Raw genomic sequence first — 57,671 nt, forward strand, 5'->3', positions numbered from 1 at the left:
GCCTTCGCGCGAGATTCCCTCGCCATAGAGAATGTCGAATTCCGCCTCGCGGAAGGGCGCGGCCACCTTGTTCTTCACAATCTTGACCTTGGTACGCGATCCAACCACGGCATCGCCTTCCTTCACCGCAGCGATCCGCCGGATATCGATGCGCACTGAGGAGTAAAACTTGAGCGCGCGACCGCCGGTAGTTGTCTCGGGATTCCCGAACATCACTCCGATTTTTTCGCGGATCTGATTGATGAAGATAAGACTGGTGCGCGACTTTGAGACTGTCCCGGTCAGCTTCCGCAGTGCCTGCGACATCAGTCGCGCCTGCAGGCCCATGTGCGAATCGCCCATCTCGCCATCGAGTTCCGCCTTGGGAACAAGAGCAGCGACAGAGTCCACCACCAGCACGTCGATTGCACCCGAACGGACGAGCGCTTCGGTAATCTCAAGCGCCTGTTCGCCATAGTCGGGCTGCGAAATGAGCAGGTTGTCGATATCGACGCCCAACTTACGCGCGTAAAGTGGATCGAGCGCATGTTCGGCATCCACAAACGCCGCGAGGCCTCCATGCTTCTGTGCCTCCGCGATGATTTGCAGCGTAATCGTGGTCTTGCCTGAGGACTCTGGCCCAAAGATTTCGATCACTCGGCCACGCGGAACTCCGCCAACGCCCAATGCCGCGTCGAACGAGATCGATCCGGTAGAGATCACGGAGATCGGCACGATCGCTTCTTTGCTGCCCAGGCGCATAATTGAGCCTTTGCCGAATTGCTTTTCGATTTGCGATAGCGCCAGTTCTACTGCGCGAGCCCGATCATCCGCCACGTCAAATTCTCCGATCTTCGTTTTTTCTTCGTATTCTCAATGTAGCGCATTTTGGAACGCACAGAGCAGAGAGTACCTCCGCGAGCACGTGTATTTGCGCTGTTTATAAAAATAGTTGTGGAAACTTGGACAAAGTCTAGCATTCAGTCGGGCGGGAGATGCAGAGTATCCTACGGCTGCAAGCGACTGTTGACCCGAAATGGGAGGCTCACCAATTTGCTCACCGCTTCAGCAAATCAATTGGCTCGGTTACATCTCGGATCCGAAAATATTTTGCCAGGGAGGGATGCTGTCGCGCCACCGCCTTGTACATCTCCCACGCAACCCGTCGGTAAGAGAAGTGCCCCTGCGGAGTACTCCGCAGCTCTGAGATATAAAGCGCTTCAGCAAAATCCATTTTAAACAAGGCGCGAACTCGAGTGCCTAGAGGCAAAACATATTGGGCCGAGGCATCCGCGACCTTGTTTTTCAAATTTCGATAGGTTTCATGGGCGGCTCCGATCGTAAGGCGATAGCCGGCGCCGAAGCCTGCCTCCTCCAGAAACTCGGGGAAGTCATACCCGTGCAGGTGCGTAAACGGCTGCAGGATTTGCGTACACTTGCGATGACGATGCATATCGCGAAAGCCGCCAATATCCATCAGGATGTCGAATCGCAGCGTCTGTCCGGCGGAGAATTCGCGCAGCAAATCATCGTGACGGCCGCGGTGCCGCAAGCCAAGATCGACGATCTCGTTGCGGCGCGCCTCCGGCAACTGAGTAACGCAATCCCTGATCTGCCGGTAGGAATAATGGGAAGCGCCGTAGAGCAAGGTCGCGGCGAGTTCGACTTCCAGAGGCTCGTCGCGTTCAACCAGGTCGACAACCGGAGCGGGGTCAATCGGAGCCTCTGCCATTAGTTCCTGAGCGGCTTGCTCCAACTCCCGGCGAGTCGCGAGGGCATAGTCGCTTGGAACTGCATACTTTACCAGCGTCGGCGCAACCTTCACATCGCGCGTCAGCAACTCGGCCGCTCGCGCGCCAAGTGATGGATCAGCGGCAGCGATCTCGGCTTGCAAGGCTGCAAGCTCCGCGCCGTGCACATTCCAGGCCGCTCCTGAAGCAGCATCTCGCAGCTTCTCTCCCAGCTGTCGTACTTCCTCGTGCGGATCCGAGAGCAGTCGCGAAATCTGCGTTTCGAGGGTCCGCGCATTCACTATTTGTCCCAGCGAAGTATTCGTCGCCAGCGGCAGCAGGTAGCGGGCAACATCAAATGAGCGCGCCTTCAGGGTTCGCTCATAAGCGTCGGCCTTCATCTCCTCCGGCTTCGGCGTGGTGCTCTTGAAGTACTCCAGCATCGCCTGCGAGGTTCCGTGATAGCGGCTGAACAGCAACTCGATCGCCGACGAATATTGCTCGCGGGCTTCAGTATCGAGGCCAAAGTCGGGCAGATACCAACCGCCCTTCAGGAAGTTCTGATAGCGGGTCGAGCGCTCTTGTCCATCCCAACGCTGCTCATCCACCAGGGCGATGGCCGCGAGCAGCGATAAGCGTTCAATCGCAAAGGCTACATGAGCTAAATCGGCAATTGAGCGATGCCCATACTGGAAATAGAAGGTGTTGAGAAATTGCTCGGCGCGCTGACTGCTGATCTCGCGAAGGGATTGCTTCATCGATAGCGAGGAACGCGAGTATTTCGCCATTGCGTAGGCGAGCACTTCCGGGTCGGCCCCGTGGATCGCAAAGACTTCGGTGCGATTTTCGGCGTGCTCCCCGGCGGGAGCGGCTGACGGTCCAGACGGCGTAATATGGGTGGGCATGGGCGACCTCAGAATACGGCATTCTGCTCTGTGAAAACCCGGCGGCCCTTTCCGCTTTCTTAGGAGGCAGGGTTTATCCTGCTCTTTCGGCCCAGAATAGAGAGCGGATGACTTCATCAGACGAGAACGAAATTCTCTCCAGCGTCGGACACCGTCCCTGGCCTTTGCCACAGACGCGTTGGGTGATGACCCAGCGCTGGAACGATCTGCTTTTCGCTCATTGGCCGCTGCCGGCTACCCAGATCTCCCGGCTGCTTCCGGAAGGGCTGGCGGTCGATACCTTCGACGGCTCTGCCTGGGTAGGGGTGGTGCCGTTCTGGATGGATCGGGTCCAAATTCGCGGGATGCCCCTGGTTCCGGGGGCTAATCGCTTCCCTGAACTCAACCTTCGCACCTATGTTCGCGAAGCCGACACTAACGTCGCCGGCGTCTACTTCTTCTCGCTGGATGCCGCCAACCCCGCGGCTGTCGCGGCGGCGCGCCTGTTCTTCCACCTGCCGTATTACTGGGCCAAGATGAGTATTCAGCATCAAGGCAAGGACGAATTTCACTACTCGAGTGAACGCCGGCTGAGTCGACGACCGGTGCGATTTCAGGCGCAGTATCGAGGTCTTGGACGGATGAGCAACCTCGATCAAAGCCGTCCTGGAACCATCGAGCATTTCCTCACCGAACGTTATGCTCTCTATACCACTGGTGCTCGCGGGCAGTTGCTTCGAGGCAACATCCATCACCTGCCGTGGCCGCTCGAGCTGGCCGAGGCCGAGTTTCATACCAACGAATTGCCGGCTGCCCATGGCATCGAACTGCCGGATACGGCTCCGCTTCTGCACTATGCCCGCGAACTCGTCGTGTACGTGTGGTCGCTCGACCTGGCGCCAAGCCTGTTGAAACACCCCTCCGTCGCTGCGGTTCCGGAGCCGCTTTAGGCCTATTTTGGTGCAAAAAAAAGGCCGTTTTTGCACTGCTGCAGAGAGTTCTTTGGGATTTCTGGCGCGGTTTCGATCCACTCTTCAATTGTCGACTGCAAGATCCTGAAACTGCACCGCACCTGGTGCAATTCTCTTCGTGCTTTCCGCGAGGATAAAGTGGGGGAATTCAACTGTAGGCATGGAAAGTTGATTCTCCCACTCAAGCCACAAAGATGGCTTGAATGGGGCACCCTCATCGCTGCGTGTGACCCCCTTCCTTGAGCGGGACCGCTCCTCACTGAGTTGCCACCTGCTTCGCTGAGTTGAGCCACCTGCCTCACCCCTTGGTTTCATCGAACAGGAATGATCGAGATCGATCGCCCAGATCTAGCGACGATATCGCGAATGACGATGTTTGGAGGGTTGGGATTTGATCCCTTCGCCCGTCGCTGCAGTGTGAAGAGTTTGCCGGGTAGATGCGCTACAGCGGAATAAAACTTAGCAGCGCCTTGTTTCTGCACACAGTCGCTCACACGGATTCTGTGCAGCTTGTGAACGCACCCTATTTTTCTAGCAGGAGAAGGCATGTCTACAGGAGTAAGCCGTCGTCGTTTTATTCAGACTTCGGTAGCGACGGCAGCGGTTCTTAGTGTCCCAGCAGCACGGGCTATGGAATCAGAAGAGTATGTGGAGGCTCTCGTAGTCGGCAGCGGCTTCGGAGGAGCGGTGGCATCGTTGCGTTTGGGGCAGGCTGGCGTTGAGACGGTGGTGCTGGAACGGGGCAAGCGGTGGCGCATCACGCCTGCCGGGGATACGTTCTGTGGCATTGCGACTCCGGATGGGCGCGCGGCGTGGCTGAGCGACACGACGATCCTGCCTGCGCCTCTTCCCTCATCCCCGATCGAGGTCTTCACAGGAGTTCTCGACCGTAAGGTGGGAACCGGTACGACGGCTTACCGGGGCGCTGGGGTTGGCGGTGGCTCGCTGATTTACGGTGGAATCACCTACCAGCCGACCAAAGCGCTGTTCGAGACCGTATTCCCGAGCTGCGTGAACTACGACAAGCTGGACGAGGTGTACTTTCCGCGGGTGCGCGCAATGCTGCAGGCGACTCCGATCCCGGACGATATTTTTCAGTCGGACGCGTACCTGTCCAGCCGCATCCTGGTGGAGCAGGCGGCGAAGGCGGGACTGACCTCAATCAAGCCCGATATCGCAATCGACTGGAACATTGTGCGGGAAGAGATCGCGGGCAAAAAGGTCGCTTCGATCATTGCGGGCGAGGTGTATTACGGCACGAACAGCGGAGCTAAGAACAGCCTGGACCACAATTACCTGAAGCAGGCCGAGGAGACGGGGTATGTCGAGATCAAACCACTGCATCTCGTCAATTCGATTGAGGAAGCTGACGGCGGTCGTTATCGTGTGCAGGTCAACGAGATCAACGAGCAGGGAGCGGTGTTGAGGCAGAAGAAGTTCATCTGCCGATATCTGTTTCTTGCTGCGGGTTCGCTTGGGACCCCTGAGCTTCTGCTAAGGGCGCAGTCAAACGGCACACTGCGCCACTTGAACAACACGGTGGGAAAATTCTGGGGAACGAACGGAGAGTCGACGACGGTGCTGGTTGAAGGAGTGCAAACCAACATCAGCCTCGGCTCTCCCGGCGTGATCGCGGTGCAGGACCTGAACAATCCGGTTGCACCCTTGATTCTTGAGACGTTCCAGGCGGAGCCTCTGCCCCAAGGTGTGATCTCCGTTCTTGGCCAGGGCATCAGCAAGCCGGAAGGCTTTTTCACGTACAACGAGAAGACGCAGATGGCGGACCTCTTCTGGCCGATCAACTCAATCACCAGCAAGAACAACCTGCAGGCGTTGACCAACACGTACAACCTGCTGAACCAGGCAAACGACACGGTGCTGGCGGCCCCGATCGATCAGGTAAATACAGGTCATCCGGTGGGTGGGGCGGTGATCGGGCAGACGTGCAGCCATCTCGGCGAGGTATACGGCCACCGGAACCTCTTCGTGCTGGATGGATCGCTGATTCCCGGTTCAGCGGCGTGTGCGAATCCTTCGCTGACGATCGCTGCGTTGGCAGAACAGGCGATGGACCATTTCCTCAACCAGTCGCGTAGATGGTAGATAGAAACAGCGATCGGGAAACTAGAGGGGCAGAGGCTTGCCCCACGGTTTCTCCGGTTCTGGAATGAGGTCGCTTGCCGCGGTGTGTCACCGCGTTGGTCGGGCCGGTAGTTCCGCATCCTTGTAAAAGGGCACCCCGGAGTTCTGCCGATGCGATGATGCGGACTTCAATCTCAACATGGGAAGTTCATCTACGGAGAGTGATCTACCCATTCAAGCCACAAAGATGGCTCGAATGGGGCACCTGCGCATCCCCTCTGAGGGTTTAGTCCGATTTCTTTATACTCATCAAGAAGCGTATGGGTTTGGGCGCTTGGGGAAGAGACTTTTTTGCTTATGGCTATTTCGGAAGATTTGTCGTTGACGGGGAAGATTGCTCTGGTGACGGGGGCTTCGCAGGGTATTGGACGCGCTGTCGCTTTGCGGCTGGCGGCGGAGGGTGCGACCGTGGCTCTGGCGGCCCGCAATGAGTCCAAACTGAAGGAAGTTGCGGCGGAGATTGCCGCGGGTGGTGGAGCGGCGGAGACGTTCGTGCTCGATGTGGCTAATGAGGAATCGATCAAGGCTGGCGCCAAGGCGGTGTTGGCGCGCTTTGGGCGAATCGACGTCCTGGTCAACAATGCCGGCATCACCCGGGACAACCTGCTGCTGCGGATGAAGCGTTCCGATTGGGATGACGTGCTCGAGACCAATCTTACCGGGACGTTCCTGCTGACGCAGGCGGTGATCGGCGCCATGATGAAGGCCCGCTTTGGACGGATTATCAATGTCTCGAGCGTAGTCGGGCGCATGGGCCAGGCGGGCCAAGCCAACTATGCGGCGAGCAAAGCCGGGTTGATCGGGTTCACGAAATCGCTGGCGCGGGAACTCGCCTCGCGCGGGGTGACCGCCAATGTGGTCGCTCCCGGGTATATCGAGAGCCCGATGACGGCGGTGCTGGATGAGAAGCAGAATCAGACGATCTTGAGCCACATCCCGCTGGGAAGAATCGGCAGCGACACGGATGTCGCTCATGCGGTCGCCTTTCTGGCCAGCCCGGGGGCGGGTTACATCACGGGGCATGTTCTCGACGTGAATGGCGGGATGTACATGGGGTGAACTTAGGTATGGCTTCTGCGTCCCCATCTGAAGTTCATTCAAGAATTGATGAAGGGTGAACGTAAGCATATCGCTCGAACACAGATTCTTCGCTTTGTTCGAGGCAGATTCTTCGCTTTGCTCGAAGACCGATTCTTCGCTTTGCTCGAGGTTGACTGGAGTTTGTTTCCAAACTTCAGACTCGGGAAGCCAGGCGCCTCGACCGGCAGGCCGGCGATCAGGTTGCGGCCACGCCTGAGACATGCCCGGCCTGCTCCGTTACTGCTTGCTGGATCTGCTTGCGCCGGGCCAACTGCGCATTCACCTCGGCGCCGAGCAACATGGCGACAGCGATGATGTAGAACCAGAGCATTAAGACGATCACCGCCCCGAGCGAGCCGTAGGTTACGTCATAATCGGCGAAGTGCTTGAGGTAGAAGGTGAATCCGAAAGAGCCGAGGAACCAGCCGAACACGGCCAGCACGGCCCCGGGAAGCGCCGAACGAAAGGTGATCCTGGCGTTCGGCCCGAAGACATACATCACCAGCACTGCGGCCAGGAACGTCGTGAACGTAAGCGCCAGCCGAATGGCCGGCCACATCCTGCCAAAGCTATCCGGCGTGGGGAAGACGGCTTCCACCATATGGCCGAAGTCCGACCCGAGGATTAGCAGGATGAGCGAGGTCGTAAACAAGGCGCCGGTGGTAAACGTCAGCAGGAGCGCCTGCAGCCGGTCCCGCCACCACGGCCGCGAGTCCCTCACTCCGTAGGCGATGTCGAGGGCTTCGATGACTGCCGAATAGCCGCCGGTCGACGACCATAGATATCCGAGGACGCCGAAGGAGAGTAATCCTCGGGCATGGGGCGAAAGCACACTGATGACGATCTTCTGAACCAAAGCCATCGCATCGGGCGGCACCACGGTCGCCATGAGATCCAAGAGTTGATCGAAGATGTTGGGGATGGGCAAGTAACTCAGGAGCGAAGAAAACACAATCAGCAGCGGAACGAGCGAGAGCAGGAAGTAAAACGAGAGCGCGGCGGCGACCACGAATGATCGGGTGCGAAACATCTCCTGCCACACTCCGAGAGCGAAGGAGCGGAGCTCAAATTTGCGAGTGGCGCTCCGTACACTCGAGCGTCGCAGCATGCAATCGTTCCCTCCGCAGCAATCGTATACAACACTGGTTGCGATGTGGATTCGCGAAATTGAGATGCGCAGGCAGGCGGGAGCTTGCCGGGAGCAGCACGGTCTCATCAACAATCACTTGAGAGACGGGCGCCTGGTTCAGGGCGCTTTGGTGAAGGGCGTGATTTCCGGTAACGGAGATTGAAGCACCACCGTATACACTGAGATCATTCTTGGGGAGATCGTCTTGCGCTTTGTACTTTTGTTCCTTGCCGTCTGCGGCATCGTCGTCTCGAGCCTCGCTCTGCACGTGCATTATTCGACTGACTTGCAGCCCTGCAGCATCAACGAGAAGTGGGATTGCGGGATCGTGAACCACAGCCGTTTTGCGGTCATGGGCCATGTTCCGGTGGCGGTTATTGGCATCGGCGGCTACTTGATACTTGGCTTACTGGCGTTGCTGGGACGCTATCGCCTGCTGGTTGCGGCCAGTCTTGCCGGGTTGGCATTTTCTCTCTACTTGACCAACATTGAGGCCAATCAGCTGCGGGTCTGGTGTCTCTACTGCGTTATCTCTCAGGGCATCATTGCCCTACTCACCTTGTTCGCTGTAGGGGCGGCGATCTGGGGAAGGAAATCCGCGGCTATTCCGAGTCGAGTGTGAAGTTCGTTTAGGAATGGAACAGAATGCGGGACCCAGATCCTTCGCTTTGCTCAGGAGACGGGAGATGCTTTACGCATCTGAGGCTCGCAACACCCGAGAGTCATTGAGTGGTGAGTTTCGAATTTCCTTCAAGGTTTCCCCTTCAGGGTTGGAGCGGGAAGTTGGAAGAGAAGGGGCCTCAAAGGTCCGATCGCCGCATCGGCTTGCGGGCTCAAAGCCCACGTTCGACATTGGGTCCCGACTTCGGTAAGGGGCTAAATCCCGCTTATACGCCATCCGGACTCTAGCTGGATTCCTTCTGGCTTTCTCCCTTGCTATTTCCCGGTCTCTCAATCAGGATTCATCCAGGCGGAGTTGGCTGCATAGTACTTTGGCTCTGGATTTGAATCGAGGCAGGTAGGGTATGACCCGGCGCAAGCGGGTCAATCTTACCTGGCGGGACTTCTCAACTTCGAGCCTAAGAGGGATTCGGCCAGATGCTTTTTGAAATTCAAGTTAGCTCATATCTTCAAACCTCACAGAACTAACCCGTCCGAAAACAAGAATCGAGCAAGTTCGACAGTATTTACCGGGTGCGCATGGACTTTTTACATGGACCCGAGAATGTTACGGGAGTATATCACTGGGATAGGGCGATTTTATGTCAATTAGTTACATCCTGGATTTCCTCAGATGATTCCGAAGTATTTTGACTCCTACGAAAAATGTGCTTGCTTTGTGTACTTTGCGCGTGTTAACCATACTGCCAACACTTCATCGCTTTATGCGACCACTGATGTACTGCCTGGGAAGTTTCACAAGCAAGACCGTGTGGACGGAAGGCCACAATAAAACCATGAAAATCGGAACGACCATTCGCGGTTACCGCCTGCAAAAAGGACTGTCACAGGGAGATGTAGAGAAGCGCACCGGGTTGTTGCGCTGTTACCTGTCTCGCGTAGAGAACGGCCATACGGTTCCCTCGCTGGACACATTAGCCAAGATCGCGCAGGCCCTCGATCTTCCGCTCGCACAATTTTTTGTCGAGGATAGTTTAGGACGCGAGATCAACACCCAGAAACTCACCGACGAAGAGCTTCGTTTCTTGACGCAGATACGACGCTACTCCACCAACCTCAATGACAGCGACAGAAAGCTGTTACTGGCTATGGTCAAGAAGTTTGCAGCTACCGCGGTCCGCTGAAGTCGCCAATGGAAAACCTGGGGTGTTCCGCAATATGCTCCCGGAGCGCCCTTTTCTGAATCTGGCTCGATTGGTGAGGCCACAACACTCGTGCCTTTGCGGTTGAAGCCCGACGGATGGCGGCGTAGTCCCACAAGCATTTTGAGCCTGTTTCCCCCCAGAACAGCAGCTGAGGGACGGCACTCCGGCTAACGAATGTCGCGGACCAGAGCCAGATAGTCGGGACGATCGGCGATGGTCCGATAGCGGAAGAAATTGGCGATTTTCCCCCCGCGCAGAAAAAAGACGCCGGGCATCTGATGAGCGTCCTCGCGCAGCAATCCGAAGCCATAGCTGCGAATGGCTCCCATGGCCCAGGCCTTCAAAACAGTTGGCCGCAGGAAATGACTGAAGGGACTTGTGCGGCCGAGCGCAAAGGCGGGGTGACGGTACAAGCTGGCGTCGGGGTTGCTGACACGCTCGACATCGGAGAGCTTGTAATACTCGAAATAGGGTCGGGCGCGGTCTGGTGTTCCCAGATGCACAAAGACGGGGCGGACGCCCTTCGCCTCCAATTGGGTCCGGACCTGGGAGAGGCGATCGAGCGCCTCGCGACAGAAGGAACAGCCGAAGTGGCGCAGAAAGATCAGCAGCACCGGGGATTCCTGGGTGAGTTCAAGCAGGCTTCGGCCGGATTCGGCGTGGAACTGATCCAGGGCTTCGGGGAGCGCAGCTTGATCTAACGGAATAGCAACGGTCGATGACACGGAGACTTCCTTACAAGGATCCTACATCACTGATGGCCCGCTGCCCATTCTTCCCGCAGCCGTGTGCGGATTTCTGGGGTGAGTCACAAATGTCCTGACGAAAGGTGACTATAGGGCGTATTGCTGAAGACTCAGATCCTTCGCTGCGCTCAGGATGACGAGAATTGTCAGTGAATTGAAGACTCACCCCCGCTGGGGAATCTCCTGATTCAATAGGTTAGGTTTCCCTCTGCAGCTAAAGCTACCTTTGTTTGGTTGCATTCATGGCGCGGCTGAAGCCATGCCCCCTTCGAGCTCTGAATTTCACCAAAGCTGTTTGACTTTAGCCGCACTGATTTGACTTAAACCAGAGCTGATCTAACTTCAGCCAGACCTGTTCTGGAGGCTAAGCCTTCACGAATCGCATGGAAGCTGAATTCATGCAGTAGCGCAGCCCGGTTGGGGGCGGTCCATCGTCGAAGACGTGACCGAGGTGGGCCTCGCAACGCCTGCACTTTACTTCCGTGCGGGTCATCCCGAAAGAGCCATCGACTTGCTCAAGGATATTCTCCTTGGCGATCGGGGCCCAGAAGCTCGGCCAACCCGTTCCTGAATCGAACTTGGTCTTGGAATCGAACAAGGCCGTATCGCAGCAGATGCAGCGGAAGATCCCCTTGCCGTGTTCGTTCCAGGTACTGCCGGTGTAGGCGATCTCGGTATCGGCGCGCCGGGTGATGTTGAAGGCGTTCCCGGAGAGCTGCTGCTTCCATTCCGCGTCGGTCTTGACTACCTTTGGCACCGACTCCTTTCCTAAGTTCTTGCCATCGTCACTGAAGTTGACGATCGTCACCATGCCGGGCGTTCCCTTGCCCGCGCCACTCGCTTCGACGGCCGGCACTCTCCGCATGGAGAGGAATGTAAAGCCTGCAAGGGCCGCACCGCCCGCGCCAAGAAATACCCGGCGCGTCATTCTTCTGGACTGCTTTTCCTGGTTCAACCCCGAATCGAACATATTGCACCTCTTGCTTTGCAGTGACTTTGAAGCTTCGAGCGCCGGCGACCGCGCTCTCGGTCGAAAAGCTCGCTGGCCTTTCAGTCTGCACCTATCGGACTCCTGAAGACCACTAAAAGTTACGCATTGGCAGGGGAGAGCCTTCAGCACCTGAAAGCCTGCCGGCTCAGTTCGCCCGCTTCAGTTCAGATCGTCTGACTGCTCGTCCTCTCGACGCGAGTCTGGCGGCAGAGGTGGGGACTTGGCGAGCGGCCTGGTGATTTCGTCCAAGTAGTTGGGGACGCCTTCTACTCGCTCCAGCACGGGGTAGCGCTCGCCGTCATGGTAATTGATGTCCGCTGTAGAGAGGTACGAGTCGGCCTGGACGATCAAATGAATGGGCTGAGTCGTGCCCTTTGCCTCGCGGATGGCCGCCTTCAGCAGCCTGGGGGTGAAAGCCTGGCCGTTGACGGCAAGGATCTTCTGGCCAGGTGCGAGCCGGGCCTGGTCGGATGGCCCATTCCAGCGCACATCGGTGATGTTGCCCTCACCCTTCACGCGAATGCCGAGCGAGAACCATGTATCAATCGAGGCGTCTGCGCGATGTCGAGACTTGGATAGGAGGGTCTTCTCGCTGGGACTGAGCCGGTCTCGATAGACAAGCTTATAGCCTCCCTGTTCGATGCCTGCCAGATCCGCCCTAGGATTGATGTTATCGATGCGGTCATGGAGGAAGGTGGCCCAGTCGTACGGCATCACCTGGTTGAGATCGGCGACCAATTCATCGAAGGTATAGGGGAGGATCAGCGGACCGGTGTTACCGCCCTGGCCGAGAAAGATGCGCTCGAAGTCGTTCAGGGATTTCCGATCTCCGGTTGTCTTTCGAATCAGAGTATCGGCATCGAGCCAGAGGAGTTCGCCCTCCTGGTAGTAATCCTGGCCACGTCTCCAGTTCGACCATGAGGGATTGCCGCCGCGCAGGACGCTCGCAGCGACGGCTGTATCTTCGGTAGGCCGCCATTGCCGTCCGGGACGATTATCGAGGCTAGCAGCGGAGTAAGCGAGCATGTCGCGGTATTGCGCCGGTGATGTCAAGCTGGAGCGGGCCGCGAGCACGTTCCCCAGAAACTGGGTCATTCCTTCGTAAACCCACAGCATGGCTCCCTGCTGCGGGCTGGCGAAATCCGGCTGGTAGAGTCCGACCGGGCGGCGGTACTTTCCATTCCAGGAGTGGGTGAACTCATGCGCGAGCAAATCCGCCTCAGCCAATTGGCGCTCTGCATCGGCAAAGGTCTTCTCGTCCACTCCGTTGTCGGAGGACTGATCGTGCTCCAGACCTTCCCCACCGGCGGCGTCGGAGAGGGTCAGCAGGAAGTGGTAGACATGGTAGTGATGAGAGGCATACATCTTGTCGGCCTCCCTAACCAGATTGGCCACCTCAGCGAGGAATACCGGACGCAGATTGGAATCATCCGGCTGATCGGAGACGACGTCGAGGTAGTGTTTGGGCGAGATCTCCGGAGCCAGCGGGAATTCATGAAAGTACTGGCCGGCAATCACGGGTGAGTCTTCCAATTGCTCGACATTTGTAGCCGCGTAATGGGTGACCACCCCGGGCGCGGGTATCGGGTAGGCGCCGTTTCCCTCCGGCGTGAGCGCTGTTCCGATCCCCCAACCGGCGGGAACGATCAACGATGGCTGGATGGGAATCTCTTTCACCGGGATGTTCGCCGGGTAGAGCAACAACTTCTCCCACTCCAGCACGGCGATCTTCTGAGTGACCCGTTCGGTCACGATGCAGTCGAGATGCGCGTGCAGAGTGGTGACTCCGGGCGGAATGGTCAGGTGGAACTGATAGAGATCGACATCGTCGCGACGCCAGATGATGGGCTTGCCGCCTGCAGTAAAAACCACGCCGGTAATTTCATCGACCGGACCGGTTGGACGATGGTTGCCGGGGATCCACTTGGGGGTAGTCAGGGTCAGCGGACCTGGCGCGACCGGCAGGTCGACTTCGGCATGATAGAGCTTGCGGGGCGCGTCGGAGAGATCGGCGGTGATCTGGATCGGCGTTTGCGCGAACATGCTGCCCGCTCCGACCAGGGTGAAAGTGAAAATCGCTACGCGACAGACCACTGGGCGGAACAAGGACATGTGGATGAACCCTTAAGGGCGGTTATCGAATTCGGTTTAACGCTACACTATCAAAGACCATGATTTTCGTTCTGGACAACTACGATTCGTTTACATACAACCTGGTGCAATACATGGGAGAGCTCGGGGCGGAGATGGTCATTCGCCGCAACGACGAGCTTACGGTGGATGAGGTGGAGAAGCTTGCGCCGGAACGGCTCGTGCTTTCTCCCGGGCCATGCACGCCGCAGGATGCCGGCATTCTCATCCCGCTGATCCAGAGGTTTGCCGGGAAGGTCCCGATCCTGGGAGTTTGTCTCGGCCATCAGGCGATCGGCGCCGCGTTCGGAGGGGATGTGGTCCGCGCCCCGCAGTTGATGCACGGCAAGACCAGTGAAGTCGAACACGACGGCAAGACGGTCTTCTCGGAGATCTCCAGTCCGATGACCTGCACTCGATATCATTCGCTCATCGTTTCCGAAGAGACGCTGCCGGCCGAACTTGAAGTCTCCGCACGCACTCACAATGCCGATGGAACGACCACGATTATGGGGCTTCGGCACCGTGAGTTCCCGATCGAGGGCGTCCAGTTTCACCCTGAAAGCGTCCTTACCAGCGACGGCAAAAAGCTGGTCAAGAACTTTCTGGAGTTGTGAGCAGTGCCTGGAGATCTGAAACAGACCTTAGTCTTTCGCCCGAAACATAGCGGATTAGAGAGATCGGCAGTTTTTCTAGGAGTCATTCTCTTTACGTCGGGTGCACGAGGGCAGCAAGCGCCACCGCCGCCGACCCCAATCGCCTACGTCGCCACCGAAGGGGTGACCGTCTCCGGGTCTCTCGAAGTCGCTAACGGCAAGGCGGTCATTGGCAATAACGGCGCGATCACCGCGGGGGACAAGACGGCTACGGTCAACCTCGCGCGCGGCGGGACTTTGCGGCTTTGTGCAACCACGACGGTGCATCTGTCGAGCGATCGCTCCATTACGGATGTGCAGTCGAGCGCACTGATGATGGCCCTGGACCGCGGGGCACTCGAGGCGAGCTACACGACCGGCAAATACTCCGATGTTGTGATGACACCTGATTTGCGCATCCTCATCTCCGGCCCGGGCGCAGCTGATATGAAGATCCGGGTGAGTTCGAAGGGCGACACCTGCCTCGACAATCACGGGGCGAACGCCCCTTATGTCACGGTGACCAGCCTGCTTGAGGGCGGCCTGTATCGCGTTCAACCAAACCAGCGCGTGCTATTTGAACATGGCGACCTAAAGGAAGTGGTCGACAACGAGAGCGAACCGTGCGGCTGCCCGGCCGCTCCAGCGGCGGTAGCGGAAGCTGGAAAGCCGGTCGGGGGACCATCCTCGACGCAGGCCGATACTGCCTTCCCTCTTGCCCAGAGTGAAGGGCTGGCCCCCGCGCCACCGCCAGCGACGACCCCGGCGGTGCCTCCGGGACAAACGCATGCTCAAGTCACGGTCCCGCTGGTCTATGACAGTGGCGCACCCCCGCCTCCGCCGCCAGCCGAAACACCCTCGGCGCCGGTGACGCAAGCGGCGCCTCCGGTCCAACCGCCCAAGCAGAAGCCGGTGGGCTTCTTCCATAAGGTTGGCCACTTCTTCTCCAAGATCTTCGGCGGGTGATCGACCCTGCTTTCTTCCTTCGACTCCTACAAGCAGTACTCTGAACAGCATGGAGAACTTCCGTCTTCGGGTCTTCCGAGCGGTGGCCGGGCACCTCAATTTCCGCCAAGCCGCTGAAGAACTGCTGCTGACTCAACCGGCCGTCACTCAACAGATCAAGGCGCTCGAAACGGAGTTGGCGACGGCGCTCTTCGATCGCAGCGGTGGCCGGATCTCGCTGACAGCGGCGGGCGAAGCCCTGCTTCCATTCGCCGACAAGCTGGCGGCACTCTCAGAAGAGGCCCGTGAAGCAGTAGCTGCGACGACTGGACAAACTGCCGGACACCTGGGTATCGCTGCTTCGCAAACCATAGGCCAATACCTGCTTCCCAGGCTGATTGCCGGGTTCTTGAAAGACCATCCACGGGTCGAGATCACGGTGACTGGCGGCAATACGCAGGCGGTGCTCGAAGCGCTCATTGAACACCGCGTTCAAGTCGGACTGATTGAGGGCCCGGCCATGCGACGCGACGTGAAGGTCGAACCGTTCATGGAAGACCACATGGTCTGCGTCGTTCCTCCGAGCCATGAGTGGGCCGATGACGAGATCGGTTTGCAGGAGTTGCGTAGCGCGGTGCTGGTGACGCGCGAGTTCGGTTCCGGGTCGCGACGGATTGTCGAGCAGGCGCTCGAGGCGGCAGGGCTGCCGCTCAAGGAGCTGCAGCTGGGCATGACCTTCGACTCGACGGAGGGTCTGCTCAGTGCGGTCGAGGCGGGCCTGGGAATTGCCTTCGTCTCGCGCTGGGCGGTCCGCAATCAGCTTGCTCTTGGAACGCTGCGACTCGCGAGGATCAGGAAGCTGAAACTGGCGCGGATGTTCTCGATCGCCACTGCGGCCGGCCCCGACGCGACGGGTGTGGCTGGCAGCTTTCAGCGCTTCGTGATGGAACGAGCCGAGAGCCTGGCGCCACGGGCGACAGGTGGAAGGAGCAACCAGACGCGTATTGACGCTTGATCAGTGGCTGGTTGAAGGAGAGGCATTGGCGACCTTCAAATTGCTTGCGCTTCAATCAAAACGAAAGGAGTTGCAGTAGCCGTGCTGGTGGTGAATTGAAAGCCGGCTGCATTGAGTAATGTTTTGTATTCTTGCAGGCTGCGTTCTCTGCCGCCATGCAAGACGAGCATGGTTAGATCCACCAACGTAGTGATGCCAGGGGCGCCAATCTCCTCGATTACCATCTCTATCAAAACGATTCGCCCACCTGGATTGATGGAACGTCTGCAGTTTTTCAGGATGGAGATACAAGCATCATCGTCCCAGTCGTGCAGGATCCACTTCAACAGGTAGAGGTCAGCTGGCGGGACGGATGAGAAAAAATCTCCTGCTGCTACGGAAAAGCGGTCATCAAGTCCGAGCTTCCCGGCGGCTTTCATTGCTGCGGGTACGATGTGCGGCAGATCAAAGACAACTCCCTGCAGCGCCGCGTTCGCTTTCATGAGCGCATGGACCAAGGTGCCGCTGGCTCCTCCGACATCCACGGCGACGCTGATCGATCGGGTGTCCAGTAATCCGGCAGCCTCTCTGGAGATCCCGAGCGATGAGGCTTCCATGAATTGTGTGAAGGCCTCTGCGTCCGCGGGGGTCTTGGCGAAATGCTCCCAGGTTTTACATCCCAATGCCGCCACATCCTGGGGTTGTCCGGATCTGATGGCATCAGACAAGCGGCCCCACGGGAGCCAATGGCCGGAGGCGGGCTGTGCTAAAGCAGTGCCTCTCAAGGAGTTTGGATCGTCCTTGTGCAGAGTCCTGAGGAGAGGAGTTGCAGTAAACCCTGAATCTTCCTGGTAAGTCATCAAGCCAAGCGAGGCGCAAGCACGCATGAGTCGAAAGGTAGCGTCAAGATTCAGCGACTCTGCTTGTGCAATTTCGGCTGCAGTTTTCGGGCCCAGAGCCAGATGTTCGGCGAAAGAAAAAACCGCGGCGTTGCGAACGATCTGGGAGATAGCATAACCAACAATCATTTGGAACATCTGGGCATAGTCGTTCTTAGATCCATAGATATCGCGGGTGTCGGAGAGAGACCCATTCCTGCTATCAGAAGCCATGGCGCATCCTTTCCTGGGCGTTTGCCTGAGCGATGACAATTCCCGCGGAAATTCCAATTGAGTTCAGGTTGGTATAAGTAAACCTTGACCAAGGAATTTATTCCGCGAGCGTCTGCCGTTAAATCGAGATATACCCGCGATCGATGACAAACAGGGAGATGCCGGCTACCAGAATCCACAGCGCGACTCCCTGGAGAAATGGCCTGATGCCGACTTGCTGCAGGGTGCGTTTGGAGAGGCTGGTACCAATCAGGAACAGGGTGGCGGTAAGTCCGGTCCTACCTAAGTGACTGAGTATGCCGTAGGCAGAGACGAATTGCGGAAGATAGGTATTCACGGCAGCCGCCAGACAGAAGAAGAGGATGAACCAGGGTATCTTGATCTTGACGCTGCCCTGGGTAGTTTCGGAGGTGCTGCGATGGCGCGCCATGAAGGCGGCGGTCAGCAGCGAGACGGGCACGATCCACAAGGCCCGCGCCAGTTTGACGGTGGTGCCGATAGCCAATGCCTGGTTGCCGTACTTGGCTGCGGCGCCAACGACTGAGCTGGTGTCATGAATTGCCAACGCTGCCCACAATCCGAACTGGTTCTGGCTGAGATGCAAGCCGTGACCGATTGCCGGAAAGATCAGCAAGGCTACGGAATTCAGCAGGAATACCGTGCCCATGGAGACACTGATCTCTTCTTCGCTGGCATTGTTGATGGGGGCAATTGCCGCGATGGCGCTACCCCCGCAGATCGCGGTGCCGGCGGTGATCAGGAACGACGACTTGCCGGCGACCCGGAAGACTTTGCCAAAGAGCAACCCGACCGCCATGGCCGCGGTGATGCTAATGGCCGTATAGAGAAAGCCGGAGCGACCGGCATGGATCACCTGCTTCAGGTTCATTCCGAATCCGAGAGCGATGACTGAGAGCTGCAGCAAGAGCTTCGCGAGCGAGCTACTTTCGGCCGGAAACGGATGCTCGACGGTAAACCCGAACAGGATGCCAACGGCGAGCGCGACCGGCGGAGAGACGATGCCGCTGGCCGCCAGCAGGAGGCCGATAAAGAAGATATTCTTGCCGTGAAGCGTGGTCATTCTGGATGTATCGGACATGGGTTTCAACCCTCGATATCCAGCATCGGCGCGGCAGAAGGCAAAGTCCAAGCAGAAGTTCTAATCACTCATAAGGCCGGGTGGCAGTGCACCTATCTCAGCCTACTTAGAGCAAGCCAAACGTATTAGAGCAGACTATAAGTGAGGATCAGCAGAACCAGCGCACTTACTCCCACATAGAGCCGGTCGCGCTGCCTCGCAAACCCGATGACGCAGAGCATGACCCGGACCACCGGGGTTGCGACCAGCAGCAAGACTCCCAGCTGGATGATGCTGGCCGGATCCAGTCGCTGCACTCCATGCAACACGCCCGATACCGTGCGCAGATGGTCGGCGGTTGCGTGAAAATGCACGAAGTCGGGCGCGGCGGTCTCGCTGCGGAGATACAAGACACCGCCAGCACCGACCACGACAGCGGCTAGAGTGACACCAATGCGAAGCATGTGGCCAATCTGGACTTCCATCTCTTTGTCGGTGAACGGCATTAAATCCTCCCGGTCGCGCCGTTGAAGATCATCTCGATGCCGAGGGCGACGATTACGACCACGAAGATGATCTTGAGGGTTGCTACTTGTGCCTTCAGCAGGAGCCGTGATCCGATCATCGACCCTAACAGAACTCCGAGCATGACCGGCATGGCCAGCGCCGGATCGATGTATCCACGGGCGAGATAGATCCCCGCGCTTGCCGCCGCGGTGACGCCAATCATGAAATTGCTGGTCGTGGTCGAGACCTTGAACGGCAGCTTCATGGCCTGGTCCATGGCCAGGACCTTGACGGCCCCGGAGCCGATGCCCAGCAAGCCAGACAGGGCGCCGGCGCCAAACATGATGCCGAAGCCGAGCGGCACATGTTGAGCGGTGTAGTGCTGCTCTCCAGAAGAGGCCGGATAATTTCCCTCCAACTTGAGCTTGACGGCGAGCGGGTCGGGCTTGCCGGCAGTGACGTGATCACCCTTTTGACGGAAGGAGGAATAGGCCGAATAGAGGAGCGCAACGCCAAAGATCATCGCAATCCAGTGGCTTGACACCTTGGCAGTCAGGTAGGCGCCGAGTAATGCGCCGAGGGTCGTAGCGACCTCCAGGAACATCCCGATCCTTATATTCGAGAGGCCCTCGCGCACATATGCGGCAGCGGCCCCCGAGGAGGTAGCGATCACCGACACCAGGGAGGCGCCGATCGCGTAACGGATATCCACCTTGAAGAGAAGCACCAAGGCGGGAACAATGACGACACCACCGCCAAGCCCGGTGAGAGCACCGAGCAGGCCGGCCAGGATTGACGTGCCCAGGACAAGTCCGGAAAACGGGACCAGACCAGAAAACGACAGAGCATCCATGTTTCTCTTCCTCGAGTCAGGGCTTGAGTCTTAAGTTCATCCAAGAATTAACGGAGTGTGACCGTTAGCACAAACTGCTGGAAACGCTGGTTCTTTGCTTCGCTCAAGTGACGTGTGAGATTGTTTCATGAATTTCGGACTGTTTCACGAATCTCTAACTCAGGACACTCGTTGGATTCGATCCAGGCTTGAGCGCCATCGTGAATATTCGCGCTCACCCTCTTTTCCGCGCCAAAAGAAAGGTCTATGCTTTCCCCGAAAGCGATTCCATCACGGAGGATCCCTTTATGACAAACAAAGGAAGCTACATCCCGTCCGGATATCACAACGTGACCCCGTATCTTTACATCGATGGGGCAGCGGAAGCGATCGAGTTTTATAAGAAGGCGCTGGGCGCGACAGAAGTCATGCGCCTGCCTGGGACTGGCGGCAAGATCGGTCACGCAGAAATTCAGATTGGCGACTCGCGCATCATGCTTGCCGATCAGAGCGAACAGATGCAGGCCTACGGGCCAAAGCACTACGGCGGCGTGTCCGTCAGCCTGATGGTGTATGTCGAAGACGTCGACTCGGTGTTTCAACGAGCGGTCGAGGCGGGAGCGACGATCAACCGGCCGCTGGCCGACCAGTTTTATGGAGACCGAACCGGTGGGATCATCGATCCCTTTGGCCATCATTGGTATTTAGGAACGCATATCAAAGACGTCTCTCCCGAGGAGATGAGCCAGGGCGCGGAAGCTATGGCGGGAGCCGGCGCGTAGCGAGAACCGGGGATGAGTCTGGGGTCGTTCGTTGAGTCTTAAGTTCCTTCAAGGAGTTAGCATAGATCACTGGAAACGCAGATCCTTTTGCTTCGCTCAGGATGACAGTGGTGTTTTTTGGGAGGGATTGTTTTTCTTGGAATGGTTTCCCTTTGGATGGTTTCTTTTGGGGAGATCCTCTGGGAGATGGTTTCCTCTGAGAGATAGTTTCTCGGGAAGATGGTTTCCTCTGCTAGGTAGTTTCCCCTGAGAGGTAGTTTCTTCGGGAGATGGTTTCCTTTGAGAGTAGTTTCTCGGGAAGATGGTTTCCTTTGTTAGATCGTTTCCCTGAGAGGTAGTTTCTCGGGAAGAGACTGCGTCTTTGTTTTCAAACCTAGGACGCTAGAGAGTCATTCTTGAGCGGATCTCATTCTGGCCTATCAGGGCAGCGGGCTTTTCCTGAGGGAAGGGCCTGCTGAGTTCGTGTTCGCGTTACAGTAACTGCACTTCTGCTCTACGCCTCTCGAGGAACGCGTTCGAGCAGGCGCTTCCAATTCTTCTGATTTCTGCGGAAGTTCTTTTTCAGGTCTTCGAGGATCCGGTCAAAATCTCCGTGGGCCCGCAGCCGATTCCAGGCTGGATTTTTCGAGAACCAGGGGTAGTTCTCGTTGCCTAGATAGATCGCCCTTCGCAGCCAATGAAGCGCTTCGCTTTCGTCGCCCTCGACGGCGAAGTAGGTCGCGAGCCGGTAGGCCATCTCACTGTCCACTTGGGCGGCGGCTAGAGAACCCTCTTCGATGAGCGAGGCTGCGCGCTCGCGTTCGCCGATCTGCGTATAACACATGGCCAAGGTCGGGTAAGCAATGCGCATGCTGGCGTCGTCGCGGATGACCCCTTCGAGTATCTCGATGGCCTGTCGCATTTCGCCCTTACGCATGTGCTGGTAAGCGACTGAGGTCCGGAGCAGTGGATGTCGCGGCTCGAGCGAGAGTCCCTTGGCCAGCTCGTCGCCGGCGAGCTCCAGCTGGTTCTGATATTGATAGACGCGAGCGCGATGGTTATAGATGACCGGAGCATTCGATGGATTCAGCTGCAGCGAGCGGTTGAATTGTTCCATCGCTTCGTCGTACATACCGTCGAGCCGCAGCGTCATTCCAGCGATCATGTGGACATCGGAGTTGTTCGCCGAGGTGAGCAGCAGATGCTCGATGCCATGCCGCGCGCTCTCTTTTTCTCCACGCGAGAGCAGCATGTAGACGCGATACAAGTTGGCCTCGATCGACCCAGGATCGATTTCGAGCGCCTGATCGAAGGCGCGGCGGGCCGCCATCACATGCATCTGGCCGCCGAATCCGTATCGGACATACTGCAGATGAGTGATGCCCAAGCCGCTCCAGGCGGGGGCGAAGTTGGGGTCATTGGCCACGACCTTCTCGAATAGCTCGCGCGCGCGATCGAGATCGCTTCTTGAACTGGTTCGCTGCATGAATGCCGAGAGCATGGCGCGGCCTTGCAAATAATCTTCCGAGGAGGTGTCGGCGAGAGTCTCACTGCGCCCCGTGGGGAAACCCTGAGACTTCTGCACAAACCCCTGCCCTAGTCCTTGGAGCGAGGAAAAGACTTCCGTACAGATTTCGTTCTGCACGGAGACGAGATCGAAAGAGGGTACGCTGATCGCGCCGCCCGCTTTGAGACTCTCGCCGGGCACGTCGAGCAGCTGCCAGTTCAGGTCGAATCCCTGTTCGGAGCGAAAGAAACTTCCGGCCAGCACGAATTGCACCAGCAACTTATGTCCGATCGCCAGCGGATCCAGCTGCTGCACCGGAACGCTCATGAGCGCGCTGGCTGGACGAACCACCAGCGAAGACATTCGCGCCAGGCGGGCGCCGATGGCGTCGGCCAGCGCATACCCGTATAGGGGCGCCACATTGGCTGCGCCGAGATTTTGAAAGGGCAGAACCAGAACGGTATTCTGTTTTGCCTGAGTCGCCGCCGATTCTCGAAAGCGCTCCGCCAGCATCGAAAGAAATCCGGTGGAGCGCTTCTCCACTTCGGCGGGAGAGACGGGTAGATTCGCTGCTGCATCGCCGGGAATGATCCCGGTTTCGATCTGGAGCGCCTTCATGATGGTCTTCATTGCTTCGCGCACATCGGCGGCGGAGGAGTAACGCTCCTGGGGGGTCTTCTCCAGGCAGCGGAAGATGACACTGCCCAGCTCTGGCGGAACATCGGGGCAACACTCTGTCAGCGAGACCGGATCGGCGTACTGAATGGCGCGGATGCTTTGAAACTCTTCGCCATCGGGCCGGGCAAACGGATGGCGACCGCTGACCAGTTCATAGAGGATGATTCCGAGCGCCCAGATGTCGCTTTGCACACTACTCTGCCCGGTCACGAATTGCTCCGGAGCCATATACGCGATGGTGCCTCCGCGGGCGGTGTAGGTCGCCTTGGCCGGCCCACCAGCGCGTGGCGAGGCGGTCTTCGAGGGATCGAACTCGGCATCTTCGGGCGGAAGACGCCGGGCCAGTCCAAAGTCCAGTATCTTCACCAGTCCGCCATCGGTAAGCATGACGTTGGCGGGTTTGAGATCGCGGTGGAAGATACCCAACTGATGCGCCGCGCTCAACCCGTCGGCGATCTGAATGCCCACCGACAAGACGAGCTGCAAGCTGGCCGGACCCTGGGCAATGATCTTGTCGAGCGATTGTCCGGGCACATACTGCATGACGATGAAGGCTTCTTCGCCTTCTTCGCCAACCTCGTAGATTGCGCAAACATTCGGATGCTCGATCGCCGAGGCGAGCCGCGCCTCGCGTAACACGGTTGTCCGCATCTGCTCCATGGGCAGCGTTGTCCGTCGCAGGATCTTCAACACGACGGGACGCATCAACTGGGTGTCGTTGGCTAAATAGACGACCCCGCTGCCGCCGGAACCCAACTTACGGACCAACTCGTAGTGCTCGATCACACGCTTCATGTGCTTTCAGTTTAGCGGGTCGGACCCGGGGACTGAAGGTCGCTGCAGGAAACGCGTGGTGTAGGCGATCGGATTCCGGAAAAGACAAAGGTTCAAGCGATGGCGATCATGGACAGGCGCGGTTGCCGCCGCAGTACCTGCCGCACGCTTTTAGCCAATTCACGGATTTTTGAGGCGCACCCGCCACGCAGCGTTTCATTCGGGCTAGACGGTGTCGACTGAGAATCAGGCCTGCTCACTGGCGTCTGAATTCAGATTTCGCCGGCTCCTCCCTCTTGCGCGAGGGCCGGAGCCAGCGATGAAGCGTGCTGTGCTTTTCCTTAGATCTGGGCGGTTCCTCCGTCCACGAACAATTCCACTCCATTGACAAAACTGGAATCGCTCGACGCGAGGAAGAGAGCCACGGTCGCTATCTCCTCGGGCCGGCCGATCTCGCCCCGCGGAACCAGAGTTTTAAAGTATTCTTTTGCCTCCGGGCCCAACGGATCAAGGATAGGAGTATCAATCGTGCCGGGGCTGAGGATATTCACTCGAATCTTCCGATCCTTCAAGTCAACCAGCCAAGTCCGAGCGAAGGAACGAACCGCGGCTTTGCTGGCGCTGTAGACGCCGAATGCCGGGAAGCCCTTGATGCTGGCGATCGACCCGTTGAGAAAAATGGAACCACCATCGCTGAAGAGCGGCAAGGCCTTCTGCACTGTAAACAGGGTGCCGCGAACGTTCAGATCAAAGGTCGAGTCAAAATGCTCCTCGGTGATCTCACCGATCTTGCCGAACTCGCCTCGACCCGCACTGGCGAACAACACGTCGATCCGCCCTTTCTCGCGCTTCACCGTTTCATAAAGGCGATCCAGATCAGCAAGGTTCGCCGCGTCGCCCTGTACGCCCGTCACGTTCCGTCCAATCGCCTTGACTGCCTCGTCCAGCTTGTCCTGGCGGCGTCCGGTAATGAATACATAGGCGCCCTCTTCGACAAAGAGCTTTGCCGTCGCCAGGGCCATGCCCGACGTAGCCGCGGTGATGACTGCGACTTTGCCTTCCAGCTTTCCCATTGAAATCACTCCTCAAACTGATGTTTAATCCCCAGCCGTAAGGCCCGAGACCTACAGTTAGATGGAGGGTGAACTAAGAGGATTCGACAGAATTCGGATTGGGATTCGAGAGCGTTCGCCGCCAAGCTGGTTACTTGGCAAGGAGGGTGTAAAGAATCACTGCCTGTGCGAGTTGAGCGAAAGGAGCGCCTGGTTGAGCGATCTGCCATTCTGCCATTCGTCACGATGGATAGTGAAACGCAAAAACGCCCCTCGGGCTTCCCTGAGGGGCGTTTGATGTTATTCCGGCGATCACCTAATCTCCCACACACCTGCGCGTGCAGTACCATCGGCCCAGCGAGGCTTAACTTCCGTGTTCGGGATGGGAACGGGTGGGACCCTCGCAGTATGGTCACCGGAAACTTGAGAAGGCGCTTGGCGGGAAGTTCCCCGCAGCCGTAGTCTCATTCTGGTTTGAGCTCTGCGGGTGGTTTATCCCGGGCTAATACCGAACGAGGAAGAGGCAAACTGGCGCCATTCAACCTGATTTTTCACAACGAAACCGATTGGGTGGATCGTGATTGCTTACGCTCACGATCCTTTAAGTCAATTACTTGGCTGTGTCAGTTGAATGCTCTTTAGCGGCGGTGATTTGCTGCGCAGAGTTAATTCTATGGACAAGCCGAACGGGCGATTAGTACTGGTAAGCTACATGCATTACTGCACTTCAACCTCCAGCCTATCAACCAGGTGGTCTTCCTGGACCCTTCTTGACCCTTTTGGGTTGGGAGATCTCATCTTGGGGCGTGCTTCCCGCTTATATGCATTCAGCGGTTATCACAACCGAACTTCGCTACCCAGCCGTGCCTTTGGCAAGACAACTGGAACACAAGAGGTTCGTCCATCCCGGTCCTCTCGTACTAAGGACAGCCCCCCTCAAATCTCCTACGCCCACAGCAGATAGGGACCGAACTGTCTCGCGACGTTCTGAACCCAGCTCACGTACCGCTTTAATAGGCGAACAGCCTAACCCTTGGAACCTTCTACAGCTCCAGGATGCGATGAGCCGACATCGAGGTGCCAAACCGAAGCGTCGATATGAACTCTTGGCTTCGATCAGCCTGTTATCCCCGGCGTACCTTTTATCCGTTGAGCGATGGCCCTTCCATACAGAACCACCGGATCACTAAGGCCTGCTTTCGCATCTGCTCGACTTGTAGGTCTCACAGTTAACCACACTTATGCCTTTGCACTCGACGGCTGATTTCCAAACAGCCTGAGTGTAGCTTCGCGCGCCTCCGTTACAATTTAGGAGGCGACCGCCCCAGTCAAACTACCCGCCTTACTATGTCCCTCTCCCGGATCACGGGAGGAGGTTAGATTCACAACACTCACAGGGTGGTATCTCACCGGTGGCTCCACCAAGCCCAAGAGCCTGGTATCAAAGCCTCCCACCTATCCTGCGCAGTAAGAGTCATAAATCATAGTAAAGGTGTAGTAAAGGTGCACGGGGTCTTTCCGTCTAGCTGCGGGTAACCGGCATCTTCACCGGTACTACAAGTTCGCCGAGCAACTCGTTAAGACAGTCGTACGATCGTTACACCATTCGTGCAGGTCGGAACTTACCCGACAAGGAATTTCGCTACCTTAGGACCGTTATAGTTACGGCCGCCGTTCACCGGGGCTTCAATTCAAAGCTTCGCCTTGCGGCTAACCTCTCCTTTTAACCTTCCGGCACCGGGCAGGTGTCAGCCCCTATACGTCGTTTTCGACTTAGCAGAGACCTGTGTTTTTGTTAAACAGTCGCCGTACGCGTTTCACTGCGGCCCACTTGCGTGGGCGCTCCTTCTCCCGAAGTTACGGAGCTAATTTGCCGAGTTCCTTAACAAGCTTTCACTCGAGCGCCTTTGGATATTCTCCTCGTCTACCTGTGTCGGTTTGTGGTACGGTTCCCATCCCCTCTCCTTAGAGGTTTTTCTCGGCAGCGTGGAATCAGCAGCTTTCAGCCATACGGCTTACTGCTTTGCGCCTCACTGTTAAGCTCCAACGGATTTGCCTATCGGAACCAGCTTGCGCGCATCGAACCCCATAGCCATAGGAGGTCCTGCTTATCCTTCTGCGTCACCCCATCGTCAAACGAGAGTATGGGAGGTCCGGAATATTAACCGGATGTCCATCGGCTACGCCTTTCGGCCTCACCTTAGGGACCGCCTAACCCTGAGCGGATTAACCTTCCTCAGGAAACCTTAGACTTTCGGCGTGAAGGGTTCTCACCTTCATTATCGCTACTTATGCCGGCAGGGTCTCTTCTCAACGCTCCACCAGTCTTCTCAGTCTGGCTTCATTGCGGTTGAGAATGCTCTCCTACCACGCACACTTTCGTGTGCATCCGCTGCTTCGGTATACAGTTTTAGCCCCGTTATATTGTCGGCACCGGACCGCTTGACCAGTGAGCTATTACGCTTTCTTTAAAGGATGGCTGCTTCTAAGCCAACCTCCTGGCTGTCTGGGCGTTCCGACTTCCTTTCCCACTTAACTGTAATTTCGGGACCTTAGCAGGCGGTCTGGGCTGTTTCCCTCTCGACTGTGAAGCTTAGCCCCCACAGTCTGACTGCCGTACTGGTTGTCACTGGCATTCGCAGTTTGGTTGGATTCAGTAAGCCGGAAAGCCCCCTAGTCCATCCATGTCTCTACCACCAGTGCAAATCATACGACGCTAGCCCTAAAGCTATTTCGGAGAGAACGAGCTATCACGGAATTTGATTAGCCTTTCACCCCTACCCTCAGCTCATCCGAGCTTTTTTCAACAAACACCGGTTCGGTCCTCCAGTGGATGTTACTCCACCTTCAACCTGGCCAAGGGTAGATCATCCCGCTTCGCGTCTATTCCTGCCAACTCAATCGCCCTATTCAGACTCGCTTTCGCTACGGCTCGCTTACGCTTAACCTTGCTGACAAGAATAACTAGCCGGCTCATTATGCAATAGGCACGCGGTCAGACATTCCCTTGCGGGCATAGTCCTCCCACTGCTTGTAGGCACACGGTTTCAGGTACTTTGTACTCCCCTAACAGGGGTGCTTTTCACCTTTCCCTCACGGTACTGGTTCACTATCGGTCAGAAACGAGTATTTAGCCTTACGGGATGGTCCCCGTGGATTCAAGCAGGGTTTCACGTGCCCCGCCTTACTCAGGTATCCGCTTCGAGTCTGGATTATTTTCGCCTACGCGCCTGTCACGCTCTATGGATCCCCTTTCCAGAGGATTCGGCTAACAACCAGATTGGTAACTCTACTGTTGCGGACCCTACAACCCCGGACACACCGAAATGTGACCGGTTTGGGCTATTCCGAGTTCGCTCGCCACTACTATCGGAATCGAGGTTTCTTTCTTTTCCTTCAGGTACTGAGATGGTTCACTTCCCTGAGTTCGCTCGTACCCGCCTATGTATTCAGCGGGCCGTTCGGCGGTTTTGCCGCCGAGGGTTTCCCCATTCGGAAATCTCCGGATATAACGCCTGTGTGCGGCTCCCCGGAGCTTATCGCAGCTTGCCACGTCCTTCTTCGCCTGTTTCTGCCAAGGCATCCACCGTGCGCCCTTAGTAGCTTGACCATAGAATTAACTCTCGCGCAGGAACTCATCCCAACCCTAAACTTGATAAGGAGTAGAACGCGGTTCGAGTCGCTAAAGCTCTATAGCTTTAAATCGCCGCCATGTGTCGATCATGCTCCACCAGGATTACTCCTGATAGGGCATCTCGCACATATCCTAAAGACACTCAACTAAACAACCTCTTGTACTCCGCAATACGAATGCAGGTACAAGGTGTTGCTCAGCCTTGTAATTTATTTACCCAATCGATTTCGTTGTCAAACATCCAGTCGCCAGCACTGCTGACGCCCACCCTCAGGTGGATCGAACCGGCCTTTCGCAAATATCGACTGCGATCAGCCCTGCTCAAAGATCGGCATCTCGACACGATTCGTTATGATCGCCGAGATGACCAGCTTTAAGCAGACTCTATTTGGACTTGCCGGAAATGGTGGAGCTGAGGAGGATCGAACTCCTGACCCCCTGCTTGCAAAGCAGGTGCTCTCCCAGCTGAGCTACAGCCCCAGGTTGCTACAACCTTGTTTGATAAGGAGTGGTGGGCCTGGGTAGATTCGAACTACCGACCTCACCCTTATCAGGGGTGCGCTCTAACCAACTGAGCTACAGGCCCGTCATCTTTGCAGCCTTCTCAGTATACCAACTGCCGAGGCAGACCGCATACCGAAACGACTGACCCGCGTGGCGTCCATTCAATTCCGCTTCATCGACCGCCTTTAGAGTTCCGCGAGCGGAACGGTCAAAGGCAATCTCTAGAGTTTCGAGGACCAGGTTGAACATGCAGAGCAGCTACGCCGCTCTTGACCATCGTGGATATTGCAAAGAAGCAGAGATGGCTTGATTCAGGCTCTCCCGGGTCAACCTTGCGGTCAATCCCGAGAGGTACATGGCAACGTCCCGAATACGCTACTGCAAGCAGTAGTCCGCTGTCGCGGAAGCATTCGAGTGCCATGACGTTCTCTCTTAGAAAGGAGGTGATCCAGCCGCAGGTTCTCCTACGGCTACCTTGTTACGACTTCACCCCAATCATGAATCACACCTTGGACGGCTGCCCCCTTGCGGTTGGCTCACCGGCTTCTAGTGCAACCCACTTTCGTGATGTGACGGGCGGTGTGTACAAGGCCCGGGAACGTATTCACCGCGGCGTTCTGATCCGCGATTACTAGCGATTCCAGCTTCATGAAGTCGAGTTGCAGACTTCAATCCGAACTGAGGCCGGCTTTTTCCGATTAGCTCCCCCTCACGGGTTTGCGACGGTTTGTACCGGCCATTGTAGCACGTGTGTAGCCCTGGACATAAAGGCCATGAGGACTTGACGTCATCCCCGCCTTCCTCCCCGTTATCCGAGGCGGTCTCACCAGAGTGCCCAACTGAATGATGGCAACTGGTAATAAGGGTTGCGCTCGTTGCGGGACTTAACCCAACATCTCACGACACGAGCTGACGACAGCCATGCAGCACCTATATAGCAGCCCATTGCTGGGAAGGGATATTTCTACCCCGGTCCACTACATTTCGAGCCCAGGTAAGGTTCTTCGCGTTGCGTCGAATTAAACCACATGCTCCACCGCTTGTGCGGGCCCCCGTCAATTCCTTTGAGTTTCAGCCTTGCGACCGTACTCCCCAGGCGGATCGCTTAACGCGTTAGCTTCGGCACGGCGGGATTGGGTACCCGTCACACCAAGCGATCATCGTTTAGGGCTAGGACTACCAGGGTATCTAATCCTGTTTGCTCCCCTAGCTTTCGTGCCTCAGCGTCAGTTATGGTCCAGTGAGCCGCTTTCGCCACAGGTGTTCCTTCCGATATCTACGCATTTCACCGCTACACCGGAAATTCCACTCACCTCTCCCATACTCAAGCCCGGCAGTTTCTCGTGCAGACTTCGAGTTGAGCCCGAAGATTTCACACAAGACTTACCAAACCGCCTACGCACCCTTTACGCCCAATAATTCCGAACAACGCTTGCCCCCCTCGTATTACCGCGGCTGCTGGCACGAAGTTAGCCGGGGCTTCTTCTATTGGTACCGTCATAATCTTCCCAATCGAAAGGAGTTTACGTCCCAAGAGACTTCATCCTCCACGCGGCGTTGCTGCGTCAGGGTTTCCCCCATTGCGCAAAATTCCCCACTGCTGCCTCCCGTAGGAGTCTGGACCGTGTTTCAGTTCCAGTGTGTCCGTGCGCCCTCTCAGGCCGGATACAGATCACCGTCTTGGTGGGCCATTACCCCGCCAACTAACTAATCTGCCGCGACCCCCTCCTAAAGCGAATTGCTCCTTTGACCCGTAGGTGTTATGCGGTATTAGCTAAGGTTTCCCTCAGTTATCCCCCACTCCAGGGTAGGTTAGTCACGTGTTACTCACCCGTGCGCCACTTTACTCAGGGCCGAAGCCCCTTTCTCGTTCGACTTGCATGTGTTAGGCACGCCGCCAGCGTTGATTCTGAGCCAGGATCAAACTCTCGTTTGAAACTGTTTTGCTGCGATTCGCAACGAACGGAGGTCCGGGAATCGCAGCGCATCGCAGCGCTCGAAAGGCCGCGATGCTCAATACTAGTGAGAATGATCAAACCAGACTTCTTTGGTCATCTCACGACTGGCATGTTCAACCTGATTGTCAAAGATCCACGCCGGCACCACCAAGGTGGGCCGCTTTGGATCGGGAACACGGCTAGCTCGCCGTGTGTCCTCGAACTTGTTGCGCTGTGCTGACGGCGAGTGTGCTTTACGTTCAGCATCGCTCGAGCCGCGTTAGGCGAACTTTCTAAGAATATCGGACATTTGCCGGTGTGTCAACCACAAGTTTAACCTTCTGTTGACGCTTGCTCCTCCGCGATAACTACCCGCCTGGGTCGTTCATACACCGGAGTGCAAGCTTTCCGACTTCCGTAGCTTCTAAGGAAACCGCGCACAGCACGAAACTCTCAAATATCAATCAACGGCGCTAAGCCGATGCGGGCCAAAGCCCTGGAGCAGATTCACTCTGCTTTCTTGCTGATGGATTGTTCGCGCTGGAAGGTCTTGCCTTCTGGGACGTGTAACGTCCGTCGAACTACCACTATTTCGCCTTACTTCTTGTTTGCGGGCTCTTGGCCGCGCCGGCGAAACTTTTTTGAGGCTGCACTCAACCGCTGTGCAACTTTCTTAATCTAGCATTGTTGGAGGCGCTTTGCAACTTGGCTCAGCCTTCCAACAACTGGCCGCAAGCAACTGCCTTGCGACTCATTTGAAGGTACCAGTCTCGAACGGCGAACGCAATGTTGAAAACCCTGATGAATTGTTGAAAACCCGGTTTTAGAGGGTTGCGGGGAGCGGATTGCGGGAAGTGATGCCCTGCTTAGGTGCGGCCGGGCAAGTAGAAGGCGGAGCGAACTCACTTTGTCAGAATTTCCGGTCTGGGGATCCGAGAGACTCACAAGAAGATTTAGAGACGAGCTTCGGACGCCCAACAGATTGCCGGGATGAGGTCCAGCAGACTACCGGGGTGAGGGAAATTCCGCCCGCTAGCGAATGCCGCGGTTACAATCTCTGCGTATGCCCGGTCCCAGCGGGAGTAAGGGAGGCGCGGCCGCGATGTTCAACTATACGCAAAGCTTTCTGATCGTGGTTTTTACCGTCGGCGGCTCGCTCGGGTTCATGTTGCTTTTGAACCGCATCTGGCCGTGGGAGAAACGCCATGTTCATAACGACGTCATTGGCTGGCAGTTAAGCGTGCTGGGAACCACCTATGCTGTCATGCTCGGCTTCATGCTCTATACGGTGTGGACGGACTTTTCGGCCGCGGATCTGAATGCGGACTTTGAGGCAAACGCACTGGTGAACATCTACCGCCTAGCCATTGGGCTTCCTGAACCCCAGAATACCCAACTTCGCGGCCTAACAAGGTCCTACGCCCGGGTTGTCTTAGAACAGGATTGGCCGATGATGGCTAACGACAGAGTTCCCGAGCAGAGTCAGCAGCTCAATCAGAAAATGTGGGAGACCCTGGTCTCGGTCAGGGTCGCGTCTCCTCCGGAGAGCACTGCGGAAGACCATGCTCTTTCCGAACTCAGCTCGCTCAGTGAACGGCGGCGAACCCGCTTGTTACAGAGTGCGTCGCGCCTCCCCGCTATTCTTTGGTGCGTCTTGATCATTGGAGGTGCGGTAACGATTGCCTCGGCTTCGATGTTTGGCTCGGAAAACACCGTCCTTCATGTGCTCCAGGTTTTCGCATTTTCGATGCTAATCTCGCTCGTATTAGTCGCGATTGCCGACATCGATCGACCTTTTCAAGGTTCGGTGCATGTCAGCAGCGTCGCTTTCGAACGTGCTCTAGAGAACGTGAAATGACATGGCGTTCATTTCTACAGCGGGAGTTTCTGCGGAGGCGTACGCAATCCCCAGAAACTCCCGCTGTGGACTAGTAGGCCTGCAATTGCTGCAGTGGGAGCCGGACCTGGAAGCAGGTTGCTCCGGGTGCGGATTGCACTCGAACGAACCCCCGATGTTTGCGAACGATCCGCATGACCACGTCCAGCCCCAGGCCGAGCCCCTTGCCGGGCGGCTTGGTGGTGAAGAATGGCTCGAAGATCCGGTCCTGGTCTTCAGCCGGAATCCCCGGACCATTGTCCCAAACCTCAACCAGAAGCAGGTCTCCGGAAGCCAAGGCTTTCAATTCAATGCGCCCGTTGTCCTGGATGGCGTCGAGGGCGTTTTCAATGAGCGCGGTCCAAACCTGGTTGAGCTCGCTGCCGTAGGCGTTGATGCACGGTAAATCGGGCGCGTAAGTACGGACAACTTCGACGTGCTGCAATCGCAGTTGCATCATGGACAAGGTCGTATCGAGCGCCCGAGGAACATCAATCTCCTGAATCGGCGCCTGATCCATGTAGGAATAGTCTTTGATCGCCTTAATGAGATCGAAGATGCGGGCGGTCGAATCGATCATTGCCTCTGTCATCCGCTCCGCCCGCAGGGATGAGGAGAACTGCGAGAGCACGACGGTCGTGGCTCGAGCGTCGAGCAAGTCGGCTAAAGGAGCGAGATGATCGGCACAGATCCCAGCCTCGGCCAGCTCTGGCGCGATCTGCCAGGCATTTTCGACTCCATGAGCGGCTAGCCATGAGTAGATTCCATCCTCCTGGAGCGACACGTCGACGCCGCCAGTCTGTTGCCGCTCGCGGGCGATGGCAGAAATCGAATCCTGCCAGTTTCGAACCTGCTGTAGTTTGCTGTCATCCATGCAAAGCGAACCCAGCTTGTATTTCTCGTGGCCATAGATCCGCAGCTCGTCGAGCAGCCCACCGGCTGCGCGCTGAGCAGCCGATGCCGGGTTGTTCAATTCATGCGCCAGGTTTGCCGCGAGCTTGCCGAGCGCGGTCAGCTTCTCGGTCTGCTGTTCCATCCGGGTAACTTCTCGCACCCGGTCGAGCAGAATGCCGACACAGCGCTGCCCCATACTGGGTATCGCTGTCAGCATCTCGGGAAAGAGCGAACGATCATAATCGAGCGCCCAGGAATCAGCGGTTGTGTATCCCATGCCTCCGTAGAACTTCATGCGCGAAAATGGGAGCAGGCCGGTGATTTGCCCGGAGCGTCCGATAAACAGAGCATCGGCCGCGCCGCGCTCTCGCCGGACATGAATCTCACCTTTCAGCAGGATCGTCATCCGTTCGGCGGGATCGCCTTCATGGAAGAGCACCGCGCCGGCGGGTTCAAAGCGTTGCTCTCCGTATCTCGCCAGCCACTCGTACTCCGGGTCAGTGAGGCCGTTTAGCTGGGTGACCTTTTTCAACGCACAGATGACCTGGGGAAGTGGGGCCGCGTTCTCAACGGCGGAGACGTTCCGATCGGTTATGAGCTGTTCCATTCTTGCCTCGCCCTTTCGGTATCTAATTAGGGTACTATGTCATCCGGTCGGCCCTCGGAGGGTGCCCGATCATTTCCCGGATGCATTTGCATGAAATGAAAGAATAAGGGGTGATACGCAGCCGAACTCTTTTGGTTCACTTCTCGTGGCTTTTCGTTCACTCCTTATGGCTGGCCGACCTGGCACGTTTCTCTTGCCCTCCCATCGGCATCGCGTCGACGAGATCATCGAGCTTCAGCACTGACACTGGTTTGCGGCTTCGGTATTTCTCCCCGCCATCTTTGCCGACCAAGACCACTGCAAAATCAGAGGCATCCACCCGGAAGCGGCTTCGTATTGCGTTTATCTCGGTTTCTTTTAAGAGTACGAACGGAGCGTCCAACGGCTTCTCAAAGCCGGTTTGCTTGATCAGAACGGGAATGTAGAGCAGGTTGCGATCCATCATATCGTCGGCATACTGCTCCAGCAGCTTCTGTTGGGTAGCGAAGGAGGCGTCTTTTGCATTCGGCGCAAAGACGAGAACTGGCCGGTAGCAGTCCCTCATGGCTTTCAGGGTGGCCGGCTGCACCGGGCAACTCAGATCGGCCTGTGCGACGGCACGGGGAGCGAGCGCGAAAGCAGCGAAGGCCAGCAGAGCGGAAGAAATTCTCATACAAGTTGGACACGAAAATTTGCCAACTGAAGGGTGGTGCTGCTTCCAATACAGTTTAGCCAAGTAAATCCTCTGCCAAGTAAATGCCCTGCGTTCAACTCTTACGGCTTCGCTGCAGCCGCCTTGAGCGCGCGGGTCCCCGGCTCCGACTCCTCGACGCAATGAAACGGCGCGCCACGATCCTGAGCGAACCAACGGATCACCTCCAGAAATGCTAAACCGGCATGGGAAAGAATGGCCTGCTTGCGGTGAACGAGCCGCAGTGTGCGCTCAATCTGCAACTCCTTCACTGGGATTCTTACCAATTCTCCGGAATCGAGCTCCGGCTGGACGGTGAGGCCGGGCGCGAAGGCGACCCCATTCCCGCTGGCTACAAAGCGTTTGATCGCTTCCAGGCTGGGCAATTCGATGACCATGTTCAGGGGCGTCTTATGGGCTAAGAATGTCTCGATTACCTTACGGCGCAGCGGGGACGGCACGTTGTGGGCAACGAAAGTTTCCTTACCAAGGTCGCGGATCGTCAGCGCCTTCTTGCGAGCTAACGGATGCCTGGGGCCAACCACAAATGCAAGCTCATCGGTGTACACCCGGATCGATCGAAAGTGTTCATCCGGGCGGTACGACATAATTCCGAATTCTACATTGCGCTGGAGCAGCTCATCGGGGATCTTCGTGGCCAAAGAGCGCTGGACGGTGACGCCGATCTCGGGGCAGCGCTGACGAAACTCGTTCAGGACCGGCAGCAAGTAGAGGCAGGTGTACTCATTCGCAGCGAGCAAGAGACGGCCTCGTTCGAGGGCACGCAATTCCTTCAAAGCAGCCGTCGCCTGATGACGGAGGCCGAGAAGCTTTTCTGCGTACTCGCGCAACAACTCACCGGCCGGGGTCAGCGTCCCATCCCGCGAGGCCCGCTCAAACAGGATTTCGTTCAAGTCGCCTTCGAGCTTGCGAATCACCTGGCTGACCGCGGGCTGGGTGCGATGCAGCCGGTTTGCCGCTTTCGAGAAGCTGCGCTCCTCGGCGACGGCAAGAAAGGTTTCGAGTTGGAAGAGGTCAATCACGGCAACGCTCTTACGGGTTTACTGGAACCGCTCGATTAGACGAGCTATCGATAAGTGCAGCTTATAGTAACTAAAAGAATTATAAACTTGAATTATGGGCAGGTCCTTGCGACACTTTTGTTGGAAGCAGTGCCGTGAATACTTCGTCTATGGAACCCACTCAGCAGCGCGATCAGCTTTATTTTTTTGATACCACCCTCCGGGACGGAGAGCAGTCTCCTGGCTGTTCGATGACGTTTGAAGAGAAGCTGTCCCTGGCTCATGGACTTGCCGAGCTCGGCGTTGACATTCTGGAGGCTGGCTTTGCGGTCGCCTCGGAGGGAGACTTCCATTCCATCGCTTCGATAGCGAAAGCGGTGCGCGGTCCGGTGATCGCATCGTTGGCGCGGGCACGCCGGCAAGATATCGAGCTTGCTGCCAAGGCCGTTGAGCCGGCCAAGCGTCCGAGGATCCATGTCTTTCTGGCGAGTTCCGATTTGCATCTGGAGTACAAGCTTAAGATCGCACGCGCTGAAGCGATCGCCCAGGCTGGCGAGTCCGTCCGGCTGGCGCGTAGCTATGTGGACGACGTCGAGTTTTCGCCCGAGGACGCCACTCGGAGCGATCACGATTTCCTCTGCCAGATGGTCTCCGTTGCGATCGAGGCGGGAGCAACCACGATCAATGTGCCGGATACGGTCGGTTATGCAACCCCGCACGAATATGGCGATCTTTTCCGCATGCTGAGGAAGCGGGTTCCGGGCGCTGAAAACGTCATTTTTTCGTCACATTGTCACGATGACCTTGGTCTGGCGGTGGCCAATAGCCTGGCCGCAATCGAGGCGGGAGTGCGGCAAGTCGAGTGCACCATCAATGGCATCGGCGAGCGGGCGGGAAACGCCGCCCTGGAAGAGATTGCGGCGGCATTGCACGTCCGCGCCGATCAATATCCGGTGCGGAATAATATCGTCCTCGATCGCATTTATTCTGTGAGCCAACTACTCGCTTCCGTGATCAGTTTCTCGCCATCGCCGAACAAGGCCGTCGTAGGCATCAATGCCTTCGCCCATGAAGCAGGGATCCACCAGCATGGTGTGCTCTCGAATCCCTTGACCTACGAGATTATGACTCCAGCGTCGGTGGGGGTACCCGGCAACCGCATGGTGCTTGGTAAACACTCTGGCCGTCGAGCGATGGCGCACCGGCTTCGGGAACTCGGTTACGATCTCGCCCCCGAAGACCTGGACATCGCCTATGTGGCCTTCACCGAGCTTGCCGATCGCAAGAAAGTGGTTTACGACCAGGACTTGATCAATCTCGTCTCACACCATCGCCGTCACCATGACTTGGTGAGTGAGTTCGTCGAGCACCCGATCGCGAAATCATCTTGATGATCCCCTGCTTTCCCAGAAACGTAAGAAAACCACTTGATTAATTCCATAAGGACAGACGATTGGCTCGCGGAAAGACCTTGAAAATACTCGTTCTTGCCGGAGACGGCATCGGCCCGGAAGTAACTCAGCAAGCCGTCCATGCGCTTCGGTCGGTTGCCGATCTTGGCGGCCACCATTTCGAGTTCAAGGAGATGGCGATTGGCGGTGTAGCGATCAAGAAAGAGGGCTCGCCGCTTCCATCATCCACTCTGGAGGCAGCCCTCGACAGCGACGCCGTGCTGCTCGGCGCAGTTGGAGGAAACGAGTTCAACCAGCTTCCTCCGGACCGGCGCCCTGAAGCTGGCCTCCTCGGTTTGCGCCAGGCGCTGGGCGGCTTCGCGAACCTGCGGCCCTCCTTCGCATGGCCGTCGCTTTCTTCGAACTCGCCATTGAAACCAGAGGTAGTGGAAGGATCTGACATCCTTTTCGTCCGCGAACTCCTGGGTGGACTCTATTTCGGTGAGCCACGGCAATGGGACCGGGAGACGAATTCGGCATGGAATACCATGCGCTACACCCGGGACGAAGTCGTGCGGGTGACGCGGATCGCTTTCGAACTGGCCGGCAAGAGACGGAAGAAGGTCACCTCCGTTGATAAGGCGAATGTGCTCGAGGTATCTCAACTGTGGCGGGCGACGGTGACCGAGGTCGCACGCGATTACCCCGATGTCGCGCTCGATCATCAATACGTCGACGCCTGTGCGATGCACCTGATGAATACGCCTCGCAACTTTGACGTAGTTGTCACCGAGAATCTTTTTGGCGACATTCTTTCCGATGAGGCGGCGGTGATTACCGGATCGCTCGGCATGCTGCCCTCGGCCACGATAGGGGGCGCGGTCAACTTGTATGAGCCGGTTCATGGCTCCGCTCCGGATATCGCGGGTAAGGGGCTGGCGAATCCGCTGGGCGCGATCTTGACTGCGGCGATGTTGCTTCGCCATTCCGGCGGCCTTGAATCCGACGCCCAGGCGATCGAAGCCTCGGTTCGTCAAGTCCTCGAACAGGGTTATCGAACTGCTGACCTGGCGCGTAGTTCCAGTCCGGGTATTCAGGTCGTGACGACTCAAGAGATGGGCAAGCAGGTCAACGAAACCTTGAACCACATCATCGACCGCGGTCAGGCCTTACATGCCGTCTAGTACGCACATGACGGCCTCAGCGGGCAACGAACGCGGATCAATGAACCACAGATTGTTCTTCAGGAATAGAGTATGTCTGACAAACTAAGAACACTTTTCGAAAAAGTCTGGGACTCGCATGTCGTCGTCGCACCCGAAGGCGAGCCGACCATACTGTACGTCGATCTCCACCTCATCCACGAAGTTACTTCGCCACAGGCTTTCGAGGGACTGCGGCTTGCGGGCAGGCCGGTGCGAAGGCCCGACCGCTGCATCGCGACTGTCGATCACAACGTTCCCACGATCAAAGACCATCGGCTGATTATCGCCGACCAGATCGCCTCCAAGCAGATCCTTACATTGCGCGACAACTGCAAAGAGTTTGGCGTCGAGTTGTTCGATGTCCATTCTCCCGAACAAGGAATCGTCCATGTCATTGGTCCGGAGTTGGGGATTACCAAACCCGGCATGACCATCGTCTGCGGCGATTCGCATACCTCGACTCATGGGGCCTTTGGAGCGCTGGCTTTTGGCATCGGCACTTCCGAGGTCGAGCATGTATTGGCGACCCAGACGCTGCCTCAATCGCGTCCGAAGACCTTTCGGATCTCGGTCGAGGGCAAGCTTTCGCCGGGAGTAACGGCAAAGGACATCGTGCTCGCCATCATCGGCGAGATCGGCACGGATGGCGCGACCGGTCATGTGATCGAATATGCCGGCTCAGCGATCCGGGAGCTCTCGATGGAAGGCCGCATGACGGTCTGCAACATGAGCATCGAAGCGGGCGCCCGTGCCGGCATGATCGCTCCTGACGAAACGACCTTCGCCTATGTCAAGGGCCGGCGCTACTCACCACAGGGCGACAAGTGGGATGAGGCTGTAGCGCATTGGCGCAGTCTCGCAACCGATGAAGGCGCGACCTTCGACCGCGAACTGACTTTGCGCGCCGAAGACATCGCCCCGCAGGTCAGCTGGGGAACCAGCCCGGGTATGGTGGTTCCGGTGACCGGCAATGTGCCCAGCACCGCGCCCGACGATTCCGAGGCCGGCCGCCGCGGCTTTGAACGCGCGCTTGCTTATATGGCATTGAAGCCCGGAGTGCCGATCACCGGTATCACCATTGATCGGGTTTTTATTGGATCCTGCACGAACTCCCGCATCGAGGACCTGCGCGCAGCCGCACGGGTCGTCGCCGGGCATCACGTTCACACCAATGTCAGCGCGATGGTGGTGCCGGGATCGCAGGCCGTCAAAGCGGAGGCGGAGCGCGAGGGGCTGGACCGCATCTTTCTTGAAGCGGGATTCGAATGGCGCGAGCCTGGCTGTTCCATGTGCCTGGGTATGAATCCCGACATTCTCAGTCCCGGCGAACGCTGCGCCTCGACCAGCAATCGCAACTTTGAGGGACGCCAGGGCGCGGGCTCTCACACTCATCTCGTCAGCCCGCAAATGGCCGCTGCCGCTGCGGTCGCTGGACACTTCGTCGATGTGCGCGAATGGAATTTCGCCGGCCAAGAGGAGACCGCCCATGCAGCCATTTCGTAAGCTTACCTCGACGGTGCAACCGCTCGACCGCTCCAATGTCGATACCGACCAGATCATCCCCAAACAGTTTCTGAAACGGATCGAGCGCACCGGCTACCAGGATTTTCTTTTCTTCGATTGGAGAAAAGACCCGAAGTTCGAGCTCAACGACCCGCGCTACGAAGGTGCGCAGATCCTGGTTGCGGGCAAAAACTTCGGCTGCGGCTCGTCTCGCGAACACGCAGCCTGGACGCTCCATGACTATGGATTTCGCTGTGTCATCGCCTCAAGCTTTGCTGACATCTTCCATTCGAATGCGGGCAAGAACGGCATTCTGCTGGTGACGCTGCAGGAAGACCAGGTTGCGCGCCTATTGGAAAGAGCAAAGACCAACGATGGTTACACATTAAGCATCTCGCTTGAAGACAATATGATTCAAGACGGCGATGGCTGGTCGACCAGCTTCAGCATTGATCCATTTCGCCGCTACTGCCTGCTTGAGGGTCTCGACGACATCGGCCTAACGCTTCGCCATGAAGCGGCGCTCGATGGATTTGAGAGCCGCCACGACCAGGCATTCTGGCTCGCGCCGAGACCCGACGCCGCCACGACAAATCTGTAACAAGCGGAGATACAAACACAACATGGGCAGTAACGGAACGACAGGAACGCGTAATCCTAAGCAGAACAGCATCCCCCTCACGGAAGGTCCGAACCGCGCAGCCGCGCGCTCTTACTTAAGGGGCATTGGCTTTTCGAAGGAAGACCTGCACAAACCGATCATCGGTATCGCCAATACCTGGACCGAAATTGGTCCTTGCAACTATCACCTTCGCGATGTAGCAGAAGCGGTCAAGGAAGGGATTCGCGCCGCTGGTGGCACACCCATGGAGTTCAACACCATCACCATCTCCGATGGCATCACCATGGGAACCCAGGGAATGAAGGCTTCGCTGATCAGCCGGGAAGTCATCGCCGACTCGATCGAGCTGGTCTCCCGCGGAAATCTGTTCGATGGCGTCGTCGCCATTGCCGGCTGTGACAAGAATCTTCCCGGCACGGTGATGGCGCTCTGCCGCCTCGACATACCGTCGCTGATGTTATACGGGGGTTCGATCGCGCCCGGACGAGTCAAGGGGCCAGACGGCAAATTGACTGACATAACCATCCAGAACGTCTTTGAGGGCATTGGCGCGCATGCTCGCGGCCAGATCGACGATGCAGCGTTGGAAGTCCTCGAAGCGGCGGCATGCCCTGGCGCGGGCGCTTGCGGCGGACAGTTTACCGCCAACACCATGGCCATGGCCTGCGAATTTCTGGGCATCTCGCCGCTCGGCCTCTCTGGCGTCGCCGCGCTCTCGCCCGACAAACACGCTGCATCCAAAGCAGCCGGCGAGCTTGTCATGGCAGCCGCACGCAACGATCTCCGGCCCAGCAAGATCATCACGCGGGAGGGTATTGAAAATGCCATCGCCAGCGTCGCGGCTTCTGGGGGGTCGACCAACGCGGTGCTGCATTTCCTAGCGATCGCCCATGAGATGGGCATTCCGCTGAGCATCGACGACTTTGACCGCATCAGCGAAAAGACGCCGCTGCTGTGCGACCTCAAGCCGGGCGGCAAGTACGTCGCAACGGATTATCAGAATGCCGGTGGCAGCCGCTTGCTTGCCAAACGGCTGATCGAGGCGGGACTTCTCCACGCTGAGGCGCTCAACATCACTGGCCGCTCGCTCGCCGAGGAAGCGTCGCTCGCCGTCGAGACCCCGGGGCAGCCAGTCATTCGCGAACTCGACAACGCTATCAAGCCCACCGGCGGACTTGTCATTCTCAAAGGAAATCTCGCTCCCGACGGCGCCGTGGTGAAGGTTGCGGGACACAAGCGCCTTCAGCATCGCGGGCCGGCTCGGGTCTTCGGCACCGAGGAAGACGCCATGGCGGCGGTTGAATCCGGACTGATTCGACCAAACGACGTTGTCGTCATTCGCTATGAAGGACCGAAGGGTGGCCCTGGCATGCGCGAGATGCTGCTCGTTACCGCAGCAATCGCTGGCATTGCTGAGCTTTCTGAGACCGTGGCGCTCATTACCGATGGACGCTTTTCTGGCGCAACCCGCGGATTGATGGCCGGCCATGTTGCCCCCGAAGCGGCTGTAGGCGGCCCGATCGCGGCGGTTGAAGAAGGCGACATCATCCACATCGATATCCCGGATCGCAAACTCACCCTGGAAGTCTCTCAGGGCGAGATCGAGTCGCGGCTGCGGACCTGGACTGCGCCTGAGCCGCGGTTCGCGCGCGGGGTCTTCCGCAAATATACCGACAGCGTGAGTTCGGCTGCGCAAGGCGCAGTGACCAATTAGCGGCTACCCAAGCGCTCCTGCGAAGCGCTCAGAGTTCTGAAGGAGTAATGATGCCCATCGAAGCCACCAATCAACGCCAAGCCACCCATGCTGCCCGCCTCACCGGCGCCGAAATTGTCTGGGCGACGCTCGAAGGCGAAGGCGTTCGCGAAGTCTTCGGTTACCCGGGCGGCGCGATTTTGCCGATCTATGATGCGCTGCGCAAATTCCCGATTCGTCATATCCTGGTGCGCCACGAGCAAGGCGGTACACACATGGCCGACGGCTACGCGCGCGCCTCGGGGCGGGTTGGAGTGATGATGGCGACCTCGGGGCCGGGCGCGACCAACCTGGTCACCGGACTGGCGACAGCGATGCTCGACTCGATTCCAATCGTCTGCATTACCGGTCAGGTCTCGAGCAAATTCTTAGGCACCGACGCGTTTCAGGAAGTAGACATCACCGGGATCACGCTGCCGATCACCAAGCACAATTACCTCGTGACACGCGCCGAAGAGATTGCGCCGGCAATTCGCGAAGCATTTCTGATTGCGCGTTCGGGACGTCCGGGGCCGGTGCTGGTCGATATCACCAAAGATGCGCAGCAGGCGATCGCTGATTTCGATTTCGACGCCGCGATTCCGGGCGAGCAGCGAAAGCATCCGATGCTGCGCGTCGAGGAGGAAGCGGTGACGAACGCGGTTGAGATGATCCTCGCCGCCAAGCGGCCCGTGATTCTCTCCGGTCACGGCGTTCTCGAAGCGCGCGCGAGCGATCAGCTGCGTACGCTCGCCGAGCGGCTGCAAATTCCGGTCGCGACCACTCTGCTTGGCCTGGGCGGATTTCCGGCCTCGCATGAGCTTTCACTTGGCATGATGGGGATGCATGGCGAATCCTGGGTCAACGAATCCATCCAGCAGGCCGATCTGCTGATCGCCTGCGGGATGCGGTTTGACGATCGCGTCACCGGAAGTCTCGCGACCTATGCGCCGAAGGCGAAGAAGATCCATATCGAAATCGATCCCGCCGAGATCAACAAGAATGTGGCGGTTGATGTAGCCCTCATCGGAGACCTGCGTGAGGTGCTGGAACAGTTGCTCCCTCGCCTCGCTCCTCGCTCGGCAAAGAAAGATGGCTCCGCATGGTTGCGGTCGATCCGCGCGCTCAAAGGCACGGCCTCGGTGCGCGACATTCAGAACCTGCCGGACAATGGCCACCTCTATGCCGCGCACGTGATCAACGATATCTGGCACGCCACCGGCGGCAAGGCGATCATTGTGACCGACGTGGGTCAGCATCAGATGTGGGAGGCGCAGTATTACAAGCACGATGAGCCGCGTTCGCTGATCACCTCAGGAGGGCTCGGCACGATGGGATTCGCGCTACCCGCGGCCATCGGCGCCAAGGTCGCCTGTCCCGAAAAGGAAGTCTGGGTCATCGCCGGAGACGGCGGCTTCCAGATGACCTCTCCAGAGCTCGCGACGATCGCACAAGAGGGCCTCGACATCAACATCGCGATCATCAATAACGGATTTCTCGGCATGGTTCGCCAATGGCAGCAGCTTATCTATGACGGAAATTATGCGTGCTCGCCGATCTTAAGCCCGGATTTTGTGAAGCTCGCGGGCGCGTTTGGAATTGATGGCGCGACGGTTACAAATAGGCCGGAGGTGCTGCCGACGATCGCTCGCGCTCGCACTTCAGGCCGCGCCTTCCTCATCGAATTCCAGGTGGAGAAGGAAGACGGCGTTTACCCCATGATCGCCCCTGGCGCGGCGCTGCATGAGATGATTCGCCGGCCAGATCCGCTGATTGAAACCACCTCCGACGTATAGCAAGCGTGGGATCGCAGGCCCAGGTTCGGCCAGGGTCGAATTCGTTTCGGCAGCAGAAAGAGAAAAGATGCTCCACACATTTGTAGCTCTGGTCGAAGACAAGCCCGGCGTTCTTACGCGCGTCGCTTCCCTCTTCCGCCGTTTGAACATCAACATTACGTCGCTGACTGTCGGCCACTCCGAGCGTCCCGACGTATCGCGGATGACTATCGTTGCTGACGCCCCAGCCGGAGCGGCGCATCGCGTTCGCGCCAGCCTTTACAAACTTGACAATGTGCTCGAGGTGGACGACATAGGTCAGTTCTCCTGTGTGGTTCGCGAACTGGCGCTTATCAAGGTCGCGGCAACCACCAAGACCCGCTCCAATGTCTTCGAGTTGGCTGAAGTCTTTCGCGCCCGCATCGTCGACCTCGCGCCGGAATCCCTCATGCTTGAAATCACCGGAGTTTCGAGCAAAGTCGAGGGGTTGATCCAGGTGCTCACTGAGGGCGAGAACAAGATCCTCGAGATCTCCCGCACCGGACGCATGGTCATGCGCCGCGGCCAGCACACCAGCCGGGTGCTCGATGCCATGCGCATCCCGGAGCCCGAGCAGGTTATCCCGCTGCTTGAGGAGACGCATGGGGAAATTTCCGGCGGCGATGTGGATTTGGAGCTGATTGCGGAAGAGCCTAACAACCCGACATAGAGCCCAGGCTTCCATCAATGCGGATGCCCATGTCCGCGTTGGGCTGTGAGAAGGAGCCAATATCTTCAGGATCCATGAATCCCACATCTCAAAAGCGAGATGTGGCACACCCGCACCGCTCCAACGATGGAGCTTTACCTTCACGAAAAAGAAGACCAGCCAGAGCCGCCTTCGGGCGCGGCTGGTCGATTGACTTACCATTAGAACGACACTCTAGCGAACGAGGAAACAATGCCCAAGACCTATCACGATCACGACGCCGATCTTTCCCTGATCCAGCAAAAGAAGGTAGCCATCATCGGCTACGGCTCCCAGGGCCATGCCCATGCTCTCAATCTCAAGGACTCGGGCGTCGATGTCCGCGTCGGTCTGCCCGCCACTAGCAAATCAATTGACAAGGCCAAAAAGGCGGGCCTCGAAGTGCTCACCGTCGCCGATGCCGCGAAGTGGGCCGACGTGATCATGATCCTGACGCCCGATCATTCGCAGGGCAAGACCTATAACGAAGACATCAAGGGTGGCCTCACCTCGGGCAAGACACTGATGTTTGCCCATGGCTTCAACATCCGCTACGGTGCGATCGTTCCTCCGGCCGATGTGGATGTCTCGCTGGTCGCGCCGAAGGCCCCGGGACACCGGGTCCGCGAAGTCTTCGTCGAAGGCGGCGGAACTCCGGGCCTGCTGGCAGTCCATCAGGACGCGACGGGCCAAGCCCATGCCCTGGGCCTCTCCTACGCCAAGGGAATCGGCTGCACCCGCGCCGGAGTGATCGAGACGACCTTCACCGAGGAGACGGAGACCGATCTCTTTGGCGAGCAGACAGTGCTTTGCGGAGGAACTTCGGCGCTGGTGAAGGCGGCCTTCCAGACTCTGGTCGATGCTGGCTATCAGCCTGAGATCGCCTATTTCGAATGTCTCCACGAACTCAAACTGATCGTCGACCTGATGTATCGCGGGGGGCTTGCTTACATGCGGTATTCCATCTCCGATACAGCGGAGTGGGGCGACTACATCACCGGCCCGAAGATCGTCACTGACGAGACCCGCGCGACGATGAAGAAGATCCTCGCCGACATTCAGGACGGCACCTTCGCAAAGCGCTGGATTCAGGAGAACGAGACCGGCCGCAAAGACTTCGAAGCCTACCGCAAGAGCGAGTCGGGACTCCTGCTCGAGGAAGTCGGTTCGGAGTTGCGCGCCGCTATGCCTTTCCTCGATCCGGTTACGGTCAAGGACGGCCATCCGGTCAAGACCTCTGCTTCCCAGAAGGAATCAGTCACCGCGTAAGCAGAGCGCCGAGCGGGCGTGGCGTCTCCAAGGCCATTGCCTGGTTGCGCTGGTTGCGCTGCTTTCTGCGTCTGGCAGTGCTGCCCTTGTGGGGCGACTTGCGTCCAAGAAGGACGGGCTTGTCGCCCCGCAAGACCACATCACAGGTACAATTGCCAAATGGACAAGGTTGGTCCACAAGTTTAAGAATCGGCGAACAAAGAGGCAAGAGCATTTCCTTTCCGGCGAAGTTTGGACGGTCCATGCTGGGAATGAAAGTGGTCACGAGCCCTCGGGTCGCTGAGCAGTCAGGGGTTCAGGAAAGAATGAAAAAAACCGCACTGTTGTTCGTTCTGCTGCCGTTGCTGGCAGTGGCAGGTTTCGCTCAAGAAAGCCGACAGGATGCAAGTCTGAGCTTTACCGGTATCTTCCCTCTCTACGTCTACGGCAATACCGTCCAGCAGCATCCCCGCTACGGGTGGGGAGCCCTAGCGAGCTATCGCTACATGCTTACACCCCGCAGCGCGATCGAAGGGAACTACCAGTACTCGCAGTACGCCAACAAGTTCGTCACCAGCTTCAACAACATCCGCGTACAGACGAGGTTGCAGGAAGTTTCTGCGGCTTACGTCTATAACTTCAACTTCCGGAAGTTCAATCCATTTCTGGAAGGCGGAATCGGCGGATATCTGTTCTCACCCATCCAAGGATCGGGGACGACAGACCTTGATGCGAAACGCACTACAAATATCGGAGCCCTCTACGGGGCCGGTATCGCGTATGAGATCAGCCCGAGCTTCGACATCCGCGCAGAGTATCGAGGGATCACGGTGAAGGCACCCAGCTTTGGCCTGGCCAACTTCAAGACCAACCGCTGGTACCCCGTCCTGTCTGAACCAACCGTTGGCGTCGCCTATCATTTCTGACGCAGCCCCCGCGAACGATGTTCATTCGATCACCGGAAATGGCCCCGTAGTTAGCGGGGCCATTTTCAGCTGTGCGATCAATGGGCGATCAATGGGCATTGAGTGCCGAACGAGCCGGCAGGCAGGTCTCAGAAGATTCGATATGCGGCCCCGAAGCTAAATCCGTTCGGCGTCAGGCCATGAGTGGGCAAGCCGCCCCCCGGCGCCGAAGGCCAGAATTGATATTCGTAATCGATGGCGCGAATCGTGACGTGGCGATTGAAACGGTAGTCAAGGCCGCCACCGGGCGCAAGAGCAAAGTAACCACCGTGCCCCTGGTTGTTAGGAAATTCCAGTTCACCCGCTCCCAGCATGAATTTTACGTAGGGCACGAACTTGCCATAGCGGCGCGCATAACGCGGACCGACCAGATAGTTGTCCTCATAGCTGCCAAGAAACTGATTGAAGCGGAGCCAGCGGGCTTCCCCCTCAACGCCAAGCTTCCCCAGCAGGCTCCAATCCGCATAGATGCCGACGCCGCCCAGCCGTGGGGTGCTGTAGTCCGGATGAAAATTCGAGTAGTAGCCACCCACCGAGAGCGCAGGAATGCCGCCGCGCATCGCTGGAGCGGCTTGGCCCATCATGCAGGCAGGTAGCAACGTCATAGCAGCTGCCAAAATCAACCTTTTAATCAAAAGAAATCTCCTTAACTCCCAATCGCCTGGCTGCTTCCAGCACTCTATTGCGGACTCGGAGCCGGCGTCGCCGGAGGATTGGAAGGACTAGTGTCACCAGTGGCGGGAGACGGCGTAGCGGGCGCAGGCGGGGCGCCACCCTCTGGCGGTGCGGGCGTTGCAGTCGCAGGAGTTGCAGCGGGCGCCGGCTCGGTGTAACGGGTCAGCCGGAAGAAAATCGGCGTCACCTCAAACGGCATCTTGTCGCGAGCATTCAGCAGTGGAACCTGCTTTACATTGAGCTGGATTACTCGATCGTCCCAGGGATCTATCTTTAAGTGGCTCCCTAAGGGAAGTGCTGCGATCTGATCGAGCTTATCCATGTCGAGCTTTGGGGAATTTTTCGCAAGGTCGGCGAGCCACGGCGTGCCATCGGCACGCAGGAGTGAGTCTCCCAACTGAGGCGAGGTCAGAGATTTCAACGGCTTGGCTCTTACCTGAAGCTGGGCGAAGAACAACCCGGCATTTGGGATTTTATCGCGGTAGACCGAGTTGTTGAGAAACTCGACCGCCTTCTTGGCGGCGAGATCATCGTCTCCAGCGGTATGGCCCATGGAAATACGCTGGAAGGTCGCTTCGTCCGGAAATAGCAAGCGGTCGTTGAAGGCATAGCGGGTGTCGATGTGATGCCCAAGGGTGATGTGGGCCAGTTGGAAGGCGAGCACGGCCGCCAGTTCTTCCTCATAGGGCAACACGTCGATCAGGCCTTTGCTGAGCAGGATGGTGTTGCCAACGGCGAGCGATTCAAGCGGTGCGGTCAGCAGCACACGGCAGTGGATCGTATCGGGCAATGAGAGATTGTTGCCAATAATGAGATTGTTGGTGACAGTCTCGAGGACCTTATCGAAGTCACTTGGCTGAGCCAGAAGCCCGGCCTGCACCAGCCGGTCAAGAACATTGTTTTCAGCTTGCGTCACCCAGGCGCGGCTCGCCTGCAGTGGACTCACGTCCTGCGCCTGATCGCTCTTGTCAGTCACATTGTCGATCTGAACCGTCGCATTTTCGGTTTGCGAGCTTGGGAGCTTCAGCGAGTAGCCCCAGAAATATGTCTGGGCGCGAAGTCCTTCGTCGCCATCGTTCTTAGTCCGATGGGTCTCCTCGACATAGATCGCGGCGGGGAGCCATATGTCTGGCTGAATATTGAGCCGCCAGCTGTCGAAATGAAAGTATTCCGGGCGGTCGAGGTCGGCGTTGCCGGTGAATGTGCCGTTGAACCGGACGACGCTGACCATCCTGGTCTTCCACCCAAATACGTCCAGTAAAGCGACCGGCTCCAGATCCCTTTTTCGGAAAGACATCAAAGACCTGGGTGTGAATCGAACCGAGAAAGTCGTTGCGCACGAATTGGAAGTCATAATGCTCCCGGCCGAAGTTGCTGGCATCGGTAAACATCATGTCCATAAAGCCGGTCGGAACATATTGGGTATCGAGGCGCAGCGCTTTCGTAATGCCGCTCAGCGCGCCTATCGACCCTTTGAAAAAGCCTTTTTTCGCGGTCTTTTTCCTGGTAGCCTTCGGCCTGAAAAGTCTTGCCGAAGTCGACTCGGCTTAACAAATATGTATCCGATGCGGGCACGGACGACAGCTTCGGGTCAGCCTTGATGTTCTGGATATAGGTCTGAACGATCGGGACCCGTTTTTGCAGTTCCTTGACCATCAATTTCTCGCGCGCTGCTGCCTTGTCGATCAGCGCCGCTTGTTCGGGAGTGAGAGGAGTCAGGGGAGCAAAGCGCGGTTTCTTGGCTTCGGCGCTCAGTGCGCCGAGCGATAGCAGGAGTGCGGCAAGCCACACCTTGCGTAATTTCTTGGACATTGGTGATCGATACCCGGACGTTTCTGTAGTGTTGCCGTGAGCAGTCAAGACTCTACCTTATGCGAGTTGAAAGAGAATGTGAATGAGCGTGATGTGGTCGGTCGGCTGCCCGTTTTTTGCCGCAGGTTTGAAACGAATCTGCTGGGCTACCTTCTCAGCCTGTTCGTCCAACCCGTGGCCGAGTCCGCTGACAATCCGAAGCACCTCTACCTTGCCGTTTGCCCCAAACCTTACCTGAAGGGTGACCTCGCCCTGAATCTTTAGTTGTCTGGCCTCTTCTGTATAGAGCGGCCGAGGTTCCGAGAGCACTTCGGGCGGCACAAAATTGACGGTCGGAGATTTCGGAATTTGAGCGCCACTCCCTCCAAATGCGGTGGTGCCGAAGCCGCCGGTAGCGACCGCACCACGCGTCGAACCGGTCCCGCCGGGCGTTCCCCCAGCGACTCCGTTTCCAAAGCCCGCCGAGGCTACCGCGGCTCGACTGGTGCCTCCGGGAACTCCGTTAGCCACTCCAGAGCCAAACCCGGTAGCCTGCACGACCCCTGGCCGCGCAGCACCCGCACCCTGATTCGCCCCCGGCGCCGCGTTGAAGGCGCCTACCGCGGCGACGGTGGCCGGACGAGACGCATTCGGATTGGCGACTACCCCGGAAGGATTGCCAAACCCGCCCGTCTGAATCGTTGGCTTCGCTTGATTGTTTGCCACTACTGTCGTCTGCGGACTCGAGAACGCACCAACTTTGGGCTGCGGAGGGGCGACGACCGCCTTAGGTGGCGCTGGCGGGATCGCGGGCATCGATGGAGTGTTCAGGCGTACGACCTCGGGCTTCGGCAGATCCGGTTGGGTTTTAGGCAACTCAATCTTGCGTGGGGCCTCGACCACTGGAGATGGCGGCGGAGTGACTTTGATACGCGGAACCGGCGGCAATGGAGCAGGCGGCGGGGGTGGTGTCGCAAAGACCAGTGCGGTGCTTTCATAACGGGGCACTGGGGGCGGCTTGTGCAACTGGTTGATCGCAATCCAGAGAAAAATCGCGCTGAGCACCAGATTTGCGACGATGCTCACGGTGAAGGAACTGAATCGCCCGCGTGGTTCGGGCAGCAATCCAAAATTCTCACTTACCGGAGGGCCCGTCTGAATCTGTGTCGCCATATTAATTGTTCACAACCCTTTAATCAGTTCTTACGGGCAAGGCTGCAGGGCCCGCCCTGAAAATATCTAAGCTCACTTTAGTTTACCCGTTGGAGAGCGAAGATCCTGATCTCTGGTTACTACGGGCATGGGGATGAACCAATTCGGAACATAGGAGTGTTTGCCTCTACAAACCAGGACGGACTGGAAACTTGCTTCATCAGGAAATTGAAAATGCGCATGACCCGAAGTTAAGGAGGGACGATCTCGGGCTGGACCAAGCTGGCACAATTCTGGCCACGCATCGGTACGCACTTTCCCTGGCGAACTTGTCTCGCCCTTCCGTTCACGCCCATGTACTCTTAATTTCGAGAAACAATCGAATCCGTTCGCGCGTGCATTGAGGCGGTTTGTGCATTCGTCGACACGATCAAGAAGGAGCCCGACTTGCGAGTCCTGGTCACGGGAGGCGCCGGATATATCGGCGGAACGGTAGCAAATGCATTACTCGACGACGGCCATGAGGTCGTCATTTATGACAATCTCTGCCATGCCCGGCGCGATCTGATTCCCGCACGAGCGGAGTTCGTCGAGGGCGATCTGGCTGACCGGAGTAAGCTCGAAGGGCTTTTTCGAGCACGCTCCTTTGATGGAGTCATGCACTTTGCAGCTCTGATCGAGGCGGGCGAAAGCATGAAGCATCCTGAGGTCTACTTCCGCAACAACACCGCTTCGACCTTGAGCTTGCTGGAAGCGATGATCGCGACCAAGGTGGAGCGGCTCGTCTTCTCGTCGACCGCCGCAGTTTATGGCGAGCCGGAATCTACACCGATTCGCGAAGACGCGAAGCTTCAGCCTACCAATACCTACGGGGAATCGAAGCTCCTGGTCGAGCATATGCTTCGCTGGATCCATCAGATTCACGGGCTCCGATACGCCAGTCTCCGCTACTTCAACGTTGCTGGAGCGGTGGTCAACGCCGACGGTGCGCGCGGAGAAGCGCATGAACCGGAATCTCACCTCATCCCGCTCGTGCTTGACGTTGCTCTCGGCCTCCGTAAGAACATTAAGATTTTTGGACAGGACTATCCCACTCCGGACGGCACTTGCATACGCGATTACATTCACGTGAGCGACCTTGCGAAAGCCCACCTGTTAGCACTGAAGACGCTGGCGACACGCGAAAGGCTCATCTACAATCTCGGCAATGGGCGAGGGTTCACGGTACGGGAAGTCATCGATTCCGCGCGCCGAGTGACCGGCAGACCGATCGAGGTCGAAGAGTTGCCGCGCAGACCAGGCGACCCTGCAGTATTAGTTGCCAGTTCCGAGAAGATCACCAGCGAACTTGGTTGGTCTCCCGACTATCGCGACCTCGATGAGATCATTGCCAGCGCCTGGGCATGGCACCAGCTGCGGTTCGGAAGCTAGGCATCAACTCACCATTGGTTATCCATCGGCCGGCGCTGAAGATCGGTTGCTGATCGCTGACTTTCTCTGATCTCCGGAGACTCCCATGCTTGACCACATGTTTCACTTGCCTCTTCCATTGCTGGAGAAGGTCGCCCGCCCGATCATCGTCTATCTGGCCCTGATCGTGCTGCTGCGGGTCTTCGGCAAACGGGAACTCGCGCAGCTGAACCCATTCGACCTGGTCGTATTGCTGTCATTGTCCAATACGGTTCAGAACGCCCTCATCGGTGACGATAACTCCGTCTCCGGCGGAATCGTTGGCGCACTCACCCTGCTAACGATCAACTGGCTGGTGGTGAGACTGCTCTACAGTTCGCCCAAACTGGAGCGTCTCATCGAGGGAACGGATCAGACGCTGATCCTCAACGGCATTATCGACCACGAAGCCCTTCGCAAGGAAGTGCTGAGTGAGGAAGAATTGCTGGCGGTCATTCACCGCCAGGGTTTCGATGATTTCGACGAAGTTCAGGAATGCAGCATCGGGCCGAACGGATCGTTTTACGTTCGCGGCCGCAAGCCCTCGCAGGAAGACGAACGTTACGCCGTTCTGTTGGACAGACTTGACGGTTTAGGCCGCGAGTTGCGAGATCTCAAGGCGCGGCTGCCCGCCTGATCGCAGGCTAGCAATCGGTGTCTGTCTGGCGACCTTTGCCATCGTTCACGCGCATCGCGTGGCATCATTATCTCAATGAGCTTCCTTCACCGGCTGGCGGTCGTCACTGTCCTGATCATGCCTCTGCTTGCTGCCGCGCAGAAGCAGGCTGTGCCGCAACCTGAACCCGGCAGCCTCGAAAAAACTGCTCAACTCGTCGGCGTCCTTTCAGAATTCCAGCGCCTGCAAAGTCTCTCAAGTACGGCCGGCCCGGTGGACCGGTGGGAGGTCCTCTGGCTGCACGAACACGTTGGCGAACAGATCATGGCGACTTCCCTGCAGGTGGATGCCACCATTGCCCAGATCGACAACGAGATTGCGCGCGCCAACGAAGTCCATAGCTATTTGTCGGACCGCCGCGACCGGGCAGTGAATCGCGCCAACTTGTTCAGCGTGATCGTTGGCGGCGGCCTGGGGGCGACGAGCTCAGGACTTCAACTTTCCTCCACCCTCGAGAAGCCGGCGGCAGCGGTCGGCATCGCCGCCGGCGCACTCTCCGCCAGCCTTGCCATTGCCGGGATTCACGCGCAGAAGGGCAAGAGCAGCCGCTTCGGATTCGAATCCAACATGCTTGCCAAGTTTTTTGATCGGCCGGCGCTCCCGGACAGTCAGTACCCCGCGACGATCTGGACATTCTTGAATGAGCACGCGCCCACCGGTCCGCCCGACGTCACCCGCAAACAGCAACTTTTGCAGACCTGGATCGCAGTGAGACGCATCGACTCGATGACGAACAAAGACAAGATCGATCGACTCACGAGCGAGCCAGACGAGATGCTTCAACTCAGCATCGATGACTTTGAGGATCGGGCCGCTATGCTGCAGGATGTCCGGGCAAGGATTTCATTCTTGAAGCGGGATCTTGGCGAACTGATGGGATCTCTGGCAGCGACGGCAGATCAAGGGCGCACCGTAAACAGGTAAGCCCGAACTCCTGAACAAATGATTTGTATGCCAATGCACAAAAGAATGAAGGACGAAAGCCGCATCACGACTTCTGTACCCGTCTGACCCAGTGCTACCTCCGCCAACCGCGCGTAGCAGTAGCAGAAATAGACCATGACACAGACCAGTACTATCCCGAGCACTGCGGCGATGAGCACCAGCGGAGACAAGATTGAATGGACTCGCAGCGAAGCGGTGAGGTGAGCGCCAAGCGTGATAGCTACCGAGATCGATCCAGGGCCGACTGTAATCGGCAGCGTGTAGGGGTAAAATGCGTTGCCGAATGCCTCATGCGGTTCGACCTTGCTCGTCGCCGTTGGCGTGCCACTGGGGCGATTCAAGAGTGCCCAGCCGGTAGCGCTGACGATGAGTCCGCCGCCAATCTGTACTGCATAGATGGAAATCCCGAAGAACGACAGGATCTCTACGCCACAGAGCAATGAAACGATCAGGATGAAGAAGCTGTAAATCGCGATTCTCTTCGACAGGAGTTGATTGGTCCGCTGATCCAGACTTCCTACCATGTTCAGGAAAATCGCCGCGCTGCCGAGCGGGTTGACGATCGGGAAGAGTGCTGCCAGGACGAGGAAAGTCGCCTTGGCTATCGCAGGAATATCCGCCAAAATCATCGCAACTCCAGCTATGCGTTCTTCGCAATGCTTGTAGACCGAAGGGCACGTTCTACAAGCCCGTTCAAGACTACTACCATAGTTTCTAAATGCCAGACACAGCCATTGCAAAACTTTCTAGCGCCTGCTTAACTCGCGGGCTCTAACACGATCGAGCATACGTGCTTGCCGAGATTTGGCGGCGTCTTCCATCGCGTTTTGCTTGCGCCCGAACTCCAATCTCAAGAGAACCAGTCTCGGCAAAGTAAGCCTAGTCACCGCTGAGGCTGAAGAGACTTATCGAGAATAGCCGCTGATGATCGCGATCCAGCTTCTGATTTGTCTCAAAAGTGGAAGATCAGGTCGCTCGCCGCTGTGAACTGGTTCTGCCGCCGGCCGTTGTCGTAGGCCTTGCGGTCCCACGCGCGTTCAAATCGTATTCCGGGACGAATCTGGATCGTGGAGCCAACCCAATGTCCCCACATGATCGTATTCTCCGAATATTTTGTGGCGTACCCGGTGCGCTGGCCTTTTTTGTCGTCAAGAAAGTCGCTGCGGAAGGAGACGTAGTCGTGCATCGAAAGCTCTTTCTGGAGGAAATTGACGGCAGCATACTCTGGCGCCGTACAGCGCTGTTCCCCGAACGCACAGTAGGCGCCATTTGTGCCGCTCTCCGGCGCGATGCTTGCTGAGACGGAGGGCACGTCGCGCTGGTACATATACCAGGTCTCACTCGCCATGTGCACGGTCTTCGAGAACTTGTGATACCAGGTCGCGTCATATTGCTGCAGATTGTTATAGGCGTACTTGGCATCGTTGATGCCGTTGGCGCAGAGATAGTAATTGTCGTTCACCGAACCAGTTGTATAGCTGACACAAGCCGTGCCGGAAGGCTTTGCATCCGCTGTCCATAAGGCTACGTCATGACTGCCAGTGATGCCCAGCTGCGCCAGCCACCGGTCGCTAAGCTTGACTGTGGCCATTAGACCGGTGTCGGTAAATGGATCGATCGCATAAAGCAGGGAGTGGCTGAATATGTAATTGTTCGGCGCAAGCTGGGCCTCGATGCCGGGGACAGAAATAAACCGTCCGATCCGGAGATTCATTCCCTGCCCTACGCGCGGCACATAGATGTCGACGTATTCGAGGGTCGGGTCAAAGCCGTACTGATGGTGGTCGTTGACCCACTGGCTGCTCCCATATCCTTTTGCGGTCGTGAAGCGATAGTCGGTCCCGTAGAGTGCGGTGAGGTGATATCCCCAGTCAGTATGCTCGCGCTGCACTGTGTCCGGTAAACGTTCCGTATACAGGACCAACTGGCCCATCTCAAACCGATCAGGATAGACGTCATTTGCTTCGGGCGCGTTGCTGTTGGTCGAGGTGCTGAAGTTCAGCGTGGGCTCGATCCAGCCATACAACTTCGTCCGGCTCATTGCCCCGTTGATCGCGCTCATGAGGGGATAGGTATTGGTGTCCGGCTCACCAATCACCGGCGAGCCTCCGTAGGACCAGTCGGCGCTTGGAAACGGGGGCGAATCGAGTGGCGATGGCAGGCCGCGCCTTGGAGGTGAGGGTGAGACAGGACTTGTACCTGACCAATCCTGTTTATAAAAATTTGCCCAACGAGCTAGAAATCTCTTCGGCTCCGGGGCCTCCGGTGAAGGGTCAGGTCGCGATGGGGTTCCGGCCGATTGCGCTTCCAGGCGGGGATGGCAGAAGCAGAGCGGCACGAGAAGCAGAGCGCAGAGATGCTGGCGAATACGCAAAATGATCAGGGACTCCATACGCGGGTGTGATGCACAAGCTCGCGACCCCCTGCGGCAACCGCCAACCGCGGCTCTTCGGAGAGGCAAACGACCTTATCATAAAGGGTTCCGACGGGCGCGGCGGTCCGCGCCTTGCCATCCCCATCCTCAACCATTAGTGTTTGTTAGGGGAGACCAGGCGAACTCGTGACGTTCAACGACCTACCCGCAATTTAAGAGGAACCACAAGCAATGGCGTCATCGACAACTTCACTGAACCCAAATTTAGAGTCCATCCTTCGCGAAAATCGCGTGTTTCCTCCTCCAGCCGAATTTGCGGCAAAAGCCCATATTCAGAGCCTGGAGCAATATGAAGCCATGTATCGGCAGTCGGTCGATGATCCTGAAACTTTTTGGGGCGATGTCGCTCGCGAACTCCATTGGTTCGAGCCCTGGACGAAAGTGCTGGACTGGAATCTTCCCTGGGCTAAATGGTTTGTCGGCGGCAGAATGAACCTTTGCTATAACTGCGTCGATCGGCATGCTCTGGGAGACAAATCCAGCAAAATCGCAATTCTATGGGAGGGTGAGCCGGGTGAAGTTCGTCGCCTGACCTTCGGCGAACTGCATATCGAAGTGCAGAAGTTCGCAAACGTCTTGAAACGCCTCGGCGTGAAAAAAGGCGATCGTGTCGCCATCTATATGGGCATGACTCCCGAACTAGCGATCGCCTTGCTGGCCTGCGCCCGCATCGGCGCGGTACACTCCGTCATCTTTGGGGGATTTGCAGCGAACGCGTTAGTCGACCGAATCAACGATGCGCAGTGCACGGCAATTGTGACCCAGGATGGATCCTATCGGCGCGGTACCGAGGTGAAGCTGAAACCGATCGTCGATGAGGCACTCGTGAATTGTCCATCGATTGAAAATGTTGTGGTGTTCCAACGAACCGGCAGTCCTGTTGTCATGAAAGACGGTCGCGACCACTGGTGGCACGATCTTATGGCGAACGCTGCAGCAGAGTGCCCGGCCGAGCAACTCGAATCAGAAGATCCCCTCTACATCCTGTATACCTCCGGCACTACAGGGAAACCGAAGGGATTGGTGCACACTACCGGTGGCTATGCAGTTCAGACTTATCTCACCAGCAAATACGTCTTTGATCTTAGGGAGGACGACGTTTACTGGTGTACCGCCGACATCGGATGGGTCACCGGGCACTCTTATGTGGTTTACGGGATTTTACAGAACGGCATCACGACGGTGATGTACGAGGGCGCTCCCAATCATCCTGCTCCGGACCGCTTTTGGAAGATCATCGATGAACACAAAGTCACCGTCTTCTACACTGCGCCGACTGCAATTCGCGCCTTTATAAAATGGGGGGACGAACACGTTGAGAGACACCGGCTGGATTCTCTTCGCCTGCTCGGCACGGTAGGGGAGCCCATCAATCCCGAAGCCTGGATCTGGTATCAACAAATGATTGGCAAAGGCCGTTGCCCGATTGTCGACACGTGGTGGCAGACCGAGACCGGCGCTCTGATGATTACGCCGATTCCAGGAGCGATCGCCACCAAGCCCGGCTCCGCGACTCGTCCGTTCTTTGGAATTGTCCCGGAAGTGGTGACCAAGGAGGGTGATGCCGTTCCGGCGGGCAGCGGCGGCCTGCTTGTCATTCGGAAGCCATGGCCATCGATGGCCCGCACTATCTACAACGATCCCGAACGCTACGAGAAGCAGTACTGGTCGGAAATTCCCGGGAGCTATTTCACTGGCGACGGCGCACGCGTGGATCAAGATGGCTACTTCTGGCTGATGGGCCGGGTCGATGA

Annotated in this window: 46 protein-coding genes, 2 tRNA genes and 3 rRNA genes (2 of these 51 only partly in view); 24 read left to right on the forward strand and 27 right to left on the reverse strand. The window is 57.5% G+C overall.

The window, feature by feature from the left end; genetic code table 11:
- Positions 1 to 816: the 5' portion of a recombinase RecA gene (gene recA, locus ACPOL_RS04880; RefSeq protein ID WP_114206063.1), read on the reverse strand. Its footprint begins 267 nt before the window's first position; only the first 816 of its 1,083 coding nucleotides appear in the window; its start codon is at positions 814 to 816; its stop codon lies beyond the left edge, outside the window.
- A 220-nt stretch (positions 817 to 1,036) separates the two neighbouring features.
- Positions 1,037 to 2,614, reverse strand: coding sequence for an FAD-dependent thymidylate synthase (locus ACPOL_RS04885; RefSeq protein WP_114206064.1), 1,578 nt, complete (start codon positions 2,612 to 2,614; stop codon positions 1,037 to 1,039).
- A 107-nt stretch (positions 2,615 to 2,721) separates the two neighbouring features.
- Between ACPOL_RS04885 and ACPOL_RS04890 the strand changes: the two genes are divergently transcribed.
- The 3 genes from ACPOL_RS04890 to fabG all read left to right on the forward strand — a co-directional run bounded on the left by ACPOL_RS04890 (position 2,722) and on the right by fabG (position 6,765).
- The gene (locus ACPOL_RS04890) at positions 2,722 to 3,543 is read left to right on the forward strand and encodes a YqjF family protein (RefSeq protein ID WP_114206065.1); all 822 of its coding nucleotides are present in this window, start codon (positions 2,722 to 2,724) and stop codon (positions 3,541 to 3,543) included.
- 567 nt (positions 3,544 to 4,110) lie between these two features.
- Positions 4,111 to 5,667, forward strand: a complete 1,557-nt coding sequence (locus ACPOL_RS04895; protein WP_114206066.1) for a GMC oxidoreductase — start codon at positions 4,111 to 4,113, stop codon at positions 5,665 to 5,667.
- A 336-nt stretch (positions 5,668 to 6,003) separates the two neighbouring features.
- Positions 6,004 to 6,765: a 3-oxoacyl-[acyl-carrier-protein] reductase gene (gene fabG, locus ACPOL_RS04900; RefSeq protein ID WP_114206067.1), complete on the forward strand. Its 762-nt coding sequence runs from the start codon at positions 6,004 to 6,006 to the stop codon at positions 6,763 to 6,765.
- A gap of 217 nt (positions 6,766 to 6,982) precedes the next feature.
- On the opposite strand, the gene ACPOL_RS04905 is transcribed toward fabG, so the two are convergent.
- Positions 6,983 to 7,894 (reverse strand): YihY/virulence factor BrkB family protein, encoded by a 912-nt coding sequence (locus ACPOL_RS04905; protein WP_161557213.1) that lies wholly within the window; start codon positions 7,892 to 7,894, stop codon positions 6,983 to 6,985.
- On the opposite strand from ACPOL_RS04905, the gene ACPOL_RS33435 reads away from it, so the two are divergent.
- From ACPOL_RS33435 to ACPOL_RS04915, 3 genes are all read left to right on the forward strand, one after another.
- Positions 7,893 to 8,078, forward strand: coding sequence for a hypothetical protein (locus ACPOL_RS33435; protein WP_161557214.1), 186 nt, complete (start codon positions 7,893 to 7,895; stop codon positions 8,076 to 8,078). The two genes, ACPOL_RS04905 and ACPOL_RS33435, sit on opposite strands and share 2 nt — an antisense overlap.
- A 42-nt stretch (positions 8,079 to 8,120) precedes the next feature.
- Positions 8,121 to 8,537 (forward strand): vitamin K epoxide reductase family protein, encoded by a 417-nt coding sequence (locus ACPOL_RS04910; RefSeq protein WP_161557215.1) that lies wholly within the window; start codon positions 8,121 to 8,123, stop codon positions 8,535 to 8,537.
- An 835-nt stretch (positions 8,538 to 9,372) separates the two neighbouring features.
- Positions 9,373 to 9,720, forward strand: a complete 348-nt coding sequence (locus tag ACPOL_RS04915) for a helix-turn-helix domain-containing protein (RefSeq protein ID WP_114210597.1) — start codon at positions 9,373 to 9,375, stop codon at positions 9,718 to 9,720.
- Positions 9,721 to 9,908: 188 nt separating this feature from the next.
- Here ACPOL_RS04915 and ACPOL_RS04920 read toward each other — a convergent pair whose 3' ends face one another.
- The 3 genes from ACPOL_RS04920 to ACPOL_RS04930 all read right to left on the reverse strand — a co-directional run bounded on the left by ACPOL_RS04920 (position 9,909) and on the right by ACPOL_RS04930 (position 13,590).
- Complete coding sequence (locus ACPOL_RS04920; RefSeq protein ID WP_114206070.1) at positions 9,909 to 10,466, reverse strand: thioredoxin domain-containing protein; 558 nt, start codon at positions 10,464 to 10,466, stop codon at positions 9,909 to 9,911.
- Between the two features lie 385 nt (positions 10,467 to 10,851).
- Positions 10,852 to 11,457 (reverse strand): peptide-methionine (R)-S-oxide reductase MsrB, encoded by a 606-nt coding sequence (gene msrB, locus ACPOL_RS04925; RefSeq protein WP_114206071.1) that lies wholly within the window; start codon positions 11,455 to 11,457, stop codon positions 10,852 to 10,854.
- Between the two features lie 180 nt (positions 11,458 to 11,637).
- Positions 11,638 to 13,590, reverse strand: a complete 1,953-nt coding sequence (locus ACPOL_RS04930) for a M61 family metallopeptidase (protein WP_114206072.1) — start codon at positions 13,588 to 13,590, stop codon at positions 11,638 to 11,640.
- 59 nt (positions 13,591 to 13,649) lie between these two features.
- Between ACPOL_RS04930 and ACPOL_RS04935 the strand changes: the two genes are divergently transcribed.
- Genes ACPOL_RS04935 through ACPOL_RS04945 form a run of 3 tightly spaced genes read left to right on the forward strand, consistent with a single transcriptional unit; the run spans position 13,650 to position 16,203 of the window.
- Positions 13,650 to 14,225, forward strand: coding sequence for an anthranilate synthase component II (locus tag ACPOL_RS04935; protein WP_114206073.1), 576 nt, complete (start codon positions 13,650 to 13,652; stop codon positions 14,223 to 14,225).
- Positions 14,226 to 14,228: 3 nt separating this feature from the next.
- Positions 14,229 to 15,209 (forward strand): hypothetical protein, encoded by a 981-nt coding sequence (locus ACPOL_RS04940; RefSeq protein WP_114206074.1) that lies wholly within the window; start codon positions 14,229 to 14,231, stop codon positions 15,207 to 15,209.
- A 49-nt stretch (positions 15,210 to 15,258) separates the two neighbouring features.
- The gene (locus ACPOL_RS04945) at positions 15,259 to 16,203 is read left to right on the forward strand and encodes a LysR family transcriptional regulator (protein ID WP_114206075.1); all 945 of its coding nucleotides are present in this window, start codon (positions 15,259 to 15,261) and stop codon (positions 16,201 to 16,203) included.
- Between the two features lie 35 nt (positions 16,204 to 16,238).
- Here ACPOL_RS04945 and ACPOL_RS04950 read toward each other — a convergent pair whose 3' ends face one another.
- The 4 genes from ACPOL_RS04950 to ACPOL_RS04965 form a co-directional block, all read right to left on the reverse strand.
- The gene (locus ACPOL_RS04950) at positions 16,239 to 17,294 is read right to left on the reverse strand and encodes a methyltransferase (RefSeq protein WP_201759100.1); all 1,056 of its coding nucleotides are present in this window, start codon (positions 17,292 to 17,294) and stop codon (positions 16,239 to 16,241) included.
- Between the two features lie 118 nt (positions 17,295 to 17,412).
- Positions 17,413 to 18,393 (reverse strand): YeiH family protein, encoded by a 981-nt coding sequence (locus ACPOL_RS04955; RefSeq protein ID WP_114206076.1) that lies wholly within the window; start codon positions 18,391 to 18,393, stop codon positions 17,413 to 17,415.
- A gap of 125 nt (positions 18,394 to 18,518) precedes the next feature.
- Positions 18,519 to 18,878 carry a DUF1634 domain-containing protein gene (locus ACPOL_RS04960; RefSeq protein ID WP_114206077.1) on the reverse strand — a complete coding sequence of 120 codons (360 nt, stop codon included), beginning with the start codon at positions 18,876 to 18,878 and terminating at the stop codon, positions 18,519 to 18,521.
- On the reverse strand, positions 18,878 to 19,732 hold the full coding sequence (locus tag ACPOL_RS04965) for a sulfite exporter TauE/SafE family protein (RefSeq protein ID WP_114206078.1): 855 nt from the start codon (positions 19,730 to 19,732) through the stop codon (positions 18,878 to 18,880). Before ACPOL_RS04965 ends, ACPOL_RS04960 begins: the two co-directional genes overlap by 1 nt.
- Positions 19,733 to 20,019: 287 nt before the next feature.
- Between ACPOL_RS04965 and ACPOL_RS04970 the strand changes: the two genes are divergently transcribed.
- Positions 20,020 to 20,493 carry a VOC family protein gene (locus ACPOL_RS04970; RefSeq protein WP_114210599.1) on the forward strand — a complete coding sequence of 158 codons (474 nt, stop codon included), beginning with the start codon at positions 20,020 to 20,022 and terminating at the stop codon, positions 20,491 to 20,493.
- Between the two features lie 493 nt (positions 20,494 to 20,986).
- Here the strand turns inward: ACPOL_RS04970 and ACPOL_RS04975 are convergent, their stop codons facing one another.
- From ACPOL_RS04975 to ACPOL_RS05005, 8 genes are all read right to left on the reverse strand, one after another.
- Complete coding sequence (locus ACPOL_RS04975) at positions 20,987 to 23,452, reverse strand: serine/threonine-protein kinase (protein WP_114206079.1); 2,466 nt, start codon at positions 23,450 to 23,452, stop codon at positions 20,987 to 20,989.
- 320 nt (positions 23,453 to 23,772) lie between these two features.
- The gene (locus ACPOL_RS04980) at positions 23,773 to 24,504 is read right to left on the reverse strand and encodes an SDR family NAD(P)-dependent oxidoreductase (protein ID WP_114206080.1); all 732 of its coding nucleotides are present in this window, start codon (positions 24,502 to 24,504) and stop codon (positions 23,773 to 23,775) included.
- Positions 24,505 to 24,786: 282 nt separating this feature from the next.
- Positions 24,787 to 24,903, reverse strand: a 5S ribosomal RNA gene (gene rrf, locus ACPOL_RS04985).
- Between the two features lie 253 nt (positions 24,904 to 25,156).
- Positions 25,157 to 28,093 (reverse strand): 23S ribosomal RNA (locus ACPOL_RS04990).
- 428 nt (positions 28,094 to 28,521) lie between these two features.
- Positions 28,522 to 28,597: transfer RNA gene (locus ACPOL_RS04995), tRNA-Ala, on the reverse strand.
- 29 nt (positions 28,598 to 28,626) lie between these two features.
- A tRNA-Ile gene (locus ACPOL_RS05000) sits at positions 28,627 to 28,703 on the reverse strand.
- Complete coding sequence (locus ACPOL_RS33440; protein WP_161557216.1) at positions 28,694 to 28,870, reverse strand: hypothetical protein; 177 nt, start codon at positions 28,868 to 28,870, stop codon at positions 28,694 to 28,696. Before ACPOL_RS33440 ends, ACPOL_RS05000 begins: the two co-directional genes overlap by 10 nt.
- Positions 28,871 to 29,057: 187 nt before the next feature.
- Positions 29,058 to 30,557: ribosomal RNA gene (locus tag ACPOL_RS05005) — 16S ribosomal RNA — on the reverse strand.
- The 16S, 23S and 5S rRNA genes sit together here with 2 tRNA genes alongside, the layout of an rRNA operon.
- Before the next feature lie 1,103 nt (positions 30,558 to 31,660).
- Between ACPOL_RS05005 and ACPOL_RS05010 the strand changes: the two genes are divergently transcribed.
- On the forward strand, positions 31,661 to 32,416 hold the full coding sequence (locus ACPOL_RS05010; RefSeq protein WP_161557217.1) for a bestrophin-like domain: 756 nt from the start codon (positions 31,661 to 31,663) through the stop codon (positions 32,414 to 32,416).
- A gap of 70 nt (positions 32,417 to 32,486) precedes the next feature.
- Here ACPOL_RS05010 and ACPOL_RS05015 read toward each other — a convergent pair whose 3' ends face one another.
- The 3 genes from ACPOL_RS05015 to ACPOL_RS05025 form a co-directional block, all read right to left on the reverse strand.
- Positions 32,487 to 33,935 (reverse strand): sensor histidine kinase, encoded by a 1,449-nt coding sequence (locus ACPOL_RS05015; protein ID WP_114206082.1) that lies wholly within the window; start codon positions 33,933 to 33,935, stop codon positions 32,487 to 32,489.
- A gap of 157 nt (positions 33,936 to 34,092) precedes the next feature.
- The gene (locus tag ACPOL_RS05020) at positions 34,093 to 34,587 is read right to left on the reverse strand and encodes a DUF4174 domain-containing protein (RefSeq protein WP_114206083.1); all 495 of its coding nucleotides are present in this window, start codon (positions 34,585 to 34,587) and stop codon (positions 34,093 to 34,095) included.
- A gap of 101 nt (positions 34,588 to 34,688) precedes the next feature.
- A complete protein-coding gene (locus ACPOL_RS05025) occupies positions 34,689 to 35,648 on the reverse strand; it encodes a LysR family transcriptional regulator (protein WP_414633337.1) in 960 nt (319 codons plus the stop codon).
- A 134-nt stretch (positions 35,649 to 35,782) separates the two neighbouring features.
- On the opposite strand from ACPOL_RS05025, the gene ACPOL_RS05030 reads away from it, so the two are divergent.
- The 9 genes from ACPOL_RS05030 to ACPOL_RS05075 all read left to right on the forward strand — a co-directional run bounded on the left by ACPOL_RS05030 (position 35,783) and on the right by ACPOL_RS05075 (position 46,756).
- Positions 35,783 to 37,018, forward strand: coding sequence for a 2-isopropylmalate synthase (locus ACPOL_RS05030; protein ID WP_338026750.1), 1,236 nt, complete (start codon positions 35,783 to 35,785; stop codon positions 37,016 to 37,018).
- A gap of 80 nt (positions 37,019 to 37,098) precedes the next feature.
- Entirely contained in the window at positions 37,099 to 38,202 is a 1,104-nt protein-coding gene (gene leuB, locus ACPOL_RS05035; protein WP_114210601.1) for a 3-isopropylmalate dehydrogenase, read from the forward strand.
- Between the two features lie 72 nt (positions 38,203 to 38,274).
- On the forward strand, positions 38,275 to 39,726 hold the full coding sequence (gene leuC, locus ACPOL_RS05040) for a 3-isopropylmalate dehydratase large subunit (RefSeq protein ID WP_114206085.1): 1,452 nt from the start codon (positions 38,275 to 38,277) through the stop codon (positions 39,724 to 39,726).
- Positions 39,710 to 40,327: a 3-isopropylmalate dehydratase small subunit gene (leuD, locus tag ACPOL_RS05045; protein ID WP_114206086.1), complete on the forward strand. Its 618-nt coding sequence runs from the start codon at positions 39,710 to 39,712 to the stop codon at positions 40,325 to 40,327. The genes leuC and leuD overlap by 17 nt, the downstream gene beginning before the upstream one ends.
- Positions 40,328 to 40,349: 22 nt before the next feature.
- Positions 40,350 to 42,062, forward strand: coding sequence for a dihydroxy-acid dehydratase (gene ilvD / locus ACPOL_RS05050; protein WP_114206087.1), 1,713 nt, complete (start codon positions 40,350 to 40,352; stop codon positions 42,060 to 42,062).
- A 47-nt stretch (positions 42,063 to 42,109) separates the two neighbouring features.
- A complete protein-coding gene (gene ilvB / locus ACPOL_RS05055; protein ID WP_236657244.1) occupies positions 42,110 to 43,876 on the forward strand; it encodes a biosynthetic-type acetolactate synthase large subunit in 1,767 nt (588 codons plus the stop codon).
- A 67-nt stretch (positions 43,877 to 43,943) separates the two neighbouring features.
- Positions 43,944 to 44,564: an acetolactate synthase small subunit gene (ilvN, locus tag ACPOL_RS05060; protein ID WP_114206089.1), complete on the forward strand. Its 621-nt coding sequence runs from the start codon at positions 43,944 to 43,946 to the stop codon at positions 44,562 to 44,564.
- Positions 44,565 to 44,795: 231 nt separating this feature from the next.
- Entirely contained in the window at positions 44,796 to 45,851 is a 1,056-nt protein-coding gene (gene ilvC / locus ACPOL_RS05065; RefSeq protein ID WP_114206090.1) for a ketol-acid reductoisomerase, read from the forward strand.
- 305 nt (positions 45,852 to 46,156) lie between these two features.
- Positions 46,157 to 46,756 (forward strand): outer membrane beta-barrel protein, encoded by a 600-nt coding sequence (locus tag ACPOL_RS05075; RefSeq protein ID WP_114206092.1) that lies wholly within the window; start codon positions 46,157 to 46,159, stop codon positions 46,754 to 46,756.
- A 128-nt stretch (positions 46,757 to 46,884) separates the two neighbouring features.
- Here the strand turns inward: ACPOL_RS05075 and ACPOL_RS05080 are convergent, their stop codons facing one another.
- From ACPOL_RS05080 to ACPOL_RS05095, 4 genes are all read right to left on the reverse strand, one after another.
- Positions 46,885 to 47,430, reverse strand: a complete 546-nt coding sequence (locus tag ACPOL_RS05080) for an outer membrane beta-barrel protein (RefSeq protein ID WP_114206093.1) — start codon at positions 47,428 to 47,430, stop codon at positions 46,885 to 46,887.
- Positions 47,431 to 47,474: 44 nt separating this feature from the next.
- On the reverse strand, positions 47,475 to 48,701 hold the full coding sequence (locus ACPOL_RS05085) for a M48 family metalloprotease (protein WP_114206094.1): 1,227 nt from the start codon (positions 48,699 to 48,701) through the stop codon (positions 47,475 to 47,477).
- 119 nt (positions 48,702 to 48,820) lie between these two features.
- Positions 48,821 to 49,282, reverse strand: coding sequence for a hypothetical protein (locus ACPOL_RS05090; RefSeq protein WP_114206095.1), 462 nt, complete (start codon positions 49,280 to 49,282; stop codon positions 48,821 to 48,823).
- A gap of 57 nt (positions 49,283 to 49,339) precedes the next feature.
- The gene (locus ACPOL_RS05095; protein ID WP_114206096.1) at positions 49,340 to 50,434 is read right to left on the reverse strand and encodes an energy transducer TonB; all 1,095 of its coding nucleotides are present in this window, start codon (positions 50,432 to 50,434) and stop codon (positions 49,340 to 49,342) included.
- A gap of 426 nt (positions 50,435 to 50,860) precedes the next feature.
- Here ACPOL_RS05095 and galE point away from each other — a divergent pair, with 426 nt between their 5' ends.
- The 3 genes from galE (at position 50,861) to ACPOL_RS05110 (ending at position 53,462) form a co-directional block, all read left to right on the forward strand.
- Positions 50,861 to 51,844 (forward strand): UDP-glucose 4-epimerase GalE, encoded by a 984-nt coding sequence (gene galE / locus ACPOL_RS05100; protein WP_114206097.1) that lies wholly within the window; start codon positions 50,861 to 50,863, stop codon positions 51,842 to 51,844.
- An 85-nt stretch (positions 51,845 to 51,929) separates the two neighbouring features.
- Positions 51,930 to 52,499, forward strand: a complete 570-nt coding sequence (locus ACPOL_RS05105) for a DUF421 domain-containing protein (protein WP_114206098.1) — start codon at positions 51,930 to 51,932, stop codon at positions 52,497 to 52,499.
- Between the two features lie 75 nt (positions 52,500 to 52,574).
- Positions 52,575 to 53,462, forward strand: coding sequence for a hypothetical protein (locus ACPOL_RS05110; protein WP_114206099.1), 888 nt, complete (start codon positions 52,575 to 52,577; stop codon positions 53,460 to 53,462).
- Here ACPOL_RS05110 and ACPOL_RS05115 read toward each other — a convergent pair.
- Complete coding sequence (locus ACPOL_RS05115; protein ID WP_114206100.1) at positions 53,438 to 54,112, reverse strand: MarC family protein; 675 nt, start codon at positions 54,110 to 54,112, stop codon at positions 53,438 to 53,440. The genes ACPOL_RS05110 and ACPOL_RS05115 overlap by 25 nt on opposite strands.
- A 323-nt stretch (positions 54,113 to 54,435) precedes the next feature.
- Positions 54,436 to 55,581, reverse strand: a complete 1,146-nt coding sequence (locus tag ACPOL_RS05120) for an outer membrane beta-barrel protein (RefSeq protein WP_236657245.1) — start codon at positions 55,579 to 55,581, stop codon at positions 54,436 to 54,438.
- A 507-nt stretch (positions 55,582 to 56,088) separates the two neighbouring features.
- On the opposite strand from ACPOL_RS05120, the gene acs reads away from it, so the two are divergent.
- Positions 56,089 to 57,671, forward strand: the 5' portion of a protein-coding gene (gene acs, locus ACPOL_RS05125; RefSeq protein ID WP_114206102.1) for an acetate--CoA ligase. It continues 388 nt past the right edge of the window; only the first 1,583 of its 1,971 coding nucleotides appear in the window; its start codon is at positions 56,089 to 56,091; its stop codon lies beyond the right edge, outside the window.

The sequence above is a fragment of the Acidisarcina polymorpha genome, from assembly GCF_003330725.1.
Taxonomy (GTDB): Bacteria; Acidobacteriota; Terriglobia; order Terriglobales; family Acidobacteriaceae; genus Acidisarcina; species Acidisarcina polymorpha.

Excerpts from the sequence above, each read along its gene's own strand:
- ACPOL_RS04885 (WP_114206064.1), bottom strand. The coding sequence starts at position 2,614 with ATGCCCACCCATATTACGCCGTCTGGACCGTCAGCCGCTCCCGCCGGG.
- ACPOL_RS04890 (WP_114206065.1), top strand. The coding sequence starts at position 2,722 with ATGACTTCATCAGACGAGAACGAAATTCTCTCCAGCGTCGGACACCGT.
- ACPOL_RS04895 (WP_114206066.1), top strand. The coding sequence starts at position 4,111 with ATGTCTACAGGAGTAAGCCGTCGTCGTTTTATTCAGACTTCGGTAGCG.
- fabG (WP_114206067.1), top strand. The coding sequence starts at position 6,004 with ATGGCTATTTCGGAAGATTTGTCGTTGACGGGGAAGATTGCTCTGGTG.
- ACPOL_RS33435 (WP_161557214.1), top strand. The coding sequence starts at position 7,893 with ATGCAATCGTTCCCTCCGCAGCAATCGTATACAACACTGGTTGCGATG.
- ACPOL_RS04905 (WP_161557213.1), bottom strand. The coding sequence starts at position 7,894 with ATGCTGCGACGCTCGAGTGTACGGAGCGCCACTCGCAAATTTGAGCTC.
- ACPOL_RS04915 (WP_114210597.1), top strand. The coding sequence starts at position 9,373 with ATGAAAATCGGAACGACCATTCGCGGTTACCGCCTGCAAAAAGGACTG.
- msrB (WP_114206071.1), bottom strand. The coding sequence starts at position 11,457 with ATGTTCGATTCGGGGTTGAACCAGGAAAAGCAGTCCAGAAGAATGACG.
- ACPOL_RS04930 (WP_114206072.1), bottom strand. The coding sequence starts at position 13,590 with ATGTCCTTGTTCCGCCCAGTGGTCTGTCGCGTAGCGATTTTCACTTTC.
- ACPOL_RS04935 (WP_114206073.1), top strand. The coding sequence starts at position 13,650 with ATGATTTTCGTTCTGGACAACTACGATTCGTTTACATACAACCTGGTG.
- ACPOL_RS04945 (WP_114206075.1), top strand. The coding sequence starts at position 15,259 with ATGGAGAACTTCCGTCTTCGGGTCTTCCGAGCGGTGGCCGGGCACCTC.
- ACPOL_RS04950 (WP_201759100.1), bottom strand. The coding sequence starts at position 17,294 with ATGGCTTCTGATAGCAGGAATGGGTCTCTCTCCGACACCCGCGATATC.
- ACPOL_RS04955 (WP_114206076.1), bottom strand. The coding sequence starts at position 18,393 with ATGTCCGATACATCCAGAATGACCACGCTTCACGGCAAGAATATCTTC.
- ACPOL_RS04960 (WP_114206077.1), bottom strand. The coding sequence starts at position 18,878 with ATGCCGTTCACCGACAAAGAGATGGAAGTCCAGATTGGCCACATGCTT.
- ACPOL_RS04965 (WP_114206078.1), bottom strand. The coding sequence starts at position 19,732 with ATGGATGCTCTGTCGTTTTCTGGTCTGGTCCCGTTTTCCGGACTTGTC.
- ACPOL_RS04970 (WP_114210599.1), top strand. The coding sequence starts at position 20,020 with ATGACAAACAAAGGAAGCTACATCCCGTCCGGATATCACAACGTGACC.
- ACPOL_RS04975 (WP_114206079.1), bottom strand. The coding sequence starts at position 23,452 with ATGAAGCGTGTGATCGAGCACTACGAGTTGGTCCGTAAGTTGGGTTCC.
- ACPOL_RS04980 (WP_114206080.1), bottom strand. The coding sequence starts at position 24,504 with ATGGGAAAGCTGGAAGGCAAAGTCGCAGTCATCACCGCGGCTACGTCG.
- ACPOL_RS33440 (WP_161557216.1), bottom strand. The coding sequence starts at position 28,870 with ATGTTCAACCTGGTCCTCGAAACTCTAGAGATTGCCTTTGACCGTTCC.
- ACPOL_RS05010 (WP_161557217.1), top strand. The coding sequence starts at position 31,661 with ATGTTCAACTATACGCAAAGCTTTCTGATCGTGGTTTTTACCGTCGGC.
- ACPOL_RS05015 (WP_114206082.1), bottom strand. The coding sequence starts at position 33,935 with ATGGAACAGCTCATAACCGATCGGAACGTCTCCGCCGTTGAGAACGCG.
- ACPOL_RS05020 (WP_114206083.1), bottom strand. The coding sequence starts at position 34,587 with ATGAGAATTTCTTCCGCTCTGCTGGCCTTCGCTGCTTTCGCGCTCGCT.
- leuC (WP_114206085.1), top strand. The coding sequence starts at position 38,275 with ATGTCTGACAAACTAAGAACACTTTTCGAAAAAGTCTGGGACTCGCAT.
- leuD (WP_114206086.1), top strand. The coding sequence starts at position 39,710 with ATGCAGCCATTTCGTAAGCTTACCTCGACGGTGCAACCGCTCGACCGC.
- ilvD (WP_114206087.1), top strand. The coding sequence starts at position 40,350 with ATGGGCAGTAACGGAACGACAGGAACGCGTAATCCTAAGCAGAACAGC.
- ilvB (WP_236657244.1), top strand. The coding sequence starts at position 42,110 with ATGATGCCCATCGAAGCCACCAATCAACGCCAAGCCACCCATGCTGCC.
- ilvN (WP_114206089.1), top strand. The coding sequence starts at position 43,944 with ATGCTCCACACATTTGTAGCTCTGGTCGAAGACAAGCCCGGCGTTCTT.
- ilvC (WP_114206090.1), top strand. The coding sequence starts at position 44,796 with ATGCCCAAGACCTATCACGATCACGACGCCGATCTTTCCCTGATCCAG.
- ACPOL_RS05075 (WP_114206092.1), top strand. The coding sequence starts at position 46,157 with ATGAAAAAAACCGCACTGTTGTTCGTTCTGCTGCCGTTGCTGGCAGTG.
- ACPOL_RS05085 (WP_114206094.1), bottom strand. The coding sequence starts at position 48,701 with ATGGTCAGCGTCGTCCGGTTCAACGGCACATTCACCGGCAACGCCGAC.
- ACPOL_RS05090 (WP_114206095.1), bottom strand. The coding sequence starts at position 49,282 with ATGTCCAAGAAATTACGCAAGGTGTGGCTTGCCGCACTCCTGCTATCG.
- ACPOL_RS05095 (WP_114206096.1), bottom strand. The coding sequence starts at position 50,434 with ATGGCGACACAGATTCAGACGGGCCCTCCGGTAAGTGAGAATTTTGGA.
- ACPOL_RS05105 (WP_114206098.1), top strand. The coding sequence starts at position 51,930 with ATGCTTGACCACATGTTTCACTTGCCTCTTCCATTGCTGGAGAAGGTC.
- ACPOL_RS05110 (WP_114206099.1), top strand. The coding sequence starts at position 52,575 with ATGAGCTTCCTTCACCGGCTGGCGGTCGTCACTGTCCTGATCATGCCT.
- ACPOL_RS05115 (WP_114206100.1), bottom strand. The coding sequence starts at position 54,112 with ATGATTTTGGCGGATATTCCTGCGATAGCCAAGGCGACTTTCCTCGTC.